This window comes from Hyalangium gracile, from assembly GCF_020103725.1.
GTDB classification, from domain to species: domain Bacteria; phylum Myxococcota; class Myxococcia; order Myxococcales; family Myxococcaceae; genus Hyalangium; species Hyalangium gracile.
Genome location: NZ_JAHXBG010000006.1, coordinates 228,873 through 286,543, shown reverse-complemented (window position 1 = coordinate 286,543; position 57,671 = coordinate 228,873). Strand labels below are relative to the sequence as shown.

The following is a 57,671-nucleotide window of genomic DNA, read 5'->3' as shown; positions in this document are numbered from 1 at the left end:
ACCTCTCGCCTGGCGGCTCGAGCTGGGAGGCGGAGTCCTCCACCGTGCCGCTCGGCGCCGGCACCGAGCGCGGGAGCAGGACGATGAAGCGGGTGCCCTCCTCGCACGTCGAGGAGACCTCCACGCTGCCGCCGTGGGCCTGGATGATCTGCGAGACGATGTACAGCCCCAGCCCCAGCCCGCCGCTCCGGGTGGGCTTGCTCCCCGAGCTCTCGGAGCGGTGGAAGGGCTCGAAGAGGCGGGCGCGCAGGGCGGGCGGGATGGGCGCCCCCGCGTTGTGCACCTCGACGCGCTGCAGCGACTCCAGCCCCTCCAGGCGCACGCTCACCGGCGTGCCGTTCGGGCTGTGCTGGAGCGCATTGGCCACCAGGTTGGAGAGCACCTGCGCCATCCGCTCCTCGTCCCAGAAGCCGCGACAGTTTCCGAGCACCTCCAGCCGGATGCCCCGGTCCGGGTGGACCAGCTCCAGCTCGGAGATGACGCGGCGGCACACGTCATCCAGGGCGACCTCCCGGGGGCGCAGGGGAATGCCCCCGGCCATGCGCGCCCGCGTGAAGTCCAGCAGCTGCTTCACCAGCCGGGCCATCCGCTCGGCGCTCGAGTCGATGCGCTGCGCCACGCGCCGCACATCTGGAGTCAGCGAGTTCCGCGCGAGCAGGGCCGCGGCGGAGAGCCGGATGGCGGCCAGCGGGTTGCCCAGATCGTGCCCCAGCACGCCGATGAAGCGCTCGCGGAAGAGCCCCTCCTGCGCCCGCTCCTCCTCCTGCCGGCGGCGCGCGGTGATGTCCCGGCTGATGCCAAACAGGCCATACGCCGCTCCGTCCGGCTGACGGAGCACGCCCTTGATGGACTGCCAGATGCAACCGAAGCCGGGCCCTCCATCCGCGTCCTCATAGGTGGCCGTCTCTCCGGAGTCGAACACGGCCCGATCATGCGCCACCGTGGCGGCGGCGGCCTCCGGGCCCATCAGCTCCCCGTCCGTGCGCCCCAGGAGCTCCGAGGCGGGACGGCCAAAAGCTCGCGCCGCCGCGGTGTTGAGCAGCACATAGCGCCCGGCGAGATCCTTCACGAAGACGGCATCCGTGGTGCTCTCGATGACGGCGTGGAGCAGATCCCTGTCCCGGCGCAGGGAGCCCTCGGCGGCGGCGCGCTGGGTGAAGTCTTCCAGGAAGAGGATGAGTCCTCCCTGGGCCGGAGCAAGCCGTGCCTGAAGCCAGACAAGGCCCTTTGGCGTCGTCCGGCCCAAGCGCTCCATCTCTGGCACCTGACGCTCCACCACGCGAACACAGGTATTGAAAAGGCTGCACTCGGCCACCCAGGGCGCCTCATCCAGCAGCCTCTGGCCGACGCAGGGGAGCAATCCCAGCACCCCCTGCCGCTCCCGGCCGGGCGAGGTGTCCAGGCACTCGAAGTCGACGATGCGCCCCTCCTGCGAGCGCAAGGCTCTCAGGCGCACCCAGACATCCGCGGGCGGCGTCTCACCATAGATCGATAGTGGTTCGCTCCAGGATCGCATCGATACGCCTCGAGAGGCGGCCCCCCACCTCGCCTGCCAGCCTAGCGTCCCTCGATTTCCCACCGGAAACCACCTGCCCTTCGGGGCAACGAGCGATGGTGGCTGGCCGACACAAAGGGAATGGTCAACGTTTGATGGCGTCACCCTCCGGGTACGCGGTCTTCGTTGACCCGCCCCGGGCCGGCTCTTATGACGCAGAGCTTCAAGGCCACGATGGATACTCCCTTCGGTCAGAGACTCGGTGTGGAAGCGTTGCGCGGTGCCCCTCCCATGGTGGGAGACCCCTTCGCGCACGTCCTGGAGCGCCTCCAGCCCGGACGCCGCGTGCGGACCCAGGGCATCCAGGGAGCCGCGCGCGGCTATGTGCTCGCCCGCCTCTCGCGCAGCCTCCAGGCGCCGCTCGTCTGCGTGGCGGTGGACGAGGAGGCAGCCGACGCCCTGGCCTCCGACCTGGCCTTCTTCCTGGGCGGCAGCGGCACCGCGCTGGAGCCCCAGGTGCTGCGCCTGCCCGCGGACGAGGTGCTGCCCTATGACGAGCTGTCCCCGGAGCCGACCGCCATCAGCGAGCGGCTGGGAGCCCTCTTCCACCTGAGCCAGGGCTCGCGCTTCCCGGCGCTGGTCATCTCCATGCGGGCGCTGCTGCGCAAGGTGCTGCCCCCGCCGATGATGCGGGAGCTGTCGGCGCTCATCTCCGTGGGCCAGGACTTCGACCGGGACTCGCTGGCGCGCAAGCTCGCCTCCATGGGCTACCAGAACAGCCCGTTGGTGGAGGACCCGGGGACGTTCTCCGTGCGCGGCGGCATCCTGGATGTCTTCAGCCCGCTCTACGAGCGCCCCGTCCGGCTCGAGTTCTTCGGAGACACCATCGAGTCCATCCGCGTCTTCGACCCGGACAGCCAGCGCACCGTGGACTCGCTCAAGCAGGTGTACCTGGTGCCCGCGCGCGAGGCGATGCTCACCGAGCTGACGCGTCCGCGCGCCGAGGCCGCCGCCCGCGCCGTGGCCGACCGCATCAACCTGCCCACCATCAAGCTGCGCGAGCGGCTGGACGCCCTGCGCGAGGGCCTGCCCGGCTTCGGCCTGGAGGGCCTGCTGCCCGGCTTCTTCGAGGGCGGGCTGGGGACCCTCTTCGACTACCTGCGCCTGTGGGCGAAGGACCCGCTCTTCTACTTCGATGACCCGGTGGGCCTGGACCGCGCCGCCAGTGACTTGTGGGCGGAGCTGGAGCGCTCCTTCCAGGCCGCGGACGAGCGGCAGGACCTCACCTTCCCGCCGCCGGAGCACTTCCTCACGCGAGCGCAGGCCGAGGCACAGCTCGCCAGCGCGCGGGTGCTGGAGGGCGGCGGTCTGGCGCTCAGCCCGACAGAGCAGCAGCCTCCGGTGGTGTTCTCCTTCGGCACGACGCAGGACCTGCGCGAGGCCATCCTGGCGCACCACGGCGAGGAGGGAGCGCTCACCCCGCTGGTGGAGCGGCTGCAGCGCTGGCGGGACATGCGCGTGGCGTGCGCCATCGCCTGCGGCACGCTGAGCCAGGCGGACCGGCTCAAGCGCCTGCTGCTGGACCGCAACGTGATGGTCCGCATCCACGAGGAGCCGCTGGGGGACGTGCTCAAGCTGTACGAGCCCTCCGTCCACGCCCACCTCTTCACCGGCGAGGTGAGCCACGGCTTCGTGGATGGCGCCGGTGGGCTGGCGCTGCTCACGGACGAGGAGATCTTCGGCGTCCGGGCCCGGCGCCGCGTGCGCCGCTCCAAGAAGATGGAGGCCTTCGGCGCGGGCTTCGGCGACCTGAAGGAAGGCGACCTCATCGTCCACAGCGACTTCGGCATCGGCCGCTACGCGGGCCTGACGAAGATGGAGGTGGTGCGAGGCGTGCCGGGAGACTTCCTGGTGCTGGAGTACGCCGGGAGGGACAAGATCTACCTGCCCGTGAGCCGCATGCGGCTCATCCAGAAGTTCACGGGCGGAGACCCGACGAAGGTCCAGCTCGACAAGCTGGGCACGCCGGGCTGGGAGAAGACGAAGAAGCGCGTCAAGGAGCAGCTGCTCAAGATGGCGGCGGAGCTGTTGCAGATCGCCGCCGCGCGCAAGGCGCACCCGGGCCATGCCTTCTCCGCGCCGGACCGCTACTTCTCCCAGTTCGAGGCGGACTTCGAGTTCGAGGAGACGCCGGACCAGGCCAAGGCCATCGAGGACGTGCTGGCGGACATGCAGAAGCCCGAGCCGATGGATCGGCTGGTCTGCGGCGACGTGGGCTACGGCAAGACGGAGGTGGCCATGCGCGCCGCCTTCAAGGCCACGCTGGACCGCAAGCAGGTGGCGGTGCTGGTGCCCACCACCGTGCTGGCCCAGCAGCACTTCCTGTCCTTCAAGAAGCGCTTCAAGGACTACCCCGTCACGGTGGAGGTCATCTCCGGGATGAAGAAGCCTCCCGAGGTGCGGGAGATCCTCAAGCGGGCCAAGGAGGGCAAGGTCGACATCCTCATCGGCACGCACAAGCTGCTGGCCGGGGACGTGGCCTTCAAGGACCTGGGGCTGCTCGTGGTGGACGAGGAGCAGCGCTTCGGCGTGAAGCAGAAGGAGCAGATCAAGCGGCTGCGCACGCAGGTGGACGTGCTCACGCTGACGGCCACGCCCATTCCCCGCACGCTGCACATGTCCATGTCCGGCGTGCGGGACATGAGCATCATCGCCACGCCGCCGCAGGACCGGCGCGCCATCCGCACCTTCGTGATGAAGTTCGACCCGCCCGTCATCAAGGAGGCCATCGAGCGCGAGGTGGCTCGCGGCGGGCAGGTGTTCTTCGTCCACAACCGGGTGCAGTCCATCGCGTCGATGGAGAAGTTCCTCCGGGAGCTGGTGCCCAACGTCACCGTCGGCGTGGCGCACGGACAGATGGGCGAGGGCCAGCTCGAGAAGGTGATGCTGGAGTTCACCGAGAAGAAGTACCAGGTGCTCCTGTGCACCTCGATCATCGAGAGCGGCATCGACATCTCCAGCGCCAACACGATGATCGTCAACCGGGCGGACGCCTTCGGCCTGGCGCAGCTCTACCAGCTGCGAGGGCGCGTGGGCCGCTCCAGGGAGCGCGCGTACGCGTACCTGCTGGTGCCCGCGCGGCGGGCGGTCACGCGGGACGCGCAGCGGCGCCTGGAGGTGCTCCAGAACTTCACCGAGCTGGGCGCGGGCTTCTCCATCGCCAGTCATGACCTGGAGATCCGCGGCGCCGGCAACCTGCTGGGCGAGAAGCAGTCCGGAGCCATCGCGGAGATCGGCTTCGACATGTACGCGCAGCTGCTCGAGGAGGCCGTGGCGGAGCTGCAGGGCCAGGAGCCGCGCACGCAGATCGAGCCGGAGCTCACCCTCCCCCTGGCGGCGCTCATCCCGGACGACTACGTGCCGGACGTGCACCAGCGGCTCGTCTTCTACAAGCGCTTCGCCCAGGCCAGCCACCCGGACGAGGTGACGGACCTGCGCGCCGAGCTGGTGGACCGCTACGGCGAGGCGCCCGACGAGGTGGACAACCTCTCGGAGCTGACGCTGCTGAAGATAGACATGCGCGACCTGCGGCTGCGCGCGCTGGAGTCCGGCGCGGGCCGGCTGGTGGTGACGCTGGGCGCGGACGCGCTGCTGGACGGGCCCAAGGTGGCCATGCTGGTGCAGCGCTCCAAGGGCGTCTACCGGCTCACCCCTGACATGAAGCTCATCGCGAAGATCCCCGAGACCACCAAGGGCCAGGCCCTGGTCGTCGAGGCCAAGAAGGTTCTGAGGGATCTCCACACCTGCGCGCAGCCACAGGCGTGAGCATGCTCTCGTCCCGCCGCGTCATTCCGAGCCAGGGTGGGACACCACCTTGCCTGTATGGAGATGAGAGCGAAAGCTGAGAGTCAATCTGGCTTTCAACGCCAATGACTCTCAAAAACCGGTGCTTCATACTCTTCATGGGCAGCATGCCCTTCGCTCGCGTCGGGCGAGCGAACCCTCATGACAGCGATGAAGACCATGACACCTCTCGTGAACAGCACCCGGCTGTCTCTCGCCGTAGCGTTATGCACCCTGTTGAGCACCCTCTCGGCGTGCGGTCCCACGGCTCCAGTCGAGCCGGATGCCACGGGCGCTTCGACCAGCGCCCTCACCACCTCTCCTGAGCTCAGCATCCCGCTCTTCCACCCGCTCGCCAGCATGGACCAGGTGGAGCCCGTCCTCGCGGCCGGCAATGGTGTCTACCTCGTGGCCTGGAAGGAGCACATCGGTGGCACCCTCCAGCTCGTGGCCGCACGGGTGCGGGCGTCCGACGGGGCCATGCTGGATGCCGCCCCCCTCGTCATCGACACGCCGCACCCCACCTTTGGGCGCTTGACGGGTCCCTCGGTCGCCTTCGATGGAACCCACTTCCTGGTGGTCTACGGCAAGCTGTCTCCCAGCAACTACCACCATAACGAAGACATCATGGCCAAGAGGGTGAGGGCCACGGATGGAGCGGTGGTCGACAGCAGCCCCATCTACATCAGCTCCATCCCCAGCTCCTACGACACCGTCCGCCCCACGGTGGTCTTCAATGGCAGCTACTATCTGGTCCTCTGGGAGACCCTGATGATTCCCTCGGGCTGGTCACTCTATGGGGCCTATGTGAGGCCCTCGGGCCAGGTCCTCCCCAACTCGAACTTCCAGGTGACTCCGAATGCATCCAACGCGCAGCTGACCTTGGGCTCCGGGACCAACTCCCTCGCCGCATGGTCGGAGGGGCCGCAGGGGAAGATCAGCGTGGGGTGGTTCTTCGCGGACGCGCCCCTGGTGATCCGGACCTTCACCGTCACCGAGTCGGGAGGCTGGAACCCGGCGATTGCCTACGATGGCACCACCTTCCTCGTGGTGTGGAGCGAGGCCGGTGGCGTCGTGAAGGCCCGGCGGGTGAGGCTGACGCAGGTGCAGGGACAGCCCTTCAGCGACACGGCCTTCACCGTGGGCGAGGGCGCCACCTCGCCGGCCGTCGTGAGCGCTGACTCGCAGAGCTTCCGCGTCACCTTCCACGCCATGCGCAACGGGGTGGCCCAGCTCGTCAGCACGCGCGTGCTCCCCGATGGAACGGTGGCACCCGGCGCGGAGCAGACGCTGGCGACCACCCCGAGCACGGAGCGCCCCGCGTTCGCGTCCCTGGGACCGGCCCAGAAGCTGGTGGCCTACAAGCAGTACAGCTCGGAGTCGATGTACTCCCGCATCAAGGTGCGCCTCGTCTCGGACGTGCAGGATGAGCTGTGCACCACGGGGCAGCCCTCCCTGCAGCTCAACGGCGCCTCGACGCAGCTCGTGGAGTGCGGCTCGGGTCCGTATGTGGACCTGGGCGCCCAGGCGTTCAACGGCTGCGGCTTCCCGATGCCCGTGACGGCCTACAACACGGGCAAGGACGCCTCCGGCCCCGGCCCGAACACGGCCGCGGAGGGCAGCTACTTCGTCTCGTACGCGGCCTGGGATGGCTCGGGCTCCGTCAACGCCACCCGGACCGTGCAGGTGAAGGATCGGACGGCCCCGACACTGACGCTCAAGGGCCCGGCCTTCTCCACGCACACGTGCGGCAGCCAGTGGGTGGACCCCGGCGTGGAGGCAAAGGACACGTGCTACGGCAACGTCACGGCCCAGGTGTGGCACACCGGTGAGGTGAATGGCTGGGCGGAGGGCACCTATACGGTGACCTACTCGCTGACCGACACGGGCGGCAACAGCGCCACCCCCATCACGCGCACCGTCGAGGTCGTCGACTGCCCCTGGTAGCTCGGCGCCTCCGGGGCGGGAGCCCTGGAGCCCTCGGAGGGTATCCAGGAGCCCCTCGGGCCTACTTCTGACGCTTGCGCTTCGGTGGGTGCGGAGCGGAGCGATGGCGCGGAGCGGGCTTGGAGTGCTTGGGGGGAGCGGGCTTGCGCTTGCGCGGGTGAGCCCCCTTCCCCGAGCCTCGCGCCGGAGCACGCGGGTGCTTGCCGCGCGCGAGCAGACGCTGGCGGTGCCGCAAGGCCTGCTGCCCCCGGAGGACGAGGATCCCCACCATGGCGCCCAGCCCCCCCATCAACACCAGGTAGCCCAGCGCCAGCACCTGCGCCGAGGTGTCGATGGCGCCGCGACTCCAGCAGCTCGCGATGCGATCCGGATCCAGGGAGATGTCCTTGAAGCACTCCGCATCCGACGCCGATCCACATGGAGTGCACTCCCCGAGGTCCGTACCGTTGCAGGGGCACTGCTCCGATCTCGCGCCCATGCCTCGGACGAAGACCGCCGGGCCTTCCCCCGTCCGGATGAGCACGACCGCCTTCTGGTACAGGAAGACGAAGGCCAGGAGCGCCACCAGCAAGCCGAGCCCGAGCCGGGAGAACATCCGCCGGAGCCACCGCTGGCGCAGGTGCTCCTCTCCATAGAACTGGACGGCTGTCGCCATGCCTCCCATCAGGAGCGACGCCAGGGGAATCACCCAGTAGCGCAGACTCTCCGGGTAGAGCAACAGCAGCGCCTTGAAGCCGGGAATCCCCACGCCTCCCAGCAGCGGAGCCAGGCCGAGGGCAACGCCCACGCCCAGCCCCAGCATCTTGTTCAGCCAGTGCCGCGCGATGCGGGGAGGAGCTGGAATATGGACATGGCTTCGCATGGGCGCCCCTACGGGGACTGACAGAGAGAGGATTCCTGCGAGGACGCGGACTGCATGGTGCAGGTCACCGACACGCTCTGCGCCTGCGGAGTCACCAGATCGAGCGCCGGGAGGAGGGCGGGCTTGTAGCCGGCCCTCTTCAGCTCCAGGAAATAGAGCCCTCGGTAGATGCTCATCGACTGATCCGTCGCGATGCCCGCCTTGAAGGTGCCCTTGGTTCCACTGGCGCCATGCTTCAGGAGGATCTCGGCCTTGACCGGGCGGCTCTGGATGGAGAGGGTGATGCGGGAGGTGGGCATGCCCTTCAAGGCGCCGAGCACCTTGCCCAGCTTGCCCTGGGCCTCGCGAACCTCCGGCGTGGAGAGGACCTGCTTGTCCCCGTAGCAGGAGGGAATGGACCGGGGCGCCGGAAGCTGGGGGAACTTCTCCTCGACATAGGCACGCATCCCCTGGAGCTCCGGTGTCGGGAAGGACTGTTCCAGCTCCCCCTTCACCCCCGAGAAGGCCTGTTGAACCGCCTGGGCGTCATACACCTCGCTGCATTTCGGCGGAGGCGCGACGGGGGGCGGTGACGGCTGGGTGGATGCATAGGTCGAGTGAGCCTTCGGTCCCGGCCCGGCCGCCTTCGGGTTCTCGGGGAACCAGGGCGCGCTAGCGGCTTGCGGCTCCGCCGGAGGACTCAGGGGCTCGAGCGACTTGAAGGTCTCCTCGAACGACTTCTCGATCTGCTGGAACTTCGCGGCGAGGGGCTGCTCCTTCGCGGGCTGCGCGAAGACAAGCGCCGGCAGGAGCCACGGCACGAGCTTCGACCAATGCGTCCACTGTCCCATGGCGCCTCTGGGTGACGGGGTTCCCGGGAAGGGAGCAACCGACATGCCAGCCACCGGCCAGGGAGGTGAGGCCGAGCGCTCACGCAGGGTTTGCACGGCGCCCCTGCCCGCCGCAGGATTTGCGGAACCCGAGCGGGCTCAGTTCGTCGGAGCCAGCCGCCACAGCTTCTCGCTCGAGCGATCCCGCTCGACGAGACCCAGCTTCTCCAGCTCCACCAGCCACTGCTCCACGGAGCGCTCGTCATCCGTGGGGAAGTCCCGGGCTCCCACCCGGACGAAGCCCACGTTGAGCGACTCCAGGTACAGCATCAGGCGCCAGGAGTCGAACAGCTCCGGCGTCCCCACGCCCCGGTGCACATCCACCATCCGCCGCGAGTCCTGCCCCTGGAAGTCCACGCCCACCCCATGGCGGTGGAAGCTCCAGCTCTCGCCCCGGACGAAGATCTCCCCATGGCGCGGCAGGCGCCGCGAGGCCCACGGATCCAGCCCCTCGGGGTGGAAGCGCAGCCAGGCCTTCACCAGCTCGGCCTGAAGCGAGACGAACTGTCGCAGCAGCACCAGGCACCCTGCCGCGGATCTACCTTCAGCCACGGCACGCTCCTCCACTCGGCGAGCAGTGAAAGTGGGACCTCTCTGGATGGGAGACGGAGCGCCACCGCCCGACCTGGATGCCGCGGGGCAGCCCCTCCCCGACGCTCTGCGTCGGAGATCACCCACTGTACGCAACCCAGGGGGGCCTGAAAAGGACACGACGGGTTGGAGCGCTCCCGTGTTCCAGAAGGCTCGAGCGTCCGTCAGCGGCTCGGCGCCGGCGAGGGGAGGAAGCCGGGCACCGGGCCCGAGGATGCCGCCTGCGGCGCCTGGAGATCCACCTGGAGCTTCTGGAGCGCCGCCTCATCCGTCTTGAAGTTCGCCCGCTCCTGGAGCTCCTCGGTGAACTTCGCCACGCGCGCGTCCCTGCGCTCGCGGGCCATGCGCGAGCGCAGCACGGTGCTGACGGCGTCCAGGGTCTGGTTCTTCTCGGGCCGCAGGTCCGTGAGCTTGAGCAGGTGGAAGCCCAGCTCGGACTCCACCACGGGCGCCAGCTCTCCGGGCTGCTTCAGCTGGCTGGCGGCGGTCGCCACGGGCGCTCCCAGCCGCGCCTTCAGCTCGTCGGGCGTCACCAGGTGGGTGTCCGCCTCGGCGGGCTTCGCGGCCGGGTTGCCCGAGGCCTCGACGATCAGCGCATCGAAGGCATCGAAGTCCAGCGGCTGGAGCTTGCTGGCCTTCTGGTGCAGGGCCTGAGCGAGCTTCTTCTTCGCGGCGCGCTCGGGCCCGTCCTTGGGCGCGGGCACCAGCAGGTGCGAGTAGCGCGCGCGGGCCGGCTGGACGAACTCGGCCTTGTGCGACTCGTAGTAGGCGGCGAGCTCCTCCTGGGAGATGGGCGGCGCCTTCTCGTCGAACTCCTTGAAGAGCAGCCGCTGCACCATGGCGCGCTTCATCGCCTCCCGCACCTCCGGATCATTCTCCAGCCCCCGGCGCCGCGCCTCGGTGACGAAGAGCTCGAAGCGCGCCAGCCCCTGCGCGTACTCGCGGCGCTGCTCCAGCGACTCGATGCGGGTGCGCGCCGCCGGGTTCATCTGCGAGATGTAGCCCTGCAGCTGCTCCAGGGTGACGGCGCCCCCCTCGAAGGTGACCACCGGCGTGCCCTTCGCGGCGGCCGAGGAGCCGGAGCCGGACGCTGCGGACGTCGAGCCCTGCCCGCCCTTGTCACAGCCGGCGAGCAGGAGGAGCGAGACGGTGGACACGGACAGCAAGTGGGAGAGGCGCATAGGGAGGCCGATTCGCTAGCACCCTCCCGCCGCGAGCGGCAAGACACGGCTTCACGGCGTGTGGACCAGGCCTCTCGCCAGCCAGGCGGACAGAGGACACGGCCCCGGTCCCCTGGGTTGACGCATCGCGCATCCGGTTGATAAGGACCTACTTATCACCCGGGCCCATGGAGACCTCATGCACAGTTTCGCGCAAAGCCCGCTCACGCTGCTCATCGTCCAGCTCATCGTCATCATTGGCGTCTCCCGGCTGATCGGAAAGGGGGCGCGCTGGCTGGGACAGCCCCTGGTCATCGCGGAGGTGGTCGCGGGCATCCTGCTGGGGCCGTCCCTGCTGGGGTGGCTGGCTCCGCAGGCCATGGAGACGCTCTTCCCCCAGAGCTCCATGGGCATCCTGAAGATGCTGAGCCAGGTGGGGCTCATCCTCTTCATGTTCCTCATCGGCCTGGAGCTGGACCCGAAGCTGCTCAAGGGTCGGGGCCACGCCTCGGTGGCCATCAGCCACACGAGCATCGTCGTGCCGTTCGCGCTGGGCGCTGGCGCCGCGGCGCTGTGGCTCTACCGCATCCTCGCCGAGCCCGGGGTGTCGTTCACCTCGTTCGTCCTCTTCATGGGCGTGGCGATGAGCATCACCGCCTTCCCGGTGCTCGCGCGCATCCTCACCGAGCGCCGCCTGCTCCAGTCCCGGGTGGGCGCCATCGCCATCACCTGCGCGGCGGTGGATGACGTGACGGGCTGGTGCCTGCTGGCCTTCGTGGTGTCCATCGTCCGGGCCTCGGACGTGACGCACGCGGCGTGGACGACGCTCTTCACGATGCTCTACATCGCCTTCATGCTGTTCGCCGTCCGCCCCTTCCTGGCGAGGCTGGGGGCGCGCGTGGCCAGCCGTGAGGGGCTCACCCAGAACGTCGTCGCCGCCACCCTGGTGCTGCTGCTGGCCTCCAGCTGGGCCACCGAGTTCATCGGCATCCACGCCCTGTTCGGGGCCTTCATGCTCGGCGCCATCATCCCCAAGGAGGGCGGGCTGGCCGAGTCGCTCGCGGAGAAGCTCGAGGACGTGGCCGTGGTGCTGCTGCTGCCCGTCTTCTTCGCCTACAGCGGCCTGCGCACCCAGGTGGGCCTGCTCAACAGCGCCGACTCCTGGCTCATCTGCGGCGCCATCATCCTGCTGGCCTGCCTGGGCAAGTTCGGCGGCAGCGCCGTGGCCGCGCGGCTGACGGGCATGCGCTGGCGCGAGGCCGGCGCCGTGGGAGTCCTGATGAACACCCGCGGCCTGATGGAGCTCATCGTGCTCAACATCGGCCTGGACCTGGGCGTCATCTCTCCCAAGCTCTTCACCATGATGGTGGTGATGGCGCTGGTGACGACGTTCCTCACCACCCCGCTGCTGCGCTGGATCTACCCCGCCGAGCAGATGGCGCGTGATCGGCTGGTGCCGGCCGCCGGCGCGCCCGTGGCCGCCGTCCCCTCCTTCAGCCTGATGATGTGCGTCTCGCACGGGAACACGGGCCCGGGGATGGTGACGCTCGCCAACGCCCTCATGGGCGTGGAGAGGGACACCTCCCACCTCTACGCGCTGCACCTCATCCCCTCGTCGGAGCGAGCCTCCTTCCACCTGCGGCACGAGGCACAGCCGCCCAGCGAGTCCGCGCTGGCGCCGCTGATGGAGCGCGCCGGCAAGCTGAGCCTCCCGGTGCGGCCCCTGTCCTTCGTCTCGACCGACCCGGGCACGGACATCTGCCGCACCGCCGAGGCCAAGCAGGCGAGCCTCATCCTCCTGGGCTGGCACAAGCCGCTGCTGAGCCAGACGGTGCTCGGCGGCACCGTCCACGAGGTGATGCAGGAGGCCCGGACCGACGTCGCGGTCCTCGTCGACCGGGGGCTGTCGAGCGTGCGGCGGGTGCTGGTCCCCTTCATGGGGGGCTCGCACGACCGCGCGGCGCTGGCGCTGGCCCGCCGACTCCTGAAGCACGCGGACGCGGAGGTGACGGTGCTCCACGTCACCTCGCCCGACCACAAGAAGCGGGCGAGCGCCCAGGTGGAGGAGCTGTTCCCGGAGGCGGGGCGGCAGGTCTCCTTCAAGGTCGTTCAGCACGAGACGCCGGAGGAGGCCGCGCTGGAGGAGGCGGCGCGAGGCTACGATCTCATCGTCGTCGGAGCGGGCCAGGAGTGGGGCCTGGAGGACCGGCGCTGGGGCCTGCACCGCGAGCGCATCATCCAGGAGTCCCCCGTGTCGCTGCTCGTGGTGCGTCGCCCGGCTCCCATCGTGGAGCAGGTCCCCGTGACGGAGGAGGAGGGCCTGCGGACCACCGACGGCACGGTGGCCTGAGAGGCGGCGTATGCACCTGGGAGCAACCATCCGGCTCTTGCGCGTCGACGCGGGCCTGTCACTACGAGACCTGGCCCGGCGCATCGGCGTGTCCAGCGCCTACCTGAGCCGCGTGGAGCATGGGCTGGATGCCGTCCCCACGCCCGAGCGGCTCGCGGCCATCGCGCGCGAGCTGGACGTGCCCCCCACGCTGCTGATGGACGTGGCGCACCGGGTGAACCCCTTCGTGGCCAGCTACCTGGAGCAGGTGCCCGGCGCCGGGACGCTCTTCCTGGACATCGCGCGCAGGCGGCTCTCCAGCAGCCAGCTGGCGCGGGTGCGCGACTTCCTGGATGAGGAGTTCCCGGCGCGGGGCGCCTCCCGCGAGGAGTCCGCGCCGGCCCTGGCGCCGCTGCTCACCCCCGAGCGCGTCATCCTCAAGCTGTCCTGCGCGGCCATGGAGGATGCGCGAGACATGGCCATCGGACGCATCTGCGGCGCCACCCCGGGGGTGCCAGCGGCCCGGCTCGCCGAGGAGCTGGCGCGGCGCGAGGCCGAGGCCTCCTCCGCGGTGGGCAATGGCGTGGCGGTTCCCCACGCCATCATCGAGGGGCTGACGCCGATGGCCGCCCTGGTGACGCTGGGCAAGCCGCTGCGCCACGACACACCCGACGGACAGCCGCTGCGCCTGCTCATCGTCCTGGTGGGCGGAGACCGGGGCCGGGCCCGGCTCATGCGCCTGGCCCACGTGGCGCGCCTGGCCAGCCACGGCCTCGCCACCCGGCTGCAGGACGCCCAGCATCCCCGCGAGGTGCTCACGCACCTGGAGGAGCTGGAGGCCCTGCGCTGAGCGCCTACCGCCGGTTCCAGCCGCTGCCGCCGTAGCCCCGGGCCTGCCCGCGCAACTGCTCCCACTGCACGCGGGCCTGCTGCGCCTGCTGGGCCTTCGAGTCCGCCTCGCGCCGGGCCTCCGTGGTCTTGCGCTGGGCGTCGTTGATGGCCGCCTGCAGATCCCTCTCGGAGATGTCCTGCACCCGGATGTCTCCGTGCTCCTTCAGGGCCACGTAGCGGGCCATGGCGAGCTCGGCCTCCGCCACCTCGAGCTCACGCTCGCGGAGCACCTTCTGTGCCCGCCACGCATCCACGTTCTGCTTGCGCCAGCCCACATGGGCCCGAGCGGCCGCGAGGTCCACCTCGGCCGCGCGGATCTGCGCCTGGGCCTGATCGATGGAACTCCGCTGTCCGGTGACCTGAGCCGCCTCGAGCGTGGCCTTCTCCGCGTCCATGCGGTGCTTGGCCGCTTCCACGTTGCGACGCGCCACGTCCAGCGCCCGCTCCGCGTCGCCAATCGACACGTCCGCGCGCATCACCGCGTCCGCCGCCTGGTGCCGGGCGGCCTGGGCCTGCCGCACGTCTCCGAGGTTCTCCTCGGGGACCCGGGCGATCCAGGAGTCCTCCACTTCGGTTCGATGTCCCGCGCAGCCTCCCAGGACCAGCAGAGACGTCCCGAGCACTGCCACCAGTGCATGCCGCCTTCTCAAATGAGCCATGGGCCTTCCCTCCACGTTGCCTAGCGCACACGGTAGGCACGGGGCACCGGAGCGGCAGGCATTCCACGGCTCGCGCTGGAGGCGGAGGGCAGCCCTGCCCAGCAGGCAGGCAGCCAGGGACGGCTGACGCCGGGGCTCAGCTTCCGCAGAAGCGGGTGATGGCGCGCGAGAGCGCCGCCTCGCAGCGCACGAGATCATCGATGGGCACGTACTCGCCTGTCTGGTGGGCGATCCGGATGTCTCCCGGGCCGAACACCACCGCCTCCGCGCCCAGCGCCGTGAGCTGCGGGGCCTCCGTGCCGAAGGACACCGTCTCGGGCGCGTTCCCCGTGGCCTCGGCCAGGAAGCGCACCACCTCCGCGTCCGGCCGCGTGCTCACGCCCTGATCCGTCCGCAGCACGCGGATGTGTGCCTCGTAGGCCGGCTCGTCCTTCACCAGCTCCTGGCGGATGGACTCCATCAGCTCCACCACCCGCCGCGGCGACTGGCCGGGGATGGGGCGCCACTCCACGGTGAAGCGGCACACGCCCGGCAGGATGTTCTTCGCCTTGCCGCCGGAGATGAGCCCCACGTTCACCGTGGTGAAGGGCGGCTCGAAGCTCTCGTCCCGCTCCTCGCGCAGCACCGTGAGCGCCACCTGCTCCAGCCGCTGCAGGAAGCGCCCGGCCCGGAAGATGGCCGAGGCCCCGGTGTCCGGATACGCGCTGTGCCCCTCCTTGCCCCGCACCTCCACCTCGCCCAGGCAGTAGCCCTTGTTGGCTCGCACTGGCACCAGGCGCGTGGGCTCTCCCACGATGGCGTGGCGCGCGCGCCCCTTCCCCGCCTCCACCAGCTTCTTGGCGCCCACCAGACCAACCTCCTCGTCCGCGGTGAGCACCACCATCAGCGGGGCCTTCAGCTGCTCGGCCCGCGTGGCAGCATGCAGCGCGCAGGCGATGAAGCCCTTGGTGTCGCACGCGCCGCGCCCGTAGAGCCGCCCGTCCCGCTCCGTCAGCCGCAGCGCATCCGTCCACGCCGCGTCATACGGTACACAGTCCGAGTGCCCCACCAGCGCCAGCGCCGCGCGCCCCTCGCTGCCGCCCTTCACCGCCACCAGGTTCACCTTCTCCACGCCCGCGTCATCCATATAGCGCTGGCGCTCGGCCACGAAGCCCGCGGCCTCCAGCCGCGCCTGCGCATAGTCGATGAGCGGCGCGTTGGGCCGCACCGAGGTGGTGTCCAGCGCGACCAATTCCGTCAGCGTGGTGCGCAGCGCGGGCAGCGTGTCATTCACGAGTACAGCCTCCGAGCCAGCTCAGGGAAGGCGCGACCCGAACCATCGGTTCGCGGGAGGTTGACCGTCTCGCACCCCGAGCTTCCAGTCCACTCCCGCATGACGCACCGCGGCCTCTAAGCTCACTCCTTCACCGAGCAGGAGCCACTATTGACAGTCTGCCAACAAGCTCCCATTATCCATCCCACAGGAACCTCACTCATGAGCTACCAGCACATCCGGTCATCGGTCGCGGACCGGGTCGCAACCCTGGAGTTGCACCGTCCCGAAGCGCGGAACGGCTTCACGATCACCATGGCGGATGAGCTGGACGAAGCGCTCAAGGCCGCCGACGCGAACGAAGAGGTGCGCGTGGTCGTGCTGACCGGTGCCGGCAGGGACTTCTGCGTGGGTGCGGACCTGAGCGGCCAGTCGTTCGAGGCGGCGCGCACCGAGCTGCCCGAGGGCGGCTGGGTCGAGCCGGCGACGCGTGTCACCCGCCGGATGTTCGCGCTCCGAAAGCCCATCATCGCCGCCGTCCGAGGCGCCGCGGTGGGCGTGGGCTCGACGATGATCCTCCCCGCCGACTTCCGCCTGGCCGCCAGGGACAGCCGCTTCGGCTTCGTCTTCAGCCGCCGCGGCATCTACCCGGAGGCCGGCTCGAGCTGGTTCCTGCCGCGCATCGTCGGCATGGGACGCGCGATGGACTGGATGGTGAGTGGCCGGCTGATTCCGGCGGAGGAGGCGCTCGGCGCGGGCCTGCTCAAGTCGCTCCACGAGCCCGACGCGCTCCTGGACGCCGCCTATGCGCTCGCGCGCGAGCTGGTCGAGAACACCGCGCCGGTGTCCGTGGCCGTCATCCGTCAGGCGCTCTACCGGATGAGCGCGCTGCCGTCACCCGAGCCCGCCTTCGAGCTGGACAGCCAGCTCATCGCGACCCTGGGCCAGAACGCGGACGCGGTGGAGGGCGTGATGTCCTTCCTGCAGAAGCGGCCCGCGAAGTTCACCCGGACGGTGGAGCGGGACCTGCCCCCGTTCCTGCCCTGGCGGGAGCAGCAGCGATGAGCCAGAACGCCGCCCCACGCTGGAAGAGGCTCGAGCCGGACGAGCGCAGGGAGCAGATCCTCAAGTGCGCCATGCGGCTGTTCGGCGAGCGCCCCTACGCGGAGGTCTCCACGACGGACATCGCCAAGGAGGCGGGTGTCGCGCGAGGCCTGCTCAACCACTACTTCGGGCAGAAACGGGACCTCTATCTGAAGGTCGTGAAGAGGATGCTGCGCATGCCCGGCCTCGAGGAGAGCGTGCCCATGACTGGAACCCTACGAGAGCGGGTGGAGCGCAGCGTCGCGTGGTACCTGGACACCGTGGCGGTCCACGGAAAGACCTACGTGGCCGTCACCGGCCCGGGGGGCATCGGCGCGGATCCCGAGGTCGAGCGCATCCTCTCGGAGGCGGATGACGTCGCCGCCGCGAAGACGCTGGAGTTCCTCGGGCTCAAGGTCGAGGTCGGCAGCGACGTGCGGCACCGCGCGATGATGCGCTCCTACGGCGGCCTGGTGAAGGCCACCATCCGCGAGTGGATCCGCAGCGGAACGCTCTCGCGAGAGGACGCGCACCTGCTCCTCAGCGAGTCGCTCATCACCATCGTCCGCGACGTCTTCCCGCAGCTGGCTCAGCAGCCTCCACCCGCGCGCGGTGACTCCCGGCCGCCCCGGTCGGGGCCCAAGCGATGAGGCCGCTCGAGGGACGCACGCTGCTGATGTCCGGAGGCAGCCGCGGCATCGGGCTGGCGATCGGCATCGCCGCGGGACGGCTGGGCGCCAACGTCGCGCTCCTGGCGAAGACGGACACGCCGGATCCCCGGCTCCCGGGCACGGTGCACACGGCGGCCGCGGAGATCGAGGCCGCGGGAGGCAAGGCGCTCGCGGTGGTCGGCGACGTGCGCGAAGAGGCGGACGTGCGGCGGGCCGTGGATGAGACCGTGAAGCGCTTCGGCGGCATCGACTTCTGCGTCAACAACGCCAGCGCCCTCGCGCCGCTCAAGACCGAAGAGCTGCCGGTGAAGCGCTTCGACCTGATGCAGCAGATCCAGCTCCGGGGCACGTTCCTGCTGACGCGCACCTCGCTCCCGCACCTGCGCCGCTCCCCTCACCCGCACATCCTCTCGCTCTCGCCCCCCGTCAACCTGGCGCCTCACTGGATGGGGCAGCACCCGGCCTACACCATGGCCAAGTACGGGATGACGCTGCTCACGCTCGGCTGGGCCGCGGAGCTGGCCGAGGCCGGCATCGCCGCGAACGCGCTCTGGCCCCGGACGCTCATCGCCACCGCCGCCGTGAAGAACCTGCTCGGGGGCGACACGTCGATGCAGCGGGCCCGCTCGCCGGAGATCATGGCGGATGCGGCCGTGGCCATCCTCCGGCGCTCGCCGCGCGACTGCACCGGGCACACCTTCATCGACGAGGAAGTCCTCCGCGCCGAGGGCGTCACCGACTTCAGCCGCTACGGGGGCGGCCCCGACGTCCTGCTCGATCTCTACGTCGATCCCTGAAGTGAACGCAGACAGAGCAGCTGGCCAGTGAACCGCAGGGGGTACCCATGGGTGCTTCGTTCGCAGACCTGGAAGCGCAGAGCAGCTCACGAGCGGACAAGCTCACCTTGCCGCTCCTGCTCAAGCGCAACGCCGAGGAGTACGGCAGCTCTCCGGCGCTCACCGCCGGAGAGACGACCCTCACGTGGGCCCAGCTGCGCGAACGCACGGCGGCGGTCGCCCGCGGGCTCGCCACGCTCGGCCTGAAGAAGGGCGAGCGGATGATGATCATGATGTCGAGCCGACCCGAGCACTGGGTCGTCGACTTCGCGGCGGTCCACCTCTCCGCCATCCCCTGCACCGCGTACCAGACGCTGAGCACCGAGCAGGTGGGCTACGTCGCTCGGCACAGCGCGGCCACGGTGGTGGTGCTGGAGGGCGCGGAGGAGGTCGCCCGGTGGCGGCCGGTGCTCGAGACGCTCGTGGCGCTCAAGGGCATCGTCGTCATCGACAAGGCGGCCATCCCGGTCGGGGATGAGCGCTTCGTCTCCTTCGAGGAGCTCGAGGCCGAGGGACGCCGGCTGCACCGGGCGGACCCCGCGACCTTCGAGGATGGCTGGAAGAGCATCCGTCCCGAGGACCCCATCGCGATGATGTACACCTCCGGCACCACCGGAGATCCCAAGGGCGTGGTGCTGACCCACCGCAATGCCTTCTACGAGGCGATCGCGGTGGACCTCTGCATCCCCGTCCCGATGCAGGTCCCCTCCGTGGCCTATCTCCCGCTGGCGCACATCGCGGAGCGCGAGCTCGGCTTCTACCGCGCCCTCTACAAGGCGCTGCACGTGCACATCTGCGCGGATCCGACGGGCGTGGTGCCGCTGCTGGCCAAGGTGCGCCCCCCGGTGTTCTTCGGCGTGCCGCGCGTCTGGGAGAAGCTCGCCAGCGCCCTGCGGGCGAAGCTGGGCACGCTCCCGGCCCCTCAGCGCGAGGCCATCCTCGCCGCCCACGCGCTGGCGGTGGAGGCCTTCCGCCTCGAAGGCACGGGAAAGGCCGTGCCGCCCGAGCTCGCGAGGAAGGTGACGGAGGCGGACGCCACGGTGCTCAAGCCCCTGCGCCGGACGCTGGGAATGGATGCGCTCGAGTGGGCGAGCAGCGGCTCGGCGCCCATCCCCGTCGAGGTGCTCGAGTACCTCGGCGGCTTCGGCATCAAGGTGTTCGAAGTGTGGGGCATGAGCGAGACCACCGGCTGCGCCACGTTCAACCTCCCCTACAGCTTCCGCATCGGCGCCGTGGGCCGGCCCATCCCCGGGCTGGAGCTCCGGCTGGCCTCGGATGGGGAGATCTTCGTCCGTGGCCCCATCGTGTTCCCCGGCTACCTCGCCGCCAACGGCGAGATCGTCAGCGCCGTCGACGCGGACGGGTGGCTGGCCACCGGCGACATCGGCACGCTCGACGCGGACGGCTTCCTCACCATTACCGACCGCAAGAAGGAGCTGCTCATCACCTCGAGCGGCAAGAACATCGCGCCTTCCAAGATCGAGGGCCTGCTGCGCGCGCACGCCCTCGTCGCCCAGGCGATCGCCATTGGAGATGGCTGGCCGTACGTGACGGCGCTCATCTGCCTCGACGCGGAGGCGGCGCCGCTCTGGGCCAAGGCCCGGGGCCTCGCGGCCAGCTCGGTGGCCGAGCTCATCCGTGAGCCGGCGGTGCTCGTCGAGCTCGAGTCGCTCGTGGCCTCGATCAACACCCGGCTCTCCCGCGCCGAGCAGATCAAGCGCTACGAGGTGGTGACGGAGACGTGGTCTCCCGCCACGGGCGAGCTCACGCCGACCCTCAAGCTCAAGCGCCGCGTGCTCGTCCAGCAATACTCCGAGCGCATCGCCACGCTCTACGCCAGCGACGCCAACGACTGACCCCCTCACCCGCCACCCCACCCAAGGGCCCGCCATGCCAGCCATGCATGTGAGAACACCGGAGCACGCCTCGTTCGCGGACTCCATCGACGCGTTCTGCCGCGCCAAGGTCGGCACCCGCGCCCAGCGCGATGCGCTGGCCCGGGACGGCACCGAGACCCACAGCCCCTCTCTCTACGCCCAGATGGCCGAGCTCGGCTGGCTCGGCGCGGGCCTCTCCCCGGAGTATGGCGGCTCGGGCGGCGGGATGACGGACATCTGCATCTTCGCGGAGCGGACCTCCTACTGGCTCGCCCCGGTGGGCGGCTACATCACCACGGCGGTCGCCGCCGGCCCCTACGCGAAGTTCGGTACGGAGGCCCAGCGGCAGAAGGTCCTCGGCGGCATCACCCGGGGCCGCGTGGAGGCGATCGCCATCTCCGAGCCCGGAGCAGGCTCGGACGTCGCCGCGCTCAGCTGCCGGGCGACCCGGACTTCGGGAGGCTTCGTCCTCAACGGGCAGAAGACGTGGTGCTCGAACGCGCATCTGGCGGACCACCTGCTGCTCGTGGCGCGCACCCAGGCCTCGGGCTCGCGGCACGAGGGGCTCACCATGTTCTGCATCCCCGTGAGCACCCCGGGGGTGGAGGTTCGCGGCATCCCCACCCTGGGCGGCAAGGACGTCAATGACGTCTTCCTCACCGACTGCTTCGTGCCCGAGAGCGCCGTGGTGGGCGTGGTGGACCAGGCCTGGCCCCAGCTCATGGCGGGGCTCAACAGCGAGCGGCTCATCCTCGCCGCGAGCATGCTCGGCCGGGGCCGCCGCGCCTTCGATGACGCCGTCGCGTACGTGAAGGAGCGCAAGCAGTTCGGCAAGCCCATCGGCTCCTTCCAGGCCATCAAGCACCGCATCGCCGACCTCGCCATGGAGCTCGACTGCTGCGAGCTGCTCGTCTACCGCGTGGCCGCCATGGTCGACGAGGCCCCCGAGCGCATGCTCCCTCGCGAGGCCTCGATGGCCAAGCTGAAGACCACCGAGACGGCCAAGCGCGTGGCGCTCGAGGGCATGCAGATGATGGGCGGCTACGGCTACGCCACCGAGTACGACATGGAGTCGCACCTGCGCGCCACGGTCATCTCCACCGTCTTCGGCGGCACCAGCGAGATCCAGCGCGACATCATCGGCAAGACGTTCGGACTCTAGAGCGGTACATCATTGGAGAGAGGCAGACATGACGGCACGCCCCCGGTGGAGCTCGGATGAGCTGGAGCAGGTGCGAGGACTCGCGGCCAGCTACTTCACCAAGGAAGTCCTCCCCAACGTGCCCAGGCACGTGGCCCAGGGGTACCCGGACAAGGCGCTCTACCGGAAGGCGGGCGAGCTGGGGCTCCTGTGCATGTCCATCCCGGAGGCCTACGGCGGCGGCGGCGGCACGTTCGCGCACGAGGCCATCCTCATCGAGGAGCAGATCCGCGCGGGAGACCCCTCGATGGGCTTCGCGGTGCACTGCACCATCGTCGCGCACTACATCCTGGCCTACGCCTCCGAGGCCCAGAAGAAGAAGTGGCTGCCCAAGCTCGCCAGCGGCGAGTGGGTGGGCGCCATCGCGATGACGGAGCCAGGGACGGGCTCGGACCTCCAGGCCATCTCCACCCGCGCTGTGCGTGATGGCGACTTCTACCGGGTGAGCGGAGCCAAGACGTTCATCTCCAACGGCTACGTCTGCGACTTCCTCATCATCGCCGCGCGGACCGGGGACGCGAAGGGCCACGCCGGCATCTCGCTGCTGTGCGCCGAGGTCGGCGACACCACGCCCGGCTTCCAGCGGGGCCGCATCCTCGAGAAGCTCGGCGGCAAGGGCCAGGACACCACCGAGCTCTTCTTCGACGACCTGAAGGTCCCCGCCGTCAACCTGCTGGGCGGCGAGGAGGGCCAGGGCTTCATCCAGCTCATGCAGCAGCTGCCCCAGGAGCGACTGAGCACGGCCATCATCGGCATGGCGAGCCTGGAGCGCGCCGTGGATGTGACGGTGGAGTACACCAAGCAACGTCACGCCTTCGGCAAGCCGCTGTTCGCCCTGCAGAACACGCGCTTCGAGCTGGCGGAGTGTGCAACCCTGCGGCGCGTCTGCCGCTCCTTCATCGATGACTGCATCGAATCCCACCTACAAGGCAAGCTGGACGTCACCACGGCGGCAATGGCCAAGTACTGGATCACCGACCAGGCGTGTATCGTCGCGGACAGGTGCCTGCAGCTGTTCGGCGGGTACGGCTACATGAAGGAGTACCCCATCGCCCATCTGTTCGCCGATACCCGCGTCCTGCGAATCCTTGCCGGCGCGAACGAGATCATGAAAGAGCTCATCGCCCGCTCCCTCTAGAACCCCTCCACCGTTTCCCAAGGAAACCCACGATGACCCAGGAAGCTTTCATCTTCGACGCCGTTCGCACCCCTCGAGGCAAGGGCAAGAAGGGCGCGCTGCACGGAATCAAGCCCTTGTCGCTGCTCGTCGGCCTGGTGGATGCGCTCAAGAAGCGCAACCCGGGCCTGGACCCTCAGCGCATCGATGACGTGGTGCTCGGCATCGTCACCCCGGTAGGGGACCAGGGCGCGGACATCGCCCGGACCCTGGTGCTCGCGGCGGGCCTGCCGCAGACCACCGGCGGCGTGCAGCTCAACCGCTTCTGCGCCTCCGGCCTCACGGCGGTGAACACGGCCGCCCAGCAGGTGCGCTCGGGCTGGGAGCACCTGGTCATCGCTGGCGGCGTGGAGAGCATGTCGCGCGTCCCCATGGGCTCGGACGGCGGCGCCTGGGCCATGGACCCCGCCACCAACTACGACACCTACTTCGTGCCGCAGGGCATCTCCGCGGACCTCATCGCGACCATGGAGGGCTTCACCCGCGAGGACGTGGACCGCTACGCCGTCCAGTCCCAGGAGCGCGCCGCCAAGGCCTGGGCCGGCGGCTACTTCAAGAACTCCGTCATCCCCGTGGTGGACCAGAACGGCCTCACCGTGCTCGACCGCGACGAGCACATGCGCCCGGACACCACCGTGGCCACGCTCGGTCAGCTCAACCCGTCCTTCACCGCCATGGGCGAGGCGGGTGGCTTCGACGCCGTGGCGCTGCAGAAATACCACTTCGTGGAGAAGATCCACCACGTGCACACGCCGGGGAACTCCTCCGGCATCGTCGATGGCGCGGCCCTGGTGCTGCTGGGCTCGGAGAAGGTCGGCAAGGCGCTCGGGCTGACGCCTCGGGCGCGCATCGCCGCCGTGGCCACCTCCGGCGCGGACCCCACCATCATGCTCACCGGGCCGATCCCCGCCACCCGGAAGCTGCTCGAGATCGCCGGCCTGTCCATCAAGGACATCGACCTGTTCGAGCTCAACGAGGCGTTCGCCTCCGTGGTCCTCAAGTACCAGAAGGACCTGGGCATCCCGAGCGAGAAAATGAACGTCAACGGCGGCGCCATCGCCATGGGCCACCCGCTCGGGGCCACCGGCGCCATGATCCTCGGAACCGTGGTGGACGAGCTCGAGCGGCGCAAGGCGCGCCGCGCGGTCGTCACCCTGTGCGTCGGCGGCGGCATGGGCGTAGCCACCCTCGTCGAGCGCGTCTGATCCCCTCTCCCTCTCCTTTCGACACCCTTTCGAGCAAAACCCCATGAGCGAACAGAACACCATCCGCTGGGAACGCGACAACGACGGCATCGTGGTCTTGACCATGGATGACCCGGGCCAGTCCGCCAACACGATGAACTCCGCCTACGTGCAGTCCATGCGCGCGACGGTGGACCGCCTGGCCAAGGAGAAGGCCGACATCACGGGCGTCATCCTCACCTCCGCCAAGAAGACGTTCTTCGCGGGCGGAGACCTGAAGGACATCATCCGCCTGAGGAAGGAAGACGCGAAGCAGGCCTTCGAGCTGGGCCAGGAGATCAAGGCGCAGCTGCGCATCCTGGAGACCCTGGGCAAGCCCGTGGTCGCGGCCATCAACGGCGCGGCGCTCGGCGGCGGCCTCGAGATCGCGCTCGCGTGTCACCGGCGCATCGCCGCGGACGTCAAGGGCGCGCAGATCGGCCTGCCCGAGGTGACGCTCGGGCTGCTGCCCGGCGGCGGCGGCGTGGTGCGCACGGTGCGCATGCTCGGCATCACGGACGCGCTGATGAAGGTCCTCCTCCAGGGCCAGCGCTACCGTCCCCAGGAGGCCAAGGAGGTGGGCCTGGTGCACGAGGTGGTGGACTCGGTGGACGCGCTCCTGCCCGCGGCCAGGGCCTGGATCAAGGCCAACCCGAGCTCGCAGCAGCCGTGGGAGCAGAAGGGCTACAAGATTCCGGGCGGCACCCCGTCCAACCCGTCGTTCGCGGCGAACCTGCCCGCCTTCCCCGCCAACCTGCGCAAGCAGCTCAAGGGCGCCAACATGCCGGCGCCGCGCGCCATCCTGGCCGTGGCCGTCGAGAGCACGCAGGTGGACATCGACACCGCGTTCACCATCGAGTCGCGCTACTTCACCGAGCTGGCCACCGGCCAGGTCGCGAAGAACATGATCCAGGCGTTCTTCTTCGACATGCAGCACATCAGCTCGGGCGGCAGCCGTCCCAAGGGCTACCCCCAGCACACGGCGAAGAAGGTCGGCATCCTGGGAGCGGGCATGATGGGCGCCGGCATCGCCTATGTCTGCGCCAAGGCCGGCATCGACGTGGTGCTCAAGGACGTGAGCCAGGCCTCCGCCGACAAGGGCAAGCAGTACTCCGTCAACCTGGTGGAGAAGGCCATCCAGAAGGGCAAGTCCACCAAGGAGAAGGGCGAGGCGCTCCTGGCGCGCATCCACGCCACCACGGAGGCCTCCGCGCTCGCGGGGTGTGATCTCGTCATCGAGGCGGTCTTCGAGGACGTGAAGCTCAAGCACCAGGTCTTCAAGGAGATCGAGGGCGTGGTCGCTCCGGACGCGGTGCTGGCCTCCAACACCTCGACGCTGCCCATCACCCTGCTGGCCGAGGGCGTGCAGCGGCCGGCCGACTTCGTCGGCATGCACTTCTTCTCCCCCGTGGACAAGATGCCGCTGCTCGAGCTCATCGCGGGCAAGAAGACGAGCGACGCCACGCTGGCGAAGGCGATGGACATCGCCGTCCAGATTGGGAAGACGCCCATCGTCGTCAACGACAACCGGGGCTTCTTTACCAGCCGCGTCATCGGCACCTTCCTCAACGAGGCCATCGCCATGGTGGGCGAGGGCATCTCCCCCGCCTCCATCGAGCAGGCGGGCCTCCAGGCCGGCTACCCCGCGGCGCCGCTCCAGCTGATGGACGAACTCACCCTCACCCTGCCCCGGAAGATCCGCCTCGAGACGAAGGCCGCCGCCCTGGCCGCGGGCCAGCCGTGGATGGAGCACGGCAGCTACCCCGTCATGGACGCGATGATCGACACGTACGGGCGCAAGGGCCGCTCCACCGGAGGCGGCTTCTACGACTACGTGGACGGCAAGCGCACGGGCCTCTGGGCGGGGCTCTCCCAGCACTTCACCAAGCCCGGCTACACCATCCCCTTCGAGGACATGAAGGAGCGCATGCTGTTCGCCGAGGCCATCGACACGGTGCGGTGCTTCGACGAGGGCGTGCTGCGCTCGACCGCGGACGCGAACGTGGGCTCCATCCTCGGCATCGGCTTCCCGGCGTGGACGGGGGGCGTGGTGCAGTACATCAACGGCTACGAGGGGCGCACCGGCACCGGGCTGCGCGGCTTCGTCACCCGCGCCCGCGAGCTCGCCGAGCGCTACGGCAAGCACTTCCTGCCGCCGGCGTCGCTCGTCGAGAAGGCTGAAAAGGGCGAGTGCCTGAAGTAGCCCGCTCCCATTCCAAGGAGTCGTTCCATGGTCCAGAGTCCCAGTCGCCCCGCGGCCGTCCCGCCTTCGTTCGACGCGAAGGCGCTCGTCGAGAAACAGCGTGCCTACTTCGAGACCCGAGTCACGCTCCCGCTCCAGTGGCGACGGGAACAGCTCCAGGCGCTCGATCGGGTGGCCCACAAGTACGAGGCGGAGATCCTCTCCGCCCTCAAGTCGGACCTCTCGAAGAGCCCCGAGGAGGCCTTCCTCACCGAGGCGGGCAGCATCTACGGTGAGATCAAGAACGCCCTCAAGAACCTGAAGGGCTGGATGAAGCCGAGGAAGGGCTCGGCGCCGATCGTCATCCAGCCCGCGCGGGCCTACCAGTACTCGGAGCCGCTGGGGGTGACGCTCATCATCGCCCCCTGGAACTACCCCTATCAGCTGTCCATCGCGCCCCTCATCGGGGCGCTCGCCGCGGGCTGCACCGCCGTGCTCAAGCCCAGCGAGCTGGCACCCGCGACCTCCAGCGTGCTCCGCCGGATGCTCAGCGAGGCGTTTCCGCCGGAGATCGTCTCGGTGGTCGAGGGGGGCGTCGAGGAGAGCCAGGCGCTGCTCGCCGAGCGGTGGGATCTCATCTTCTTCACCGGCGGGACGCAGGTGGGCCGGGTGGTGGCCGAAGCAGCCGCCAGACACCTCACGCCCACCATCCTGGAGCTGGGGGGAAAGAGCCCCTGCATCATCGACCGGAGCGCGGACCTGGAAGTCACCGCGCGCCGCATCGCCTGGGGCAAGTACGTCAACGCCGGGCAGACGTGCATCGCGCCGGACTACGTGCTCATTCCCCCCGAGCTCAAGGGCCGCTTCACCGAGCTGGTCCAGAAGGCCGTCCGGAGCTTCTACGGCGATGACACTCGGACGAGCGGCGACTACGGCCGCATCATCAGCACCCGCCACTTCGAGCGCATCTCCGCGCTCGCGGCCCACGGGAAGATCGCCTTCGGCGGAGAGCGCGACGCGGCCAGCCGCTTCTTCGCCCCCACCGTCATCACCGATGCGCCCGTGACGAGCCCGCTGATGCAGGAGGAGATCTTCGGCCCCCTGCTCCCCCTGGTGGACTGTCCGAGCATCGAGGACGCCATCCGCTTCGTGCGCGCCCGCCCGAAGCCGCTGGCCCTCTACAGCTTCGCGCGCGACGCCTCGGTGAACGAGCGCGTCCTGCGCGAGACCTCGAGCGGCGGAGCCGTCACCAACGACGTGTGCGTCCACTTCGCCGCCGAGGGGCTGCCTTTTGGTGGCGTAGGCGAGTCCGGGCTGGGCGGCTACCACGGCCAGGCCAGCTTCGATGCCTTCAGCCACAGGAAGAGCGTGGTGAAGCGGCCCTTTCTGCTCGACATGGCGCTGCGCTACCCGCCCTATGGCGGCAAGCTCAGCCTCTTCAAGCGCCTCATGTGACGGGCCTCGAGGGCCCGTCACACGGGTGGACGGGCTCAGAGCGTCTTCATGTACTCGATGATGGCCCAGCGCTCGCCATCCGTGAGCGACTGGGTGAAGTCATGCCCCTGGTTGCCCAACCCATACAGGTGCGAGTTGAAGATCATCCGTGAGCGGATCTGCTTCTCGGTGATGGGCGGCGGCGACTGGTAGGCCAGCGAGTTGTGGCTGGCGACGAGATTGGCGACGTTCGCGAACAGCACGTCGATGGTCGCCATGTCGTGGGTGCAGGGGATGAACGGATCGTTGGCCGGGCGATCGCCGCAGGTCAGCGGCGTCACCTTCCAGCCCAGCTTGTTCCAGTCATACGCCGCGTAGCTCATGTCATAGCCGGCGTTGTTCCCCAGGTTGTTGGTGGGGGTCTGCTGGCGCTTCCACACCCGCGAGCGGTCGGCCGGCTTCAGCACCTCCCACAGGGTGGGCACGCTGCCATTGTGGAAGAACGGCGCGGAGGCCCAGGCGCCATAGAGCGGCGGCGCGATGTAGCCGAACGGCGGCAGCCACTTGTTCGGTCCCTCGGGGGAGTAGATGGGCCCGTTGCCGTTGTCGTAGGCGCTGCGAGGCACGCGGCGCAGCGCGCTCATGATCGGGTCATCGTAGAAGGGGCCATGGTTGGGCGCCTGGTCGTTGTAGGCCAGGAAGGACGTGTCCCAGGCCCTGCGCTTGCGCTCGTCCGCCATCAGCTGCACGCGCGCCGGGTCCGTCCGGATGGTCTCGATGGGCGTGATGACGCCCGAGATGCCCTTGAGCCGAGGGTCCGGCAGGAACGCCGGGTTCGCCGCGTAGCGAGGCGAGTACACGCCATGGCAGCTCGCGCAGGAGCCGTTGCCCGGTGTCTTCGGGATGTCCGCATTGGCGCCGTTCGCCCACAGGTCCCTCTCGTGGAAGAGCACCGCGCCCTGCTCGGCCAGCGCCGTGTTGATCGTCTTGGGGTACGGGGGCGGCGAGAGCGAGAGGAAGAAGTTGTCGTTGTCCTCGAACTCGGCGGTCAGCGCGCGGCGCTCCGGCCCCGAGCGGCCGAGGTTCGCGATGCCGAACGCCATCTCCGAGCGGACGTTGTCCGAGGTGAGCGCGCCATCCCAGAACTGGCGCGTCTTGAACGCGCGGTACCACCAGTTGGGCGCGCGCGACATGCCTCCCGCGTGCGTGGGGAAGAACTCGAGCAGGCTCGGCACCAGGCCCAGCGAGTCCATGTCGAAGAGCGCCGGCAGCATGTCCACGATGCCGATGGCGTCACTCGAGCCACGGCCCACGCTCCAGGGGATGGGCGCCAGCAGCAGGGGCGTCCCCCAGATCGTGGAGCGGAAGGTATCGGAGGAGATCAGACCGGCATCCGACGCGTCGCTAGAGCGGCCCCACACGAAGCTGGCCTCCTGCTCCGTGCCCAGGCGCGAGTCGTGACAGCCCGAACAGGAGGACGCGATGTTGCCCGTATAGCGCCCGTTCGAGTCCCGCTCCTGCACCAGGCCCAGCGGGAGCTGCCCGCTGCCGCCATTGGTGAGGTTGGGATTCTCCCACGGCATCGGATAGGGATTGCGGAACGGCGCCTTCGCGAGCCCGAAGCGCCGGATGATCTGCTCGTCGAAGTCCGCGGGGCGGAAGACGTAACCCCACAGCATGTACATGTTGTAGTAGGCCAGCGCGTTGCCGAACGGCTGGAAGTACGTGGCCTTCTCCATGTTCGTGCGGCCCCGGTTGGCGCTCGCGCGGAACTCGCCACACGTCCTGGGGTTCGGCGGCAGGTTCGAGACGAACGGCGCCGGCGGGTTGTGCAGGTCCACCCAGAACGCGTTGAACTGCACCGCCGTCCCAGGCTTGTTGACGCCGGGCACCACCAGGGTGCGCGCGTCCAACGGCAGCGGCGTGGAGTCCGGCTTCCCCTGGCAGGCCGCCGCCCACGGCGCGCGAGTGGCTGTCATGTCCAGCAACGGCAACGGATCAGCCGCCGCCTGAGAAACGCTCAGGGCGAGGACCAGGGAACTGGAAATCGAACACGTACGGTTCCACCTCAATCTCATGCGCGCAGCCCTCCATCGGGGTTATTGGCATTGTGCCAACAACCCGCAAATAGGCTGTTCATGAGAAGCCTCTCAATACGCAACGCGTCAGTCAGGGCTCACCGAGAGTGGAATCGGCGAGGTCGACACGCTCCAAGACTGCGTTTTGGTTGTGGATTTTCCGTGAGTGTCCGGTGCTCGCCGTTCACTGCTTTTTCTTGATCGGCGAGCGGGCGGAGCCCTTCACGAGTAGAGCCTGCGCGCCAGCGCGTGGAAGGCGCGGCCCGACTCCTCCGTGCGCGGGTGCTGGCCGTCTCGCACCACGAGCCGTCCATCCACCGCCACCTCGCGCACCGCCGCCTTGTCCGCGCCGAAGACGACGCTGGCCAGCAGCGAGGAGGGGCTGGCGCCCACCAGCGACGGGTGGTTCACGTCCACGGTGAAGAAGTCCGCGGGCGCTCCCGCCGCCAGCTCGCCCGTGGGCAGCCCCAGGCTCCGCGCGCCGTTCACCGTGGCCATCTCGAACAGCCGCGCCGCCAGCCCGTCCACCGCGCCGCCGCCGGGATCCAGCACCGCGCGCCGCACCCGCGACAGCCGCAGGTGCCCCTCGAGCTGCCGCGCCTCGTCCAGCAGATCCACCGTGGCCTGGCTGTCCGAGCCCAGGCACAGCCGCACGCCCGCCCCCACCAGCCTGTCCGCGGCGACGATGCCGTCTCCCAGGTTGCGCTCGGTGGAGGGGCAGGCGCACACGTTGGCTCCCACCTCCCCCATCATCCGCGCCTCGGCCTCCGTCACGTGCACCGCGTGCACCGCCGTGAAGCGAGGCTCCAGCAGCCCCACCTCCTCGAGCAGCTCCACCGGGCGCAGGCCGTACTCGGCCACGCAGGCCTCTATCTCCTTGGGCTGCTCCGCCACGTGCATGTGCACGGGCAGCTGCCCGCGAATCCCCGCCAGCACGGTGAGCCAGTCGCGCGGCACCGCGCGCACGCTGTGCGGCGCCAGGCCCACGCTCACCCCGGACTGGCCCTCCACCTCCCGGACGAGCTCCTCCACCGAGGACAGGTAGGTGTCCACGTCCTTGTCGATGAACCGCCGCTGCCGTGGGTTCTCCGGCACGCGGTAGCCCGCCCGCGCGTAGCCCACGCGCAGCAGCACGATGCGCAGCCCCACGTCCCGCGCGGCGCGAATCACCTCGTACGCCAGCGCGTTGCGCTCCACGTAGGGCCGGCCGTCCGACTGGTGGTGCAGGTAGTGGAACTCGCCCACCGCAGTGATGCCGGCCAGCGCCATCTCCAGGAAGGCCTGCCGCGAGGCGACGTACACCTCCTCGGGGTTGAGGGACTCGGCGGCGCGGTACATGGCCTCGCGCCAGCTCCAGAAGTCATCCATGCCGCTGCCCGAGGCCACGTACTCCGTGCGGCCGCGGATGAGGCGCTGGAAGGCGTGCGAGTGGCCGTTGACGAGCCCCGGCAGCAGCACCCGCCCCGGCAGCCGCACGACGCGCGCTCCCGCCGGGATGGGCCCCTCCGGCAGGATGCGGCCGTCCGCGCCCACCCGCAGGCTGCTGTTCTCGTGGAACCTGCCGAGCCGGTAGAGGAAGTCCGGCTGATAGACGGTGATGTCGCTCACCCGCGCGAGCCTACGTCACCGCTTGGGGGCTCGCAGCAGCGACGCGAGCCCCAGGTCCACCGGTCAACGACGCGACAGCCGGGGGCTCTGGGGAGCCGACCGCGAGTGGACGGAGTTGTCATCCGCCCCGGGGCGCCCCAGCCCCCGCCGCACCGCCGGCAGCGAGGCCGTCACCGGGCCCACGTAGAAGACGCCGGTGAAGCCGTTCTTGTCCGGGTCATCCCAGAGGTGCACGAAGTAGCGGTCCCCGTTGTCCTTGCCCTTGGCCTCCTTCACCCCGCACTCGAGCTGCTGGCCCTGGGGGCCCACCGCGCAGATCCACGCCGTGCCGGTGTTGTAGGCCATGTCCAGCGCCACCGCGTCCTCCACCTCCTTGTGGATGAGCCGGCCCATGGGCTCGTACTTGCCGTCCCACGGCAGCCCCCTGGCCAGGCGCGGGTGGATGTTGCCCGACACCAGCATGAAGAAGCGATCCTGCCCCTTGCGCACGAAGCCCAGCACCGTGTTGGCCATGGCCGTCTCGCGCTCCTGCCCCTGCAGCTTGGGGTGGTCGAACACGAAGGCGTCCACGTCCAGCCCCTGGGCGCGCAGCCGACGCAGCTGATCCAGCAGGCCCGCCACCGCCTCGCTGCTGCGGCCGTCCGGGAAGGGGCTGCGCCAGAAGGGCGCCTCCATCAGCTTCAGCCAGTCGTCATCCGTGCCGGCGCTGCGGATGAAGGTGGCCACGCGCTCCTGGTTCTCCACCGGCAGCTCCAGCCCCACCGACACCGGCGTGCCCGCGGCCGCCGTCTGGCACACGCCCTGCGCCACGAAGCGCGGCACCTCCTGGGTGCCGTGCAGCTCGCCCAGCATCATCACCCCGCCGCGCTTCACCTGCGGAGACAGGCCGATGATGGGCATGCCGCACTCGATCAGGGGCGCCGAGCCGGCCTTCGCCTTCGGCGGATTGGCCGCCACCTTCCCCGCTCCGGGCGCGGCCTCCTTCAGCAGCTGCTCCTCCTTGATGCGAGCCACCACCGGCGCGATGCCGTTGAACACCTTCCACTCCATGACGAGGTCGCGCTGGCCGTCCCGGGAGCCGCCCGTGATGGCGTTCTGCCCCTGCGGCTGGCTCATGAACGCGGCCATGTCCTCGATGCTGTTGTTCGCCGGCCCGCTCTCGTCGCCGACCGCGCCCAGGCCGCCGCCGCCCGTCTCGCTCCCGCCAGCGCCGCCCAGCGAGCGGCTCACGCCCCAGTCGATCTGCGAGCCGGCCTTGGCCAGCGTGTCGCTGGCGCTGCGGGTGATGCGGAAGATCCACAGCTTGCTGGTGGAGGGCGAGTCGCGCTTGCCCACCACCATGTAGCGGTGCCAGAAGCCCGCCACGCGAGAGCCGCCGAACTCCTCGCGCCAGTCCGTCTCCAGCACGTACGTGCCCTTGTCCTCGCGGTAGGACAGGCCGTTGTCCACGAAGTACTGGCGGACCGAGGGCCATACCTCCTCGAGGGGCAGGTCGTAGATGGCCTCCTCGTCGGGGATGCCGCTGGCCCCATACTGCGCCGTGGCACAGCCCGCCAGCACACCTATGGCTACAACCCCAGCGATGAACGCCAGACGCATCCGAGCCCCTCCCGACGAAATTGGGCGGAAATTCCCCGGAGCTTAACGTTCTGGGCGGCCCGGCATATCGGCGGGCTCGCCAAAACGGCCTCAGGCCTGGATTTCCGAGCCTTCCGCGGCGGTGGCGCCCTCGCGCAGCCAGGGGCGGGTGCGCACCGCGTCGCGAATCCACGTCACGTGCCGGTACTCGTCCTCGCGGTTCTTCTGGATGAGCGAGCGCACCTCGGGGCTCCAGTCGAACTGGAGGGCCAGCTCGTAGGCCCGGTTGGTGAACTCCTCGTTGCCGAGCATGGCCACCAGGGCGGCCTCGGTGCCCATCATGCTGGTGACGGCCGTCAGGCTCTTCATGGCCGTGCCCTTGAGGTCCGGCTTGAGCTCCACCGGCTCGCCGCCGAACTGCTGGATGAGAGCGTTCAGGTCCTGCACGTGGCGCACGTGGTCCACGCGGAAGTCATTGAGCCGCTCGCGCACCAGGGGCTCGCTCACCCGGGCGATGGCCGCGTCGTAGGCCCCCACGGCATCCGCATCCAGCTGGGCCAGGCTGCGCAGCTTCGCCACCTCGGACTTCTCCGCCATCTCCTACCCTCCTTGAGCAGATCCCGGCCAATGTGCGTGGGCCGTCCCCGGACGCCAACCCACCTCCAGGCGCCAGGGCGTGTTTGCGGCAAACCCGGCCGGAGGACAGGCGAGCAGGCGGCGGATGCGAGCACTCGCGTCATGCGCACCTTTGCTCCACACACCCACTTCCAGCAGGAGGACGGAGCATGAAGAACGAAGACGTGGCGACCTCGAGCATCGAGCAGGTGACGAAGCGAGTTCCTTCCGTGAGCTTTCTGGGACTCGCCATCGGCGCGATGGCCGTCAGCGCCACCCTGATGCTGCTCAACAAGAAGACCTGGGCCAACTTCGTGGGCCAGTGGGCGCCGAGCATCCTCATCCTGGGCACCTACAACAAGCTGGTGAAGACATTCTCCGCGCCCTACAGCGAGGACCAGCGCCTGCAGCACGGCGGCAACGCCTCCATCCTCAAGGGTCCCGACGAGCTGAACCGTCAGCCGCGTCCGCTGATCTGAGCGGAGACGAAGCAGGCGGGCACCCGCCCCGTCCCACTCCACCCCGGAGTGAGGCGGGGCTCCTTCTTTCCCGTGTGCCGAGAGTGGCACGCCTGGCGCTCGACGTGCAGGCCGGTCCGCGAGTGTTCAGGAGCCTTCATCCATGTGAAGCGCTCGGCTCCGGCGGTTCAGGACACCACCTTCGTGCAGGAGCTCAGCCCAGCCCGTCACGCCCGACGGGGAGCCTGGCGAAGCCCGCGTCCGTCCGTCGGTAGAGAGGATCGCACACGTCGGGCAGGATGGGACCCACCCACTCGAAGATCTTCTTGCCGGCGTAGTACGGCGGCAGGTGGGGCAGCATCCGCCCTGCCCCGCCTTCGACGTCGTTCGCGCCGAAGACGACCCGGCCTACACCATGCAGCAGCAGCGCGCCCATGCACATGGCGCACGGCTCCAGCGTGGTGTAGCAGGTCATCTGCCGAGTGCGCGGCCACAGGGACTTGTCCGCCGTGGACAGGGCGCGCATCTCCGCGTGCGCGCCTGGGTCATAGACGGGGCGGAGCACGCAGCTCATGCCTTGCGCGATGATGGCCCCGTCCAGCACCAGGAGCGCGCCGACGGGCAGGTTGCCCTCGCGCTCGGACTGGAGCGCGAGCTCGACGGCTCGCTCCATGTAGGATCGGTCACTCGGGTTCATGAGGGTCCTGGTCATATGAGCGATGACTTCCTTCGAGTCTGGAGCCACTACCGCGACGGGGGCCTCGATGCCGCCGCTCGCCTGACGCCGTCCTCCCCGGAGAGCCTCCTCTATCTGGCGATGCTGGCCTTCGCCGATGAGCGCTATGCCGAGGCGACGGCCTTCGCGGAAGATGCGGCGCGGGCCTCTCCGGAGGATCCACTGCCCCGTGCGGCGGCGACCTACCTCGCACGGGTGACTCGGGAGGGCAAGCGCAACGTCTACGTGTCCGCGGAGGGGTTCGCGGCGTTCATCCGGGGCGGTGGCAACGTGCCGCTGTACCAGGAGACGAGCGCGGCGCTCTCCCGCTGCTATCCGGGCAGGCCGTTCGAGCTGCTCGACATCGGCGTGGGAGATGGGCTGGCGCTGCTGCCCGCGCTGACGCCCGAGGTCCGGCGGGTGACGCTGGTGGAGCCCGCGGCGCCCCTGCTCGAGCGCACCACGCGGGAGCTCTCCACCCGGGGCGTGGGCTTCGACACCTTCGCGGGGACGCTGCAGGCGCTCGCCGCCGAGCCCCGCATGCAGTCGCGCAGGTGGGAGGTGGCGCAGGCCACCTTCAGCCTCCACAACCTCCCGCCGCCTGAGAGGCCCGCGCTGCTGGCGTGGCTGCGCGCACACTGCGATGCGCTGCTGGTGGCCGAGTTCGATGCTCCGCGCATGGACGAGCCGCTGAGGCCCGAGCTCGTGCGGCATGTGCTCACCCGCTACCGCGTGGGGCTGGCCGAGTACGCGGGGGTGGACTTCGAGACGGTGGCGCAGGGCTTCCTGATGCCCGTGATGTTCGGCTACGTGGATCGCGGGGCCACCCGTACCACCTTCGAGCATCCCATCTCCGAGTGGGAGGGGCTGCTGCGCGAGGCTGGCTTCGCGCAGGTCGAGCGACGGCTGCTGTACTCCTATTGGTGGGCCCCAGCCTGCCTGGTGGTGGCTCGGGTTTCCTGATCAGACCTTGCCGCGTCCACGGAAGCGCCGAGCTCCCAGAAGGAGCACGAGCGCCGCGAGCAGAGGCGCAGCGGGGGTCGTGCTGCAACCGGACCTGGCGGGGGCTGGCTCATCGGAAGGAGGTTCCTCCTCTCCTCCCGGCTGCCCTCCATCCGTGCCGGCTCCGCCATCCACGCTGGTTCCGCCATCCGCGCTGGTTCCCGCATCCGTGACGCTTCCGGCATCCGGGCCAGCTCCACCATCGGCGACGGTTCCTCCATCGACGGTGGTTCCTCCATCCGGGGACTCGAGAGGAGGGCACTCGGGCGTGGGCTGCCCGGGAGGAAAGAGCTCACAGATTCCCTGGAGCGTGCCAGGGTCGATGACGCGCTGGCGGGTCTCGCCCCAGGTCACGCGTTTCACCATCGTGGAGTCCAAGCGCGTGATCAGCGCGAACCCCAGCGCCTGACCGATGGCCGACGTCATGACGCGTTGAACGTCCCACCCGACACAGCCAGGGGCAACGGGGCCGACACAGGGCTTCCCGTCGTCCGTGGTGAGATTGCCTGCACTGGCATTGATCTCGAGCAGAGCCGCGCGAATCACTCCCGTGTTCTGATCGAAGGTGATTCTCGGCATGGAGATGACATAGGACTCGTACTCCCAGCAGTCGTATTTGTCCGCACAGGAGTCGTCGTTGTAACAGGCATCCGTGGGAGGGACGACGTCCGCACACCTCACCCTGCGGAAGCTCACCCGCGTCTTTCCGTCATAGGCAATCGGCGTCCCGTGGGGCACATCCGGAGCCTGCTCGAACACGAGGTCCGAGCAGGTGCTCGCAGCCTGAGCCCAGGCGTTGACCGCGGCCGCGACGGCGGACCGCTCCGCGGCGGTAGGGTATTGCCCGGAGGCGCTCAGGGCATAGGTGAAGGTCCTGGATTTGTGACACAGCTGCTGCCCGTCGATCCGCCAGCGTTCATACGGCTGGGCCTGGGCACCGAAGCCAACAAAGACAACAACGAGAGGAACGAGAGAGCCGAGCCGAAGAGGGAGCATACCCCACGCACGTTATGCGAAATCGGCAGGGCGGGAACAGAAGCTGACACGTAGGAGGAGAAGCGCGGCGACCACCTTCCTTCAGGGGGTCGCGGCCATGGAGCCCTACCTGCCCTGATCGCTCGGCATCGTTCTCAGCAGAGGCCTGGCTCAGGCGTGCACGGCGCGCTGAGGGCGCGCCTCGACGGGCCGGCTCGCGCCTCGGCGGCGCGCGCGCCGGTGCCTGATCACGATGATGCCGCCGATGATGGCGCTCAGCAGCATCAGGGCGTTGGTCACCACGAACACCCAGTTGCCCACCTGGATGCTGTAGATCGTGAAGCCCACGGAGGCGGTGATCTGCCCCACGAAGAGCCACTTCGAGACGCCTTCGCTCGTCCCGGAACGCCACTGCTTGTACACCTGACTGCTGATGGTCAGCACCAGCACGAACGAGCTGAACCAGCCCAGAGCCTCGATCATCGATTCCTCCGTGGGCTCAAGATGTGCACGCCCGCCCCTTCCTCCGTGCCGCCCTCATGCCCGGCAGGCAGGCGAGCCTTTTCGATTCCCTGGCCAGAAGCCTTGCCATCCTTATCTTCGCATTGATGGAGCGTGGCGCTCTTGAGCGCCCCGACGCGAGGCGTGCTCGTGCCTTCCAGGGGATGAGTGCACCCGCGGGTGACGGTGGAGCGCCCCGAGGCCCGGGTCAGTGTCGGACCGGTTGGCAGCATGCCCTTCGGCCGTGAGGCGGGGGCCCGGGGCGCCTGGTGTCTCCCTTCTCCGCTTTCCCTCGCTGATCAAGGAATTGCACGGAGCCGGGAGCATTCCCACCCTAGGTGGGTGAAGACCCGACGACCATCGCTTCAGACCTACCGCGCCAAGCGCGACTTCCAGAAGACCTCCGAGCCGTCTCCCGACGTGCCCCTCGAGCGCACCGGCTCGGAGCCCATGTTCGTCGTGCACAAGCATGACGCCACCCGGCTGCACTATGACTTGCGGCTGGAGATCGACGGCGCCCTGGCCAGCTGGGCCATCCCCAAGGGCCCCAGCTACGACCCGAAGTCGAAGCGGCTCGCGGTGCAGACCGAGGACCACCCGATGTCCTACGCCCGCTTCGAGGGCCGCATCCCCGACGAGGAGTATGGCGGCGGAGACTCGCTGCTCTGGGACGAGGGCACCTACGACACCGTGCCGCCCGGCAAGGCCCATGAACAGCGCGAGAAGGGTCACCTGGTGGTGGAGCTCCACGGCGAGAAGCTCCAGGGCCGCTGGCACCTCATCCGCACGCGGATGAACGGCACCAAGAGCCAGTGGCTGTGCTTCAAGGCGCTGGATGGCACCGAGAATCCCTCCTACGACGTCACCGCCGAGCGCCCCGAGTCCGTGAAGTCCGGCCGCCGCGAGACGCGTGGCCCCGTGCGCAGGAGCGCGCTCGAGCGCCCCCACGTACCCGCCGAGACGCTGCTCCAGCGCGTGTGGCCGCCCATGCTCGCGCGGCTCTCCACGCCCGAGGAGGCCAGCGAGGAGACCCACGTCTTCGAGGTGAAGTACGACGGCTTCCGCGCCATCGCCGCGCTCTCCGGCAGCGGCCTCTCCTTCAAGAGCCGCAACGGCAATGATCTGTCCGGCCGCTTCCCCTCCGTCGCGGACGCGCTGAAGCGGCTGCGCGTCTCCGAGGCCGTCATCGACGGCGAGGTGGTCGCCCTGGACAAGAAGGGCCGCTCCAGCTTCCAGCTCCTCCAGAACCAGAGCGGTGGAGAGCTGCGCTTCGTCGCCTTCGATCTGCTCTGGCTGGATGGACATGATCTCCGGGACAAGCCCCTGGAGGCCCGGCGCGAGCTGCTGGAGAGCCTCCTGTCGGGCGTGAAGCCCCCGCTGCAGAGCTCCGAGCGGATCGATCTCCCGCTGGACCGCGCGCTCAAGGAGGCCCAGCGACGCGGCTGGGAGGGCCTCATCGCCAAGCGCAAGGGCTCGCCGTATGTGGGCTCGCGCTCCAGTCACTGGCTGAAGCAGAAGGTCATCGCCGGCCAGGAGGTCGTCATCATCGGCTTCCTGCCCATCAAGAACGAGCGGGCCGCAAACGAGATTGGCGCGCTGCTGGTGGGCGTGAAGGACAAGGACGGCTACCACGACGTGGGCAAGGTGGGCACGGGCTTCGACACGAAGGTCCGCCGCCAGCTGCGCGAGCTGCTCGAGCGCATCCGCGTGGATGCCCCCGTCGCGGTGGACGCGAAGAAGCGCGCGGGCGCCGTATGGGTGCAGCCCAAGTACGTGGCCCAGGTCCACTTCACCGAGTGGACGAACGACGGCCGCCTGCGCCACCCCGTGTTCCAGGGCCTGCGCACGGACAAGCGTCCGGACGAGGTGGTGCGAGAGCGCCCCGCCACCCACGTTCGCGGCCAGGCGGTGAAGCAGAAGGAGGCGGCCGAGTTGCCACGGACGAAGCGCGCCCCGGCGGCGCGTGGACGGACCCGGAAGACGGAGGCCGCGCCCCCCCGGAAGCGCGCGGCGGCGAAGCGAGCGACTTCCCGCGCCACCGGCACTCGACGAGCCCCTACCGCTCAGGCAGCCCGATCGGCGAGGCTCCCGGCAGCGGAGGAGCCGCCGATGACCGAGGGCCGCGCCCGCCTCACCCACGGAGACCGCGTGGTGTATCCGAAGGACGGGTACACCAAGGAGGACGTGTTCGAGTACTACCGCGAGGTGGCTCCGCTGCTCGTCCCGGTGCTGGCCCACCGCCCCATCTCCGTGCAGCAGTGGCCCGCCGGCATCCAGGCCCCCGGCTTCTTCAAGCACGACATGTCCGGCAAGCCCGACTGGCTGCCCACCCTCCACGTGAAGCACGTGGACCGGGAGATCGATCACGTCAACGTGACGAACACGGACGCGCTCCTGTGGCTGGCCAACCAGTCCGCGCTCACCATCCACATGTGGTCCAGCCGCGCCCCCAAGCTGGAGCAGCCGGAGTGGGTGCTGTTCGATCTGGATCCCGGCAAGGGCACCTGGGCGGACCTCATCACCGTCGCCACGGCGATGCGCAAGAAGCTGGAGTCGCTCGGGCTGGAGAGCTTCCCCAAGACGTCGGGCAAGCGGGGCATCCATGTGATGGTCCCCCTGCGCGCCGGGTACTCCCACGAGCGTGTCGTCCAGTTCTCGAACGAGGTGGCCAACTCGCTGGCCGCGGACCTGAGGGACATCGCCACCACCGAGCGCGCCATCAACAAGCGCTACGGCCGGCTCTACATCGACGCGGGCCAGAACGGGCGCGGCAAGACGGTGGTGGCACCCTACTCGCTGCGCGCCGTGGATGGAGCGCCCTTCTCCGCTCCGCTCAAGTGGAGCGAGGTGACGAAGCGCCTCGACCCGACTCGCTTCAACCTGAAGACGCTGCACAAGCGCCTGGGCGCGGTGGGAGACCTGTTCGCCGAGGGGATGAAGCTGAAGCAGAAGCTCCCGTGACGCTGCCCGGTGGAGGCCCGCCTAACGCTGCCGGGCGGCCTCGATGAGCTGGGCCAGCAGGGTGCGGTGGCACGCCTGCTCGAGGATGCAGTCCTTCGAGCAGAGCAGTGTCACCGTCTCGCCCTTGTCCACGCGGCTGGCCAGCTCGGCGATCGTGTCGCGCTGCGCCTCCATCTCGCGGGTGTAGCGCTCGCGGTACTCGTCCAGGGTGATGGGCATCCGGCCCTTGCCATAGAAGGCGTCGAAGAGCTCCGGGCTGGGCCCCAGGTCCTTCAGCCAGACGTTCCACGTCTCCTTCGCCTTGGGGAGCCCCCGCGGCCTGTAGCGACACACCAGGACACGCAGGCCGTCATCCGGCTCCGCGGGAACGCACCAGCGCTTGGTCTTGATGGGCATGGCTTCCCTGCTCAACCCCCGCAGGCCCGCCCGGTATTCCGGGTGGCGAGCGTGCGGGGGGCCTGTGAGGGACCGTGCACCCCGCGCCCATCAGAACGCGAGCGGCAACGCGAACGCCGTGCCGTTCTGGGTGCCCGAGCGATAGCTCGTCGGCGCGCCGATGACGAGCGTCGGAGGGCTGCCCTGCCCACCCGGCGTGAGCGCCAGGTCCTGCCCGAAGTTGGAGCGCTCCGTCACATCGCCCGCGATCGTCAGCCAGGGCGTCAGCTTGCCCTTCGACTCCGCTCCGCCCGCGTAGATGTAGACGGCGCCTCCACCATCCGACGCCTCCGAGGCTCCCGTCGCGCTCACGATGAGGTCCGGGATGTTGTCACCCGACAAGTCCCGGCCGCCCTCGAGCGCGCGCCCGAAGTTCACCGCGCGCGTGCGGTGCACCAGCGTCACCGTGGACAGCCCGGTGCCCACCGCGCCCACCAGCGCCTCGCCCGACGCGGGCCGCTTCGCCACCAGCTGCGCGGTCTCGAAGAGCAGCACCGCCGGCTGCGTCACGTCGTCGAACGGCACGCTCGTCGCGCTGACGGCCAGGCGCTCCTTCCCATCGTTGAGGAACCTGCCGGCCCGGGCGATCGCCACGCCCAGCCCCAGGAAGTTCCCGCCCACCTCGCCGTCCGCCGCCAGCCGCACCCACGAAGCCGTCGTCCGCCCACCGCAGCGGCCGCCGGCCGGGTTGTAGCCGAAGAGGATGATGATGCCTGAGCGGTTCGTCTCCGTGTACCGCCAGGCCACCTCTTCGCAGCCGTCCGCGTTCAGGTCTCCCAGCGCCGTCGGCACGGACGTCTGCCGCGTCCCGGAGCCATCCGTGAAGTAGAGCGGATCGCACCCCATCGTCAGCTTCGTCAGCGAGCTGTCATCCGCCGCGCGCCCGAGGAACACCTCGAAGCCGTTGTTGCGCAGCGCGCCGATGTCCTTGAGGCCATCGCCGTTGAAGTCGAAGCCGCCCACCACGCCGCGGCCGATCTGCGCCCGCCGGCAGCGCGCGTCCGTCTCCGGCGTGCAGCCCGGGATCTGCAGCGGCGCCCACAGGCGGTAGGCATCCTTGAAGGAGCCGTCCGTCTGCTGCAGCGACACCAGCAGGCCGCCCACGCCCTGGGTGCCCGTCGCGATGCACCCCGTCTTCTGCGCGGCGTACACCGCGAGGTCCGCCGTCTGCGAGGCGCTCGGCACCGTGAAGCCCGGAGCCCCCACCACCGCGTCGGGGCGCCCGTCGCCGTTGAAGTCCGTGAACGTCACGTCCGTGCCCACGTTGCGCCCCTTCACCACCGGCGCGCTGGCGCCCTCGGCCACCATGGCCGCCGGCGTGCCCTGCGTCGCGTCGTAGGTGAAGGCCCGGCCGACGTTGAGATCATTGCCGTCGCCCTGCGTCCCAGCCCCCGAGTAGCCCGGCGAGCCGACGAGCGCGAAGGCGCGACCGCCCACGCCCGTCGCCGCCGCCACCGTCTCTCCGAAGCGCTCCACCGCGGGCTTCGCCGGCACCGCCAGCGCGCTCCGCGTCCACTCGGCGAGCGACGCGCCCGCCCGCGTGAAGGCCTCCAGCCGTCCGGTGAAGGCCCCGGCCTCCGACGACGCACGCCCGGAGAAGGCCACCAGCCCCGCTCCACCCGGCCCGCTCCAGGAGGCCAGGCCCACGCCCAGCACGTCCGACTTGTTCTGCCCGTGGATCACCGCCAGCGGCTTGTTGATGGCGGCGCCCTGCGTCAGCGAGGCCAGCGGGTAGGCCAGCACCCGGCCGGCGTAACGCACGCTGTTGTTCGGCGGAGCGGAGGCATACGGCGCGCCGAGCAGCAGCTCCGAGCCCGGCTGTCCGTCCACGTCGCCCACCGCGAAGCTCCGGCCCGCGAAGATGTTGGCCGCCTCACCGTAGATGCTGGCGAAGGCCGCGGCGCGCGGCAGCTGGACGGGCTTGTCCGCGGGCTCACCCGTGGGCTTGTAGGCGCTCAGGTTGAAGAGGAGCGCCCCACCCGCATCCGCGGCCGCCGGGTTGCCCCCGCTGGAGCTCAGGTTCGGCGAGTCCGCGCGGTCCGCCACCGTCATGAGCAGCGCGGGCCGGCCGGCCTCGGCCGGAGCCACGCCCAGGCGCCAGGTGCCCTCGTTGCCGTCCGCCGTGTTCATGGGCAGCACGTACACGTCCGGGATCTCCCGGAAGCGCGTCCCCTCGGCGCGGCCGAAGAACACCGACACCGACACCAGGGACGTGGCCGAGGCCAGGGTGCCGTCCGCGTTGTAGCGGGACACCTTGCTCAGCGCCGCGATGTCCGTGAGCCCGTCCCCGTTGAAGTCCGCCGCCACGATGGCGCGGCCCAGGTCCGTGTTGCTGCGGGACATGCGCACGCCCGCATTCGACAGGTCCGAGCCGCCCAGGCGGATGGCCGGCAGGTCCGGGATGGGCTGGCCCGGCGTCACGGAGAAGATCTCCACCGTGCCGCGGCGGGACACCTGGGCCGAGGGCGCCAGGTCTCCCGCGGGCGCGCCGACGATGAGGTCCAGGTCCCCGTCTCCATCCGCGTCCGCCATGGCCAGGCCCGTGCTGAAGGCGCCACCGCGCGCCACGGCGGTGAGCGGCGGCCGCATGAGCTCCGGCCCGCTGTCCCCCCAGCGGTACAGGTACACCGCGCCCGAGTCCGCGCCGGTGATGTCCGCGCCAGGCGAGCCCACCGCCAGCTCCGCGCGCCCGTCCTTGTCCAGGTCACCCGCCGCCAGCATGTCGCCGAAGGCCGCCGTGTCCGTCTGGCCCGTCAGCACCCACGCCGGCTGCTGCGAGAGCCCCGAGGAGGTGCCCTGGAAGATGAACACCGCGCCGCCCAGCGGCCGGTTGAGATCGCTCTCGCGCTGGCCCACGGCCACGTCCTGCAGGCCGTCTCCGTCGAAGTCGGCGGCGACGACGGTGGCCACGTCCGTCAGCCGCCCGTGGGGCAGCGAGGGGCGCTTCAGCTCGTCCAGCACGCGGATGGAGATGCGCGCCGTGTCCTTGGTGAAGCGGTCCGTCGCCTCCAGCACCGTCACGCCCGTGGAGCCCGCCTGGGACTGGAAGGAGCCGCCCACGATGGAGCCCGGGCCGGACACCTTCGTCCACGTCACCCCGTCGCTACCGCCCGTGGTGCCCAGCGGGATGGAGGAGCCAGACGGCAGCGCCATCACCGACGGGTTGCCGCGCAGCCTCGCGCTGGCGCTCACCTGAAACTCGAGCACCGCCACGTCCCCGGACTGGAGATCCCTCACCCGCACCAGGTCCGTGCCCGGGTTGGGCCCCGCGGTGTAGACGCCGCTCGTCGTGATGGTGCTGCCCGTGGGGCCGGACGGCAGGGTGAACTCGGCGTTGCCGAGCAGCCCCGCGGTCTCCACCTGGAAGCTGGTGCCAGGGCGCACCATCGCCCGGGACGGCGACACGTCGAAGGCCGCCAGCACCTGCACCGTGGCCTGCGCGGAGCCGGAGCACTGCAGATCCTCCACCACCAGGGTGTCCGTGGAGGGCGTGGGCCCGGCGATGAAGCGGCGGCCGATCACCTCTCCGGTGGAGCCACCCGGCTCCGCGCGGAAGCGGTAGAAGCCGCTGCCTCCCGTGGCGGTGAGGTTCACCGCGCCCGCCACGCGCTGACGGGCCGGCTCGGCCTTCAGCGTCAGCGGCGGCAGCCCCTCGCAGGGGTCCACCACGGGCGGCTCCGGCGGCTTGGGGTCCTCTTCGCCACCACAGGCCTGGGACAGGAGCGCGAGCACACAGATCGCGCGAGCGAGCAGTCGGGACATGACGAGGTGCCTCCTGAGGACGGCTCAGGGCTTGGTGCCAGAGGCGGCCCAGCGCTGGATGAGGGAGATGAGCTGCGGATCCAGAGGACCGTCCGCGGGCATGCGCTGATCACGCACCGCCGCGGAGATGAGGTCCACGTTCTGCTTCCACAGCTCGTAGGTGGACAGCGGACGGCCCGGCGTGGTGACGTGACACTTGGCGCACCGCGACTGGAAGATGGGCAGGATGTCCTTCTCCCAGCCCACCTCCACCGCGACGACGGGCTGGAAGTCGAAGTGGACCGAGCGCTTCGCCTCGGTGCCATCCAGGAAGCGGGCCACCACCTCCAGGGAGTGGATGCCCTTGTCCAGGGCGGCGAAGGAGAAGGGCCGCAGCGAGCCGTCCTTCTCCAGCCCCCCCAGGCTGTACTCGGGGCCCTGCGCGGCGATCTCCGCGCCGGCGATGCGGAACAGCATCGTGGGCACCTCGCCGCCGGCGGGCGGCACGGCCTGGATCACCCGGGAGTCCTCCACCACGCGCGAGCCCTGGTTCAGGCCCATGACGCGCGGGGCCGGAGCCCGGCTGATGGCCACGGAGTCCGGGCCGAGCTGCACCCAGGCACACCCGCTCTCGTCGGCCGCCAGGAAGCGGAACTCGCGCGTCTCCAGGCCCGCGGCCGTGCCCCACGAGTTCGCGTCCGCGTCATACACGAGCAGCTGATCGGCGGACTTCACCCAGAGGAAGCGCCCGGCGCCCAGCATCTGCACCGGCCGCTGGGCGAACTCCACGCGCCGCCACGTCCCGTCCTTGCGGCGCAGCAGGCGCTCCGAGGTGAGCACCCACAGCTCCGCGCCCTGGTCCTTCGAGGCCGTGAGGCCCGCGATGGACACCAGCGTCTCCTTCTCCTCCAGCGCCAGGGAGGCGGGGCGCACCTGGTAGACGTTGGCCGCCGTGGCCACCGCCACGTACGGCTTGCCGTCGCGCAGCATCCACAGGCCCGGGGCCCCATCCTCCGCCGGGGCCGCGGCCAGCTGGGTGATGTTCTCCAGCGGCGCGCCGTCCACCTTGAGCGCGGAGAGCTGGCCGTCGTGCAGCCGGTACAGGCCCGAGGCGTGCGCCAGCCACGACGCGCCATCCGCCGTCTGCGCCGTGGCCACCGTGCCCACGCCCAGCGCGGAGCTCCAGGACGGGGCGATCAGCCAGCCGGCGTCCGCGAGGAACAGGCCCGTGTCCGTCTCCACCAGCGCGGAGCGGGGCCCCAGGCGGAAGGCCGCGAGCGCCTTGCCCGGCACCACCTTGTTGCCCGGGTGGCTCTCGAGCTGGGCGCGCGAGCCGTCCAGCCGCAGCCGGACCGCCTTGCCATCCGTGGAGACGAAGACGCCGCCTCCCGTCTGGTCCGCGAAGCCCGAGCCCGACGCCAGCGCCACCTTGGAGGCCACCTGCGCCGGCTGGAACGCCGCGGGCTGGGGACGCTCCAGCGGCAGGGAGGAGGAGGAATCACCGCACGCGGCGGCGAGGACGAGGAGAAGGGCGGAGAGACGGACTCCACCCTTCTCCCGGACGGCGAGGGTTCGGGTCTTCATCTGCTTCAAGTCTGCTTCAGCTTCAGGCGAGGATGGGCTGCAGGGGCGACACGCGCGTGATGGAGTAGTCCAGCTTCGCGGACGCCAGCACCGTGGCGATGACGTGCTCCGGCAGGATGTTCTCACCGGTCGGCGTGGCCTGGCCCGTGCGCAGGTCGAACGTGCCCGGCGACATGCCGATGTCACCGCTCGCGCCGTACACGTAGTTGTGCCGCACCCCGGCGCCCATCAGCAGGCAGCTGTTGGACAGGTGGTGGTCCCGGCCGCCGCTGGCGTTGATGAGCGGGGTACGGGAGAACTCGGAGAACACCATGATGGTGGTGTGGTCCATGAAGTTGCCGCCCGCCGGGTGCGGCGAGGCGCGCAGGTCATCCACCAGCAGGGCCAGCGCGTCGAAGCCGCGGCGCTGGTTGTTGGCGTGCGTCAGCTGCGTGCCGAAGTGCGTGTCCAGGCCGCCCGTGAGGTTGATGGACACGCACTGGCTGATGCCCTTCTTCAGCGCGGTGGCCACCAGCGCCGCGCGGCCCGCCTCGGTGGAGTCGTAGCCGTTGCCGGGCTTGGTGGTCGGCAGGTTGTAGCGCTGGCGCACCTCCGCCGCGTACGGGTCGGTCGGGCTCTCGAAGCGGAACGACTGGTCCAGCTTGTTGGAGAGCACCGCCTGCATCTGGTCCCGGCTGTTCTCGTACGTGGTGCCCACGCCGCGCGCGCCGTAGGCCGCCGCCTCGCAGGAGATGGGCTGGCCGCGGAAGTCCACCAGCTGCTTCTCCAGCTCGCTGTCCAGCGCCGTGGGGCTCGGCGACAGCGTCAGCAGCATGTCCTCGGTGCGGCTGACGCGCAGCGAGTTGGCGAAGCCGGGGTAGCGGTCGTTGTACGACTCGATGTTGTAGGCCACCGAGGGGATGGGCACCGCCGGCTTGAACTGGCCGACGATCTCCGTCGCGGTGGACGAGCCGCGCGCCGCGCTGCCGATGGGCCGCTTGCCCGTGAGGAAGTAGCGGAAGCCCACGTCGTGGCCCAGCGTCGTCATGTTGATGCCGCGCACCACGGTCATCAGGTCGAAGTGCTCCGACAGCCGGCCCACCGCGGGCCCGAAGGCGATGTTGGAGCGCACCCCGCCCTTCTCCGGCACCAGCGGCATGGCCGAGAAGCGCGAGTCGTTGATGAGGTTGTAGCCCGGCAGGATGCGCGTCTCGGACGCCCGCTCCGGCGTGAACTCCGTCGGATCCCTGGGATCGAACGCCAGCAGCTGATCCCAGCCGCCGTTGAAGTACACGAAGACGAAGCAACGGTCCGGCGCAGCCAGGTTCGTCGCCTGCGCGAAGGCGCGGAAGGGGATGCCCCCGAAGAGGGTGGCACCCATGAAGCCCGCGGCGGCCTTCAGGAAGCGGCGGCGCTCGGGGCTGGGAGAGTTCGGGTTCTTCTTCATGGCTGGGTTCCCCGAGGACATCAGTAGGTGAGGAAGCGAGAGTCGGTCATCAGCGCGATGCACGTGGCCGCCAGGGCCTGCTCGGGCTTGTTGATGGCCTTGGCCCGGGTGGCTGCCTGGGTGAAGAACGTCTTCCACTTCGTCAGCTCCTCACCGGCCAGCGGCGCGCCCCAGAAGCGGGTGGACAGGTAGACGAGCATCTCGCTCACCTGCGCGTCGGACAGCTGCGTGAGGTCCCCCACCGGCCCGGTGGGCGTGGTGAAGGTGGCGGTGAGCACGTGCTGGGTCGTCGTGGGCTTCTTCACCTCGTCGGTGGCCTGGCCCAGGCACACCACGCGCGCCCCGTCCTCGAGGAACTTGGCGAACACCAGGTTGGGCTCGGTGTTCTCGCTGTTGACGAGCGCGTAGTCCGCCTTGCCCAGCGACTGGGAGAAGCGGGTCAGGTCCGCCCACGGGCGGCCCACCGTGTGCTGGATGGACGTGCCGAGCTGGTCCACGGTGAGCCGGCGCGGCGCGCGGCCCACCGAGCCCGACTGCGCCTCCGGGTCCGGCAGCGGCGTGACGGAGCCGTGCGGGTGGGGAACGGGATCCAGCTGTCCCTCGGTGGGAGGCGGCAGGGGCTGCTCCTCCTTGTTGGAGGAACAGGCGGGCGCGAGCGCGAGCAGCGCGAGAGCGATCAGGCGGCGCATCAGTCGATCCTCCGGTAGGCGTCCGTCATCAGGAGCTTCTGGATGAGGGTCTTGAGGCTGTAGTTGCTTCGAGAGAAGTCCTCGGACAGCTGCTGCAGGTACAGCCGCTGCTCCTCGGTCGTCATCGGCCGGCCGAGGAACTCGTGCCAGATGCGCTTGACGGTGCAGCGCTCCAGGTCACCCGTCTGGAGCATGCGCTCCACCAGCAGCTGCGGGCCGCTCTGGATGTTCGCCTCCTCCTCCGGGGTGCGGTACAGGTACGTCTTGAGCATGCCCAGCGAGTTGGCGCCGTCGCCGTCGTAGGCCTGCATGACGTACTGGGAGCACTCGCCGCCGCAGTTGGTGTCGCCGGCCAGGGCGCAGTCGCGGCACTTCGGATCCAGGCGGGGGAAGCGCTCCGGGTTGAGGAAGAGCGCGTTGCGCTCGTCATAGCGGCCCCAGTGCGCGCCGGTGGGCTCGATGGTGGCGTGGCAGTAGCTGCAGCCGCACTTCTTGGCCAGGTTGTTCTCGCGGTTGCAGTTGTCCTCCGGCGGCGGCAGCGGGTCCGACGAGGGCACGAACGTCTTGCAGAGGAAGGCCTCGTAGAAGTGGTTCACGCGCGCCCGCTGCGTGGGGAAGCGGTAGAGGAACGACGGCGTGGTGAGCACGCCCGAGTGGTGCGAGTCCCGCGTGTACTCCTGCCACGTGGTCGGCTGCGTGTAGGGAATGGACGGGATGAGGTCCGGGTTGGCGGGCGAGGTGACGGTGAAGATGCCCACGCCCTGCTGCTGGCGGTAGAACTCGGACAGCGTGCCGTTCACGAAGGAGCGACGCGTGGTGAGGATGTTGAAGTACGGCTCGTCATTGCGGACCACCGAGTCGGTGATGCGCGAGGGCTCCTCGTTGATGGCGGCCACGCGCGCGGTGTGCACGGCGGCCACCTCGCAGCGGCGCATGCCCGGGCCGCAGCCGCAGGTGCGGTCGCGGCTGAAGCGCGCCGTCTCGCAGGACTCCATCGTCCACGGGTTGCTGGTGCGCTCCTGCGCCTCCACCGCGCACACGGCCACCTGCGCCGCGGGGTCCGCGTGGAAGAAGGGCGCGGGCCGCTTCTCCACGCCCTCGCGCTGGATGCAGCCGCGCTGGGGAGCGTAGGTGCCCTTGACGCCGTTGCGCGCCGGCTGCTCCAGCGTGCACCGGTCCAGCCGCGTCAGCGAGGTGCCCGTCGGCGGGTTGGGGTGCGCGAAGGCCACCACCTTGGTGCCCGCCGCGTTCATGATCTCCTGCGTCAGCGCGCCGGTGGTGTTCTTGTTCGGGTCCGGCTTGCACAGGTACGGGTGGAGCTTGCGATCGCTCGCCAGCCACCGCATGTCGCAGAAGTACCCGTACTTCTCTTCCTTGCCCGCCAACCTCAGCATGCTGGCGTCGCACGAGGTGATGTTGGCGTTGGTCGCGTCCAGCCGCTCGCAGGCGTAGAAGTTGGTGTCGTAGTCGAAGCTGACCGGCAGCGGGACGCCCATCTCGTCGTAGCAGGCCTCGACGGTCAGGTCGTCCGCGTGCGGATCCTGCAGCGGGCGGCCACCGGCGCCGCAGGCGCTCTGGAGGATGAGGGTGTCGCAGCCCTGGCCGTTGACGCCGCGCACGGCGGTGCTGGTGTTGCCGCGCAGCTCGTACGGCTCGTAGCGCTTGGTGCCCTTGGTGGCGTCGTGGACGAACTCGCCGCCCGAGTTCGACAGGCGCGAGTCGCCGTTGTCATTGACGCTGGCGGAGATGTTCGAGCGCAGCAGCGCGTGGTGATAGTCGCGCATGCGCTCGTAGAACTCCTCCGAGCTCATCATCTGGCGGATGTCTTCCTCGGAGACGGAGCCCTTGGCCTGGTAGGCCCGGTACTCCTCGATGGTGGGGGGGCGGCCGAGCAGATCCAGCGACAGCTGGCGCAGGTACCGCTCCAAGGGGACCTTGGCGACTGGGGCACAGACCGCTTCCTCGGCCGAGGAGCGGGTAGCCAGCAACAGCGCGGCCATGGCCACAAGGGCAGTGAAACAGCGACGCACGTGAGGCACGGGACCTCCGGGGGGGGGTACTGGGTACTGGACGACTCGGATGCGCGTTATGCCCGAATTTCCGATCTTTTCCAAGTCCAGCTTCACACACTGTGTAGGTGGCCCCATGGCTTACATGCCGCGGGCCAGTTGCAAGTGTGCGAGTTTCCAGACAATCAGGAGGCCATGTCGAACGTCGCCCAAGCCCCTGCGTCCCGCGTCACGGATCGGACCTTCTACGTCTTCACGGGCATTGTGTCAGCGGCCGCACTGGCGCTGCTGGCGTGGCTGCTGCTGATCCGGCGCGGCGGCTCGGTGGGCGTGGATCTGCGCTTCATGCCGGCGGTGAACGCGAGCCTCAACGCGCTGGCGGCGAGCCTGCTGCTGGCGGGGTGGGTGGCGATCAAACGCGGAGCGCGGCGGGTGCACCAGTACCTGATGGTGTCCGCGTTCGGCGCGTCCGCGCTCTTCCTGGTGGGGTACCTGGCGTACCACTACGTGCACGGAGACACGAAGTACGCGGGCGACGGGCTGGGACGCACGGTGTACCTGGCGGTGCTGGCCAGCCACGTGGTGCTGTCGGTGCCGGTGCTGCCCATGGCGCTGGTGGCCTTCTACTTCGCGTGGCGCAAGGACTTCCGGCGGCACCGCAAGGTGACGCGGTGGCTGGCGCCCATCTGGCTCTACGTGTCGGTGACGGGCGTGCTCGTGTTCTTCCTGCTGCGCGGCAGCATGCCGGCGATGCCCTGAGACGGGCCCCGCGGGGCCGCGAGCTCAGGGGTAGGTGGTGAACTCGGCGGACTCCTGGCGCAGCCAGTGCTCGAAGGCGTCGAAGGTGTCCCGGGCGCCCTGGATGACTCGGGCGTCGAAGGACTCGGAGGCCTGGGCTTCGGAGGCGCGGTTGACGGCCTCGCCGAAGGCGCGCCACATGGGGCCCACCGCCTCGCCGTAGGCGCTGAAGAAGGCGAAGTCTCCGGCGGGAGTGCCGGCAAAGTGGCGCTGGAGGTGGCGGAGGATGAGCTGGCCTCCGAGCGTGGAGCCCTCCAGCACGTAGAAGCAGCCGAGCGCCTCGGGGAGCCCGGGCAGCGGTGGCAATTGGGTGGCGCGAGGCAGGCGCGCGAGCGAAGCGGCGTCATGCCCCAGGGCGCGCAAGTCCTTCAGGAGCAGGGGCAGCTTCCAGCGCTCGTCGACGCGCAGCTCGGGCATGAGGCCCGTGAGCAGCGAGGCGAGTGAGGCCTCGAGCGGGGCGAAGAAGCCGTAGAGCGCCTCCAGGTGGTGGCGGTAGTGCTCGAGGGTGAGGCCCGGTTCCATGAGGCGCACGGCGCTCTCGGCGCGCTCGTGGTGCGGCCGGGTCTCGGCCTTCAACCGCTGGAGGAGGGTTGTCTTGGACATTGTGAGCAAGGCACCTGGGAGGATGGGCTCGGGGGGCGGAAGATGGAACTGGCACTCCGTGCGAAATGTCCACCAGCTACCGGGTGACGCCTCGCTCACCGGCTGAGCCGCCCCAAGACCTCCGCGGCAGTGAGGGATGAGCATTCGGCCGGGTGCAGCTGCACCACGTTCCACTTCTCGAGCTGGACATCGTCGAGCATCAGCTGGGGCTTCGGGAGGAAGGCCTCGAAGCAATCACCCAGGCCCAGTTCCCCTGCCGCCGAGCGGGCGTAGGCCGCCCCTCCGCTGCTCCAGCAATACAGCAGCGCGCCGTGCTCCTTGAGCGAGCGCACGAGCGCAACCATCGTACTCATCGGCACTCTCTTGGACCCGAAGCTGCGGACCAAGGTGTCGTCGATGTCGACGTACACGACTGGGAGGGGCCTGGCGATCATGCCTCTTCCTAACAAGTCCTCGGCCACGAAGTACTCCTCATCGGATGAGCGAGACCATGAGCTCGAGCCCTTCAGCCTGCTCGAGGAGGCATGACGGGTCCACCGCGAACGCACACTCCGCTCGCGACGCAGCGACTCCACACACGATGGTGGCGGCTGGCTGGTCACGCCTGATCGACGTCTCAGGACGATGGCCCAAATCAATGTCCAGGACGCACTCACCCACGCCCAGCCGCGACGCGAACGGCTCCAGGTCCTCCAGCGAGCGCCTGACCGAAGCGTGAAGCTCGACCAGAGCCTTCGACGACACGAGCAGCTGAGGAAACACCCACTCGAAGTCGGGCACGAGCCCACCCACCGTGCGAGTGCCGCGCTCGAACATCTCTCCTCTCGAGGCCACTTCCACGAGGAGGAGCGAGCCATCGCCTGCCGGAGCACGCTCCCTCAGCCGCAATTCGAACGACTTGCTGCCGCTGTTCGAGGGAAGTCGCGCGCGCGCAAGGTACCCGTCATTCCGTGAGTCGCCGCCAACAGCCATGGAACGCCATCCTCCCTGCGCAAACGAAGTGCGGCGACGCACGCCCCGTCAACCCTTGTTCCTGCCTTCATACAACGAGGGTGCAGGCGGACTCGCCACCTCATCCGCCACGCGTCTGCCAGAGCAGATGGAGGCACCGCCACCGCGTCGATCCTCCACGACACTGATCCACTCCGTCCCCAACCTGTTCACCCGTCCTCGAAAGACCTCCCGTGGATGGGTGCCATCCCTGCTCGTCACCGGGACGAGGCTCCAGTGCCAGAGCACTCCCCAAACCACGGCCTGACAGTCAAACGCAAACCATTGACCACAGGCACGGCATCGAACCCACCCCGACACGGGCCCATCGTAGTACTCAAGAGAGTCGTCCTCGGTTGCAAACCGTGAAGAGAACTCCTCCCACGCTTCGCTCACCCTCGTGCAGTTATTGCAACTTTCCATTCACAACCCCGGGGGACTGAACACCGCGGCGAGCGATGGCTTCTCTTGCCCACAGATAAAGCATTCCAGCGCGCCCTCCGCATCAGCAAGGCCGTGAACCACGCCGCGCCAGTCCTCCTCAGCGCAAAGACCGCACCCCACGCCCAGCACGCCCCACTCGCCTCGAGAGAGTTCCACCTGGCACATCTGGATCTTCTCCTCCGAATAGCCCACGCCCAGTGCCGCGGACAGCACGCCTGACGGCCCCTGGCCTGGGATGGCCAGTTCCGTGGGAGCAGTCAATGCGCGAGTCGCCGCGCCGTGCACTGCCCACACGCCCACATCTCCTATTGTGGCAGCGACAACCCGCTGTCCGATCGAAACGACCAGCGCCCCCGAGAAATACGTTCCGCATCTGGCTGCAACGCTCTGCGCCTTATTCAGCGCGGTAACGGCCCACCTCCTTGGCTCTGCGGTCGTCCCTCCTCGCTCAGCGTCCATGGCAGCCGACACCAGCGCATACAGAACAGCCTCAGTATCCGCTGCTGCTTCGCTCGCTGTGCTCTCGTCAGCAAGGTCCGCATGGCGCAGGACAGCCGCGAGTTTCAGAGGCTCGACTGCGCTCTGGCTCCCCGCTAATGTCGCGCGAACCACGCTCCCACCATCCTGGGAGGGTCCTGCTCGGATTGCAAACGATCTGGTGGAGATCCTCATGGGCAGTCGGCCTAATGCTCACTCACACCGCACACCCAACGAGCCGTATTGGGCTGAGCTTCCTGTGGCAAACAGCTCATCCCTGAGGGGCACGTATTCTCGAGTGCATTGGGATCGCAACGCGGGTTACATTGCTGATGCCCCTTTACGCCATAGCAAGCAAACTGCTCTGCGCAGTCGGAATCCTGTTTGCACAGTTGCACGTGCGCACACCCCGAGCCAATCCCAGCCAGAGCAAGCGACATCCCCAGGAACCGAACGAGCATCCCGTGCGGAACCGGGTCTCCTGGTGGTTAGACCCGCCAGAGACAGGGAAGCGGGCCCCCCAAATCGATGCTTCATCCATGCCATGCCTCCTGAAAATCAAGGCCGCGCAGGCCCGCTCTTGCCCAGTGCTCGATCAACCGCTCTGACACGAACGTGGGTCTCACCTTCAGGCAGTCAAGCTTGAATATATCCGCCTGCTCCACAGCCTCGTTTCGGGACCCTGCATCAGTGCCGAGCCCGCCATCTTTCATCATACGCCAATTGATCTCCCTCAAGTATTCGCGAGAAAGACACTGCCCATCGCTGCTCCCGAACGCCCCAGCAGCAACCGCCACCGAACAGCCTTCCTCCTCGCAAGAACAGAGACACCCTCCAGGACAGTCCGCATCCCTGGAGCAACGCACCGAGCACCAGCGCTCCTCCTCGGGCTTGGCCTCTTGTCCACCACAGCACATGCTCAAATCCCCAAGCGCCCCATCCCGGACTGAAGATCCAGCATCTGCGCCCGCAGAGTGTTTTTGGCATGCGCCAAGCAAAAACAAACCTCCCAAGCAGAGCAACTCCACAAAATCCACTCTCATTTGTGTTCTCATTTTGACCACCTGCCTTATGGACATCGCATTGGAGTTGGGGGCATATAGGTAAGGAATGGCTGCGGCGTCCGCCGGTGCCTCCCATGTAGGGTCTTTTGGGACTCCCCTCGAGTCGCAGAGCATTCTCCCAGTCAATCGCCGTCACATCATGTCTCCACAGCATCTTTCCATCCACCTCTATGCCGTAGCGATTGTCCTCATATTGGAGGCTATAGCGATGCCCAAGTTCATGAGCGATGAACTGCAGCCGTGGAAACTGCTCCGGAGGGAGCCTCGCCCAACACCGTACGCCTTGCTCATAGCGGCGCATGGACTACCCGCTCTGACCAGCATCTCGGGCATTCCCTGAAGCCCCCATATTCAGCATGAAGCCACAAAGATCGAACAGGCCTGCGTTGCCGTCTGCATCTTGGGGATAATCGGCGACCTTGACCCAATACGCCCCATTCTCGATGGCTTCGAAAACGAAGGCAGTTGCATGCATGTAGAGCACCCCGCTCTTCAGTTGTTTGCGGCCAGCGACCTGCCGTATGCCGCAACTACTGACTCGGGAAGCGAAGTCTTGCCACTGCTCTTCGGTCAAGGTCCATGTTTTTTGAGCAGTCATAGCCCCTATCTCGCCTTGGGTCTTGTCCCACAGCGAGTGCGCCAGACAAGCGCTGCTCCCACAACGCCAGATTCTGGCAACTTGGATACTTCCCGAATCGCGATCAACCGTGCATCGATATGAGGAGGGTAGAAGCGTCTCAGCATCGAAGAGATTCGGTTCTCTCATCGCCGCCAGTCGTACGGAGTAATAGGTGCGCTCAAATTCGTCTGGCGGCCCATTCCAGGGATTAAAGACTCCCGTGGGAAAATAACACCCTCGCGCGACCTCCCGGACGCAAGACAGTGCCGCAAGTCCCGTCTGTCCGTTTGTCACTTCCAACCCGTCGTCGCCGGGGGAGTTCACTTTCTTTCCACCCTGCGGAAGACAAGCCAGACCCGTTACCAACACAGCACCAATCAAAAATTGACGCACAATGCCTCCTCATTTCAATCTGTCGTATCGGCCCGGAGCGTTGTTGAGGAGGCCATCGAGGTTCTCGTCGCAGCTGTTGCAGACCTCGGTGGGGACATAGCAGGCCCCCCATGGGTTGCCGTTGCAGGTCTGCGTGCCCGCCACTCCACAAGCATTGGTGCACGCTCGCGTCAGGGTGTGCGAGCCCTGGTTCGGAGCCTCGTCCACCTTACCGTCGAGGTCGTCGTCACAGCCGTTGCACACCTCGGTGGCCTTGCAGGCCGCGATGCCGCCCTCGCTATCGCAGTAGGCCGTTCCTGGCAGCGAGCCGCATTGCGCCGACGTCGTGCAGGAGGCCGTTCCCATCCCCTCGAAGGGCTGGCATCCCCCCCAGTACCCAACTCCCACGCACATCTTCTCACCCGGACATCCATTGGACAGGCGGCAGGAGGCGACGTCTCCGGGCTCGCAGACCGCGGCAGGCGAGGCTGTGGGCAGAAGAAGAACGAGCGTGACAAGGAAGAGGAGCCACAAGGCTTGCGGCTGGGACGACATGGGGACCTCGGAGAGTTCGTGGACTTGGGGTGTCCGGCCGCTACTGCAGGGTCCGGACCACTCCCTCTCCGAGAGGCCACCTACGACTGGAAGCTCTGTGACTGTCTCCGTTGCTGGATGGTGCGTCCACGGAGTGAGACGGTCGAGTGCGTCGCGAGGGGCGACACCTCGAACCAACTGGTCCTACAAGCATACCAGTTCGCCCAAAGCGCGCCGCGAGGGGTCCCCTCGAACCGGTTGAGTGAAGGGAGCCGTGTGCCGAGGGCAAGCGGGACGGCCGCGCGGAAGGCCCCGTCAGGACGGGGACGGGCTCCAGCATCAGGGCCAGAGCTCAACAGCCCGAGCAGCCAAGGACCTCGGCAGGCGGGCCTGACCAGGAGTCGAACCGGGATTCTTGGTGGTGAGCCCCGTCTGGTCCCCAAGAATGATGCTGACGGGGAAACGCGTACCATCTGGAAGCAGGGCCTCGGTGTACCGAGCATAGACGGCCTCCTTGTGGGTAGCCTCAGCGGAGCTGGTACGCTGGCCTGACCGAACAGGCGGCCAGCTCGGCGCCACCTTGGCATGCGGCCTCTGGTATCGGTGCTTCGCCATGCCCCCCGTGTCCCACGGCTGTCCCTTCGACTTGCGGCTCACCTCTTCCCCGATGAATGCCTCCCGATGAGCACCCGCCGCGGGACCGACGCCTTCAGCTTCCAGGTGATGCTCCTGCTGTGCGCCCTGTGGGGCCTTCAGCAGGTAGCCATCAAGCTGGCGGCCCAGGACATGGCTCCCATCCTCCAGGCGTCGCTGCGCTCGGGCCTCGCGGCGCTGCTCGTGGGGCTCCTGGCTACACCAGCGCGGGACACGTGGCCGTGTTCCTCTACACCTCGCCTGTCTTCTCCGCGCTGGGCTTGCACCTGCTGCTGCCGGGTGAGCGCCTGCGCCGCCTCCAGTGGCTGGGGACCGCCATGTGCTTTGCCGGCATCGCGGTGGCGTTCATCGGCGGCACCTCTCCGGTGCGCATGGATGCACGCGTGCTGCTGGGAGCATCGAGCTCGCGGTAGCGCGGCGGCCGTGAAGTCAGACAGCAGGGCCGAACGGACAGTGCCACCCCGTCTGTCTCCCCGTTAATGTCTGGCCTTCAACACGCCTCCAACGGTATGGAGTGGCTGATGGCAGACGTGGGATTTTGTGCCCGCGTCCCCCTCTCCACCGCTCCCTCTCGCCATGTCGATCCGCACCAAGGTCTTGCTCTTCGCGGGAGTGGCCCTCGCCCTCGTGGCCATCCTCGGTGCCGTGCTCTCCCGCGGCGCCGCGCGCGCCGAGGAGCTCCGCCTCCGGCTGGAGACCCTGGACCGACAGCTGGATGTCTATGCCGAGATGCGTCACCAGGCCTGGAGCTACCTCGGCCATCTGCTCCAGGCCAGCCGCGTGGGCCATGACACCCGCTCCGTGCTGCGCGACTACCAGAAGGTCCTCCAGGAGGATCTCCTCCAGCTCGAGGAGGGCCTGCGCGCCGAGCTGCAGTGGCAGGACTTCCCCGCTCCCCCTCACGAGCAGCAGCTCATCGAGGCCCTCATCGACGCCCAGCGCAAGTGGGCCGACGGCGTCGAGGTGGTGCTCCGTCCCACTGGAGCCAGCGCCTCCGCCGTCGGGGGCTGGTGGGAGCTTTTCTCTACCTATGAGCAGGAGGTCAGCCCCCTGCTCGACAAGCGCATCGCCTCCGAGCGCGAGCGGCATCGGCGCCTCGAGGCGCTGCTGGAGCAGAGCCTTCGGCGCTCCCGGTGGATCGGCTGGCTCGCGCCGCTCG

45 protein-coding genes (2 of these 45 cut by a window edge) are annotated in these 57,671 nt (G+C 69.1%); 19 read left to right on the top strand and 26 right to left on the bottom strand.

Annotated features, from left to right (window positions below; genetic code table 11):
- Positions 1 to 1,516: the 5' portion of a PAS domain-containing sensor histidine kinase gene (locus KY572_RS14135; RefSeq protein WP_224243127.1), read on the bottom strand. The gene continues 8 nt to the left of window position 1, outside the view; 1,516 of the gene's 1,524 nt are visible here — the first part of the coding sequence; the start codon lies at positions 1,514 to 1,516; the stop codon falls past the left edge of the window.
- A 213-nt stretch (positions 1,517 to 1,729) separates the two neighbouring features.
- On the opposite strand from KY572_RS14135, the gene mfd reads away from it, so the two are divergent.
- Both mfd and KY572_RS14125 read left to right on the top strand, forming a co-directional pair.
- Positions 1,730 to 5,320 carry a transcription-repair coupling factor gene (mfd, locus tag KY572_RS14130; RefSeq protein ID WP_407659958.1) on the top strand — a complete coding sequence of 1,197 codons (3,591 nt, stop codon included), beginning with the start codon at positions 1,730 to 1,732 and terminating at the stop codon, positions 5,318 to 5,320.
- A gap of 255 nt (positions 5,321 to 5,575) precedes the next feature.
- Entirely contained in the window at positions 5,576 to 7,285 is a 1,710-nt protein-coding gene (locus KY572_RS14125; RefSeq protein ID WP_224243126.1) for a DUF5011 domain-containing protein, read from the top strand.
- 61 nt (positions 7,286 to 7,346) lie between these two features.
- Here the strand turns inward: KY572_RS14125 and KY572_RS14120 are convergent, their stop codons facing one another.
- The 4 genes from KY572_RS14120 to KY572_RS14105 form a co-directional block, all read right to left on the bottom strand.
- Positions 7,347 to 8,147, bottom strand: a complete 801-nt coding sequence (locus KY572_RS14120) for a hypothetical protein (RefSeq protein WP_224243125.1) — start codon at positions 8,145 to 8,147, stop codon at positions 7,347 to 7,349.
- A gap of 8 nt (positions 8,148 to 8,155) precedes the next feature.
- On the bottom strand, positions 8,156 to 8,977 hold the full coding sequence (locus KY572_RS14115) for a hypothetical protein (RefSeq protein ID WP_224243124.1): 822 nt from the start codon (positions 8,975 to 8,977) through the stop codon (positions 8,156 to 8,158).
- Positions 8,978 to 9,115: 138 nt separating this feature from the next.
- Positions 9,116 to 9,568 carry a DUF6896 domain-containing protein gene (locus KY572_RS14110; protein WP_224243123.1) on the bottom strand — a complete coding sequence of 151 codons (453 nt, stop codon included), beginning with the start codon at positions 9,566 to 9,568 and terminating at the stop codon, positions 9,116 to 9,118.
- Between the two features lie 203 nt (positions 9,569 to 9,771).
- Positions 9,772 to 10,788, bottom strand: coding sequence for a peptidyl-prolyl cis-trans isomerase (locus KY572_RS14105; protein WP_224243122.1), 1,017 nt, complete (start codon positions 10,786 to 10,788; stop codon positions 9,772 to 9,774).
- A 178-nt stretch (positions 10,789 to 10,966) separates the two neighbouring features.
- Between KY572_RS14105 and KY572_RS14100 the strand changes: the two genes are divergently transcribed.
- Together KY572_RS14100 and KY572_RS14095 are read left to right on the top strand one after the other, a co-directional pair.
- Entirely contained in the window at positions 10,967 to 13,117 is a 2,151-nt protein-coding gene (locus KY572_RS14100; protein WP_224243121.1) for a cation:proton antiporter domain-containing protein, read from the top strand.
- Between the two features lie 10 nt (positions 13,118 to 13,127).
- Positions 13,128 to 13,946 carry a helix-turn-helix domain-containing protein gene (locus KY572_RS14095; RefSeq protein ID WP_224243120.1) on the top strand — a complete coding sequence of 273 codons (819 nt, stop codon included), beginning with the start codon at positions 13,128 to 13,130 and terminating at the stop codon, positions 13,944 to 13,946.
- 4 nt (positions 13,947 to 13,950) lie between these two features.
- Here the strand turns inward: KY572_RS14095 and KY572_RS14090 are convergent, their stop codons facing one another.
- Together KY572_RS14090 and argE are read right to left on the bottom strand one after the other, a co-directional pair.
- A complete protein-coding gene (locus KY572_RS14090; RefSeq protein WP_224243119.1) occupies positions 13,951 to 14,556 on the bottom strand; it encodes a hypothetical protein in 606 nt (201 codons plus the stop codon).
- 226 nt (positions 14,557 to 14,782) lie between these two features.
- Entirely contained in the window at positions 14,783 to 15,919 is a 1,137-nt protein-coding gene (argE, locus tag KY572_RS14085) for an acetylornithine deacetylase (protein WP_224243118.1), read from the bottom strand.
- 201 nt (positions 15,920 to 16,120) lie between these two features.
- Between argE and KY572_RS14080 the strand changes: the two genes are divergently transcribed.
- Genes KY572_RS14080 through KY572_RS14040 form a run of 9 tightly spaced genes read left to right on the top strand, consistent with a single transcriptional unit; the run spans position 16,121 to position 27,603 of the window.
- A complete protein-coding gene (locus tag KY572_RS14080) occupies positions 16,121 to 16,963 on the top strand; it encodes an enoyl-CoA hydratase-related protein (protein ID WP_224243117.1) in 843 nt (280 codons plus the stop codon).
- Complete coding sequence (locus KY572_RS14075) at positions 16,960 to 17,631, top strand: TetR/AcrR family transcriptional regulator (RefSeq protein WP_224243116.1); 672 nt, start codon at positions 16,960 to 16,962, stop codon at positions 17,629 to 17,631. The genes KY572_RS14080 and KY572_RS14075 overlap by 4 nt, the downstream gene beginning before the upstream one ends.
- Complete coding sequence (locus KY572_RS14070; RefSeq protein ID WP_224243115.1) at positions 17,628 to 18,449, top strand: SDR family oxidoreductase; 822 nt, start codon at positions 17,628 to 17,630, stop codon at positions 18,447 to 18,449. Before KY572_RS14075 ends, KY572_RS14070 begins: the two co-directional genes overlap by 4 nt.
- A 47-nt stretch (positions 18,450 to 18,496) precedes the next feature.
- Positions 18,497 to 20,344 carry an AMP-dependent synthetase/ligase gene (locus KY572_RS14065; RefSeq protein WP_224243114.1) on the top strand — a complete coding sequence of 616 codons (1,848 nt, stop codon included), beginning with the start codon at positions 18,497 to 18,499 and terminating at the stop codon, positions 20,342 to 20,344.
- Between the two features lie 34 nt (positions 20,345 to 20,378).
- The gene (locus KY572_RS14060) at positions 20,379 to 21,527 is read left to right on the top strand and encodes an acyl-CoA dehydrogenase family protein (RefSeq protein ID WP_224243113.1); all 1,149 of its coding nucleotides are present in this window, start codon (positions 20,379 to 20,381) and stop codon (positions 21,525 to 21,527) included.
- Between the two features lie 28 nt (positions 21,528 to 21,555).
- The gene (locus KY572_RS14055; protein WP_224243112.1) at positions 21,556 to 22,704 is read left to right on the top strand and encodes an acyl-CoA dehydrogenase family protein; all 1,149 of its coding nucleotides are present in this window, start codon (positions 21,556 to 21,558) and stop codon (positions 22,702 to 22,704) included.
- Between the two features lie 32 nt (positions 22,705 to 22,736).
- Positions 22,737 to 23,948, top strand: coding sequence for an acetyl-CoA C-acetyltransferase (locus tag KY572_RS14050; protein WP_224243111.1), 1,212 nt, complete (start codon positions 22,737 to 22,739; stop codon positions 23,946 to 23,948).
- 43 nt (positions 23,949 to 23,991) lie between these two features.
- Positions 23,992 to 26,169, top strand: coding sequence for a 3-hydroxyacyl-CoA dehydrogenase NAD-binding domain-containing protein (locus KY572_RS14045; protein WP_224243110.1), 2,178 nt, complete (start codon positions 23,992 to 23,994; stop codon positions 26,167 to 26,169).
- A 27-nt stretch (positions 26,170 to 26,196) separates the two neighbouring features.
- A complete protein-coding gene (locus KY572_RS14040) occupies positions 26,197 to 27,603 on the top strand; it encodes an aldehyde dehydrogenase family protein (protein ID WP_224243109.1) in 1,407 nt (468 codons plus the stop codon).
- Between the two features lie 35 nt (positions 27,604 to 27,638).
- Here KY572_RS14040 and roxA read toward each other — a convergent pair whose 3' ends face one another.
- The 4 genes from roxA to KY572_RS14020 all read right to left on the bottom strand — a co-directional run bounded on the left by roxA (position 27,639) and on the right by KY572_RS14020 (position 33,443).
- A complete protein-coding gene (gene roxA / locus KY572_RS14035; RefSeq protein WP_456077666.1) occupies positions 27,639 to 29,660 on the bottom strand; it encodes a rubber dioxygenase RoxA in 2,022 nt (673 codons plus the stop codon).
- Positions 29,661 to 29,882: 222 nt separating this feature from the next.
- Complete coding sequence (locus tag KY572_RS14030) at positions 29,883 to 31,268, bottom strand: formimidoylglutamate deiminase (protein ID WP_224243107.1); 1,386 nt, start codon at positions 31,266 to 31,268, stop codon at positions 29,883 to 29,885.
- 63 nt (positions 31,269 to 31,331) lie between these two features.
- A complete protein-coding gene (locus KY572_RS14025) occupies positions 31,332 to 32,867 on the bottom strand; it encodes a hypothetical protein (RefSeq protein WP_224243106.1) in 1,536 nt (511 codons plus the stop codon).
- Positions 32,868 to 32,957: 90 nt separating this feature from the next.
- Positions 32,958 to 33,443: a ferritin-like domain-containing protein gene (locus KY572_RS14020; protein ID WP_224243105.1), complete on the bottom strand. Its 486-nt coding sequence runs from the start codon at positions 33,441 to 33,443 to the stop codon at positions 32,958 to 32,960.
- Between the two features lie 188 nt (positions 33,444 to 33,631).
- Here KY572_RS14020 and KY572_RS14015 point away from each other — a divergent pair, with 188 nt between their 5' ends.
- A complete protein-coding gene (locus KY572_RS14015; RefSeq protein WP_224243104.1) occupies positions 33,632 to 33,940 on the top strand; it encodes a hypothetical protein in 309 nt (102 codons plus the stop codon).
- Between the two features lie 193 nt (positions 33,941 to 34,133).
- Here the strand turns inward: KY572_RS14015 and KY572_RS14010 are convergent, their stop codons facing one another.
- Entirely contained in the window at positions 34,134 to 34,631 is a 498-nt protein-coding gene (locus KY572_RS14010; protein ID WP_224243103.1) for a nucleoside deaminase, read from the bottom strand.
- On the opposite strand from KY572_RS14010, the gene KY572_RS14005 reads away from it, so the two are divergent.
- Positions 34,632 to 35,597, top strand: coding sequence for a class I SAM-dependent methyltransferase (locus KY572_RS14005; protein WP_224243102.1), 966 nt, complete (start codon positions 34,632 to 34,634; stop codon positions 35,595 to 35,597).
- Here KY572_RS14005 and KY572_RS14000 read toward each other — a convergent pair whose 3' ends face one another.
- Together KY572_RS14000 and KY572_RS13995 are read right to left on the bottom strand one after the other, a co-directional pair.
- On the bottom strand, positions 35,598 to 36,632 hold the full coding sequence (locus tag KY572_RS14000; protein WP_224243101.1) for an MYXO-CTERM-anchored inactivated metalloprotease: 1,035 nt from the start codon (positions 36,630 to 36,632) through the stop codon (positions 35,598 to 35,600). It lies immediately after the preceding gene.
- A 150-nt stretch (positions 36,633 to 36,782) separates the two neighbouring features.
- Positions 36,783 to 37,094: a hypothetical protein gene (locus KY572_RS13995; RefSeq protein ID WP_224243100.1), complete on the bottom strand. Its 312-nt coding sequence runs from the start codon at positions 37,092 to 37,094 to the stop codon at positions 36,783 to 36,785.
- A 360-nt stretch (positions 37,095 to 37,454) separates the two neighbouring features.
- On the opposite strand from KY572_RS13995, the gene ligD reads away from it, so the two are divergent.
- Positions 37,455 to 40,073 (top strand): DNA ligase D, encoded by a 2,619-nt coding sequence (gene ligD / locus KY572_RS13990; protein ID WP_224243099.1) that lies wholly within the window; start codon positions 37,455 to 37,457, stop codon positions 40,071 to 40,073.
- Between the two features lie 21 nt (positions 40,074 to 40,094).
- Here the strand turns inward: ligD and KY572_RS13985 are convergent, their stop codons facing one another.
- The 6 genes from KY572_RS13985 to KY572_RS13960 form a co-directional block, all read right to left on the bottom strand.
- A complete protein-coding gene (locus KY572_RS13985) occupies positions 40,095 to 40,469 on the bottom strand; it encodes a DUF488 domain-containing protein (RefSeq protein WP_224243098.1) in 375 nt (124 codons plus the stop codon).
- Between the two features lie 90 nt (positions 40,470 to 40,559).
- Positions 40,560 to 44,270 carry an FG-GAP-like repeat-containing protein gene (locus tag KY572_RS13980; RefSeq protein ID WP_224243097.1) on the bottom strand — a complete coding sequence of 1,237 codons (3,711 nt, stop codon included), beginning with the start codon at positions 44,268 to 44,270 and terminating at the stop codon, positions 40,560 to 40,562.
- Positions 44,271 to 44,294: 24 nt separating this feature from the next.
- Complete coding sequence (locus KY572_RS13975) at positions 44,295 to 45,833, bottom strand: hypothetical protein (RefSeq protein ID WP_224243096.1); 1,539 nt, start codon at positions 45,831 to 45,833, stop codon at positions 44,295 to 44,297.
- Between the two features lie 22 nt (positions 45,834 to 45,855).
- Complete coding sequence (locus KY572_RS13970) at positions 45,856 to 47,259, bottom strand: DUF1501 domain-containing protein (protein WP_224243095.1); 1,404 nt, start codon at positions 47,257 to 47,259, stop codon at positions 45,856 to 45,858.
- A gap of 20 nt (positions 47,260 to 47,279) precedes the next feature.
- A complete protein-coding gene (locus tag KY572_RS13965; RefSeq protein ID WP_224243094.1) occupies positions 47,280 to 47,948 on the bottom strand; it encodes a hypothetical protein in 669 nt (222 codons plus the stop codon).
- Positions 47,948 to 49,948, bottom strand: a complete 2,001-nt coding sequence (locus tag KY572_RS13960; protein ID WP_224243093.1) for a DUF1549 domain-containing protein — start codon at positions 49,946 to 49,948, stop codon at positions 47,948 to 47,950. The genes KY572_RS13965 and KY572_RS13960 overlap by 1 nt, the downstream gene beginning before the upstream one ends.
- A 204-nt stretch (positions 49,949 to 50,152) precedes the next feature.
- Here KY572_RS13960 and KY572_RS13955 point away from each other — a divergent pair, with 204 nt between their 5' ends.
- A complete protein-coding gene (locus tag KY572_RS13955; protein WP_224243092.1) occupies positions 50,153 to 50,716 on the top strand; it encodes a DUF420 domain-containing protein in 564 nt (187 codons plus the stop codon).
- Positions 50,717 to 50,740: 24 nt separating this feature from the next.
- On the opposite strand, the gene KY572_RS13950 is transcribed toward KY572_RS13955, so the two are convergent.
- From KY572_RS13950 to KY572_RS13925, 6 genes are all read right to left on the bottom strand, one after another.
- Entirely contained in the window at positions 50,741 to 51,358 is a 618-nt protein-coding gene (locus KY572_RS13950; protein ID WP_224243091.1) for a biliverdin-producing heme oxygenase, read from the bottom strand.
- Positions 51,359 to 51,453: 95 nt separating this feature from the next.
- Complete coding sequence (locus KY572_RS13945; protein WP_224243090.1) at positions 51,454 to 51,819, bottom strand: hypothetical protein; 366 nt, start codon at positions 51,817 to 51,819, stop codon at positions 51,454 to 51,456.
- A 10-nt stretch (positions 51,820 to 51,829) separates the two neighbouring features.
- The gene (locus KY572_RS13940) at positions 51,830 to 52,174 is read right to left on the bottom strand and encodes a hypothetical protein (protein ID WP_224243089.1); all 345 of its coding nucleotides are present in this window, start codon (positions 52,172 to 52,174) and stop codon (positions 51,830 to 51,832) included.
- Positions 52,175 to 52,771: 597 nt separating this feature from the next.
- Positions 52,772 to 53,404 carry a hypothetical protein gene (locus KY572_RS13935; protein WP_224243088.1) on the bottom strand — a complete coding sequence of 211 codons (633 nt, stop codon included), beginning with the start codon at positions 53,402 to 53,404 and terminating at the stop codon, positions 52,772 to 52,774.
- A gap of 1,233 nt (positions 53,405 to 54,637) precedes the next feature.
- On the bottom strand, positions 54,638 to 55,345 hold the full coding sequence (locus KY572_RS13930; RefSeq protein WP_224243087.1) for a hypothetical protein: 708 nt from the start codon (positions 55,343 to 55,345) through the stop codon (positions 54,638 to 54,640).
- Positions 55,346 to 55,354: 9 nt separating this feature from the next.
- On the bottom strand, positions 55,355 to 55,690 hold the full coding sequence (locus tag KY572_RS13925; protein WP_224243086.1) for a hypothetical protein: 336 nt from the start codon (positions 55,688 to 55,690) through the stop codon (positions 55,355 to 55,357).
- Positions 55,691 to 56,727: 1,037 nt separating this feature from the next.
- Here KY572_RS13925 and KY572_RS47770 point away from each other — a divergent pair.
- Both KY572_RS47770 and KY572_RS13915 read left to right on the top strand, forming a co-directional pair.
- A complete protein-coding gene (locus KY572_RS47770) occupies positions 56,728 to 56,925 on the top strand; it encodes an EamA family transporter (RefSeq protein ID WP_317987846.1) in 198 nt (65 codons plus the stop codon).
- Between the two features lie 163 nt (positions 56,926 to 57,088).
- On the top strand, positions 57,089 to 57,671 hold the beginning of the coding sequence (locus tag KY572_RS13915) for a sensor histidine kinase (RefSeq protein ID WP_224243084.1). It continues 1,121 nt past the right edge of the window; only the first 583 of its 1,704 coding nucleotides appear in the window; it begins with the start codon at positions 57,089 to 57,091; its stop codon lies off the right edge, out of view.

Bases quoted from the DNA above. Each gene is read 5' to 3' on its own strand.
- KY572_RS14040 (WP_224243109.1), top strand. From the start codon at position 26,197: ATGGTCCAGAGTCCCAGTCGCCCCGCGGCCGTCCCGCCTTCGTTCGAC.
- KY572_RS14060 (WP_224243113.1), top strand. From the start codon at position 20,379: ATGCCAGCCATGCATGTGAGAACACCGGAGCACGCCTCGTTCGCGGAC.
- KY572_RS13955 (WP_224243092.1), top strand. From the start codon at position 50,153: ATGTCGAACGTCGCCCAAGCCCCTGCGTCCCGCGTCACGGATCGGACC.
- mfd (WP_407659958.1), top strand. From the start codon at position 1,730: ATGGATACTCCCTTCGGTCAGAGACTCGGTGTGGAAGCGTTGCGCGGT.
- KY572_RS14000 (WP_224243101.1), bottom strand. From the start codon at position 36,632: ATGCTCCCTCTTCGGCTCGGCTCTCTCGTTCCTCTCGTTGTTGTCTTT.
- KY572_RS14045 (WP_224243110.1), top strand. From the start codon at position 23,992: ATGAGCGAACAGAACACCATCCGCTGGGAACGCGACAACGACGGCATC.
- KY572_RS14100 (WP_224243121.1), top strand. From the start codon at position 10,967: ATGCACAGTTTCGCGCAAAGCCCGCTCACGCTGCTCATCGTCCAGCTC.
- KY572_RS14055 (WP_224243112.1), top strand. From the start codon at position 21,556: ATGACGGCACGCCCCCGGTGGAGCTCGGATGAGCTGGAGCAGGTGCGA.
- KY572_RS13970 (WP_224243095.1), bottom strand. From the start codon at position 47,259: ATGAAGAAGAACCCGAACTCTCCCAGCCCCGAGCGCCGCCGCTTCCTG.
- KY572_RS13940 (WP_224243089.1), bottom strand. From the start codon at position 52,174: ATGTTCGAGCGCGGCACTCGCACGGTGGGTGGGCTCGTGCCCGACTTC.
- KY572_RS13995 (WP_224243100.1), bottom strand. From the start codon at position 37,094: ATGATCGAGGCTCTGGGCTGGTTCAGCTCGTTCGTGCTGGTGCTGACC.
- KY572_RS14080 (WP_224243117.1), top strand. From the start codon at position 16,121: ATGAGCTACCAGCACATCCGGTCATCGGTCGCGGACCGGGTCGCAACC.
- KY572_RS14010 (WP_224243103.1), bottom strand. From the start codon at position 34,631: ATGACCAGGACCCTCATGAACCCGAGTGACCGATCCTACATGGAGCGA.
- KY572_RS14015 (WP_224243104.1), top strand. From the start codon at position 33,632: ATGAAGAACGAAGACGTGGCGACCTCGAGCATCGAGCAGGTGACGAAG.
- KY572_RS13925 (WP_224243086.1), bottom strand. From the start codon at position 55,690: ATGGGAACGGCCTCCTGCACGACGTCGGCGCAATGCGGCTCGCTGCCA.
- KY572_RS13950 (WP_224243091.1), bottom strand. From the start codon at position 51,358: ATGTCCAAGACAACCCTCCTCCAGCGGTTGAAGGCCGAGACCCGGCCG.
- KY572_RS13975 (WP_224243096.1), bottom strand. From the start codon at position 45,833: ATGAAGACCCGAACCCTCGCCGTCCGGGAGAAGGGTGGAGTCCGTCTC.
- KY572_RS14120 (WP_224243125.1), bottom strand. From the start codon at position 8,147: ATGCGAAGCCATGTCCATATTCCAGCTCCTCCCCGCATCGCGCGGCAC.
- KY572_RS13980 (WP_224243097.1), bottom strand. From the start codon at position 44,270: ATGTCCCGACTGCTCGCTCGCGCGATCTGTGTGCTCGCGCTCCTGTCC.
- KY572_RS14095 (WP_224243120.1), top strand. From the start codon at position 13,128: ATGCACCTGGGAGCAACCATCCGGCTCTTGCGCGTCGACGCGGGCCTG.
- KY572_RS14115 (WP_224243124.1), bottom strand. From the start codon at position 8,977: ATGGGACAGTGGACGCATTGGTCGAAGCTCGTGCCGTGGCTCCTGCCG.
- KY572_RS13960 (WP_224243093.1), bottom strand. From the start codon at position 49,948: ATGGCCGCGCTGTTGCTGGCTACCCGCTCCTCGGCCGAGGAAGCGGTC.
- KY572_RS14005 (WP_224243102.1), top strand. From the start codon at position 34,632: ATGAGCGATGACTTCCTTCGAGTCTGGAGCCACTACCGCGACGGGGGC.
- KY572_RS14075 (WP_224243116.1), top strand. From the start codon at position 16,960: ATGAGCCAGAACGCCGCCCCACGCTGGAAGAGGCTCGAGCCGGACGAG.
- roxA (WP_456077666.1), bottom strand. From the start codon at position 29,660: ATGAGATTGAGGTGGAACCGTACGTGTTCGATTTCCAGTTCCCTGGTC.
- KY572_RS14070 (WP_224243115.1), top strand. From the start codon at position 17,628: ATGAGGCCGCTCGAGGGACGCACGCTGCTGATGTCCGGAGGCAGCCGC.
- KY572_RS13965 (WP_224243094.1), bottom strand. From the start codon at position 47,948: ATGCGCCGCCTGATCGCTCTCGCGCTGCTCGCGCTCGCGCCCGCCTGT.
- KY572_RS13985 (WP_224243098.1), bottom strand. From the start codon at position 40,469: ATGCCCATCAAGACCAAGCGCTGGTGCGTTCCCGCGGAGCCGGATGAC.
- KY572_RS14050 (WP_224243111.1), top strand. From the start codon at position 22,737: ATGACCCAGGAAGCTTTCATCTTCGACGCCGTTCGCACCCCTCGAGGC.
- KY572_RS14105 (WP_224243122.1), bottom strand. From the start codon at position 10,788: ATGCGCCTCTCCCACTTGCTGTCCGTGTCCACCGTCTCGCTCCTCCTG.
- KY572_RS14020 (WP_224243105.1), bottom strand. From the start codon at position 33,443: ATGGCGGAGAAGTCCGAGGTGGCGAAGCTGCGCAGCCTGGCCCAGCTG.
- KY572_RS14065 (WP_224243114.1), top strand. From the start codon at position 18,497: ATGGGTGCTTCGTTCGCAGACCTGGAAGCGCAGAGCAGCTCACGAGCG.
- KY572_RS14025 (WP_224243106.1), bottom strand. From the start codon at position 32,867: ATGCGTCTGGCGTTCATCGCTGGGGTTGTAGCCATAGGTGTGCTGGCG.